Origin of the sequence: Endozoicomonas sp. ALE010 (assembly GCF_049310165.1) — a bacterium.
Lineage (GTDB): Bacteria > Pseudomonadota > Gammaproteobacteria > Pseudomonadales > Endozoicomonadaceae > Endozoicomonas.
Map to the genome: position 1 here is coordinate 57,672 of NZ_JBLYNV010000010.1, position 57,671 is coordinate 115,342.

49 protein-coding genes (2 of these 49 cut by a window edge) are annotated in these 57,671 nt (G+C 49.6%); 32 read left to right on the forward strand and 17 right to left on the reverse strand.

All coding sequences use genetic code 11. The features are described 5' to 3' along the window. From ACO6UY_RS06650 to ACO6UY_RS06660, 3 genes are all read right to left on the reverse strand, one after another. A protein-coding gene (locus ACO6UY_RS06650; protein WP_422489425.1) for a hypothetical protein crosses the window boundary here: on the reverse strand, window positions 1–592 show its 5' end (the start). The gene continues 902 nt to the left of window position 1, outside the view; the window shows 592 of its 1,494 coding nt (coding positions 1–592); it begins with the start codon at window positions 590–592; the stop codon falls past the left edge of the window. 122 nt (window positions 593–714) lie between these two features. Then, window positions 715–1,425 carry a hypothetical protein gene (locus tag ACO6UY_RS06655; protein WP_422465625.1) on the reverse strand — a complete coding sequence of 237 codons (711 nt, stop codon included), beginning with the start codon at window positions 1,423–1,425 and terminating at the stop codon, window positions 715–717. A 237-nt stretch (window positions 1,426–1,662) separates the two neighbouring features. Beyond that, complete coding sequence (locus tag ACO6UY_RS06660) at window positions 1,663–2,796, reverse strand: glycerate kinase (RefSeq protein WP_422446025.1); 1,134 nt, start codon at window positions 2,794–2,796, stop codon at window positions 1,663–1,665. A 277-nt stretch (window positions 2,797–3,073) separates the two neighbouring features. On the opposite strand from ACO6UY_RS06660, the gene ACO6UY_RS06665 reads away from it, so the two are divergent. Both ACO6UY_RS06665 and ACO6UY_RS06670 read left to right on the forward strand, forming a co-directional pair. Beyond that, window positions 3,074–3,823 carry an SDR family NAD(P)-dependent oxidoreductase gene (locus ACO6UY_RS06665; protein WP_422465627.1) on the forward strand — a complete coding sequence of 250 codons (750 nt, stop codon included), beginning with the start codon at window positions 3,074–3,076 and terminating at the stop codon, window positions 3,821–3,823. 24 nt (window positions 3,824–3,847) lie between these two features. Next, a complete protein-coding gene (locus ACO6UY_RS06670) occupies window positions 3,848–5,332 on the forward strand; it encodes a cryptochrome/photolyase family protein (RefSeq protein WP_422446021.1) in 1,485 nt (494 codons plus the stop codon). 40 nt (window positions 5,333–5,372) lie between these two features. Here the strand turns inward: ACO6UY_RS06670 and ACO6UY_RS06675 are convergent, their stop codons facing one another. Further along, window positions 5,373–6,278 (reverse strand): C2H2-type zinc finger protein, encoded by a 906-nt coding sequence (locus ACO6UY_RS06675; protein WP_422446019.1) that lies wholly within the window; start codon window positions 6,276–6,278, stop codon window positions 5,373–5,375. Between the two features lie 221 nt (window positions 6,279–6,499). Between ACO6UY_RS06675 and ACO6UY_RS06680 the strand changes: the two genes are divergently transcribed. Continuing rightward, window positions 6,500–6,691 (forward strand): hypothetical protein, encoded by a 192-nt coding sequence (locus ACO6UY_RS06680; RefSeq protein WP_422446017.1) that lies wholly within the window; start codon window positions 6,500–6,502, stop codon window positions 6,689–6,691. A 36-nt stretch (window positions 6,692–6,727) separates the two neighbouring features. On the opposite strand, the gene ACO6UY_RS06685 is transcribed toward ACO6UY_RS06680, so the two are convergent. Beyond that, the gene (locus tag ACO6UY_RS06685; protein WP_422446015.1) at window positions 6,728–7,570 is read right to left on the reverse strand and encodes a hypothetical protein; all 843 of its coding nucleotides are present in this window, start codon (window positions 7,568–7,570) and stop codon (window positions 6,728–6,730) included. Between the two features lie 156 nt (window positions 7,571–7,726). After that, window positions 7,727–7,936 (reverse strand): hypothetical protein, encoded by a 210-nt coding sequence (locus ACO6UY_RS06690; protein WP_422446014.1) that lies wholly within the window; start codon window positions 7,934–7,936, stop codon window positions 7,727–7,729. Between the two features lie 144 nt (window positions 7,937–8,080). Between ACO6UY_RS06690 and ACO6UY_RS06695 the strand changes: the two genes are divergently transcribed. Next, complete coding sequence (locus ACO6UY_RS06695) at window positions 8,081–9,559, forward strand: ankyrin repeat domain-containing protein (RefSeq protein ID WP_422446012.1); 1,479 nt, start codon at window positions 8,081–8,083, stop codon at window positions 9,557–9,559. A 124-nt stretch (window positions 9,560–9,683) separates the two neighbouring features. Here the strand turns inward: ACO6UY_RS06695 and ACO6UY_RS06700 are convergent, their stop codons facing one another. From ACO6UY_RS06700 to ACO6UY_RS06710, 3 genes are all read right to left on the reverse strand, one after another. Beyond that, entirely contained in the window at window positions 9,684–12,080 is a 2,397-nt protein-coding gene (locus tag ACO6UY_RS06700; protein WP_422489427.1) for a hypothetical protein, read from the reverse strand. A 158-nt stretch (window positions 12,081–12,238) separates the two neighbouring features. Beyond that, the gene (locus tag ACO6UY_RS06705; RefSeq protein ID WP_422489429.1) at window positions 12,239–13,573 is read right to left on the reverse strand and encodes an RNA ligase (ATP); all 1,335 of its coding nucleotides are present in this window, start codon (window positions 13,571–13,573) and stop codon (window positions 12,239–12,241) included. Window positions 13,574–13,670: 97 nt separating this feature from the next. Beyond that, on the reverse strand, window positions 13,671–14,795 hold the full coding sequence (locus tag ACO6UY_RS06710; protein ID WP_422489431.1) for a DUF3080 family protein: 1,125 nt from the start codon (window positions 14,793–14,795) through the stop codon (window positions 13,671–13,673). A 90-nt stretch (window positions 14,796–14,885) separates the two neighbouring features. Here ACO6UY_RS06710 and pdxB point away from each other — a divergent pair, with 90 nt between their 5' ends. After that, on the forward strand, window positions 14,886–16,046 hold the full coding sequence (gene pdxB, locus ACO6UY_RS06715; RefSeq protein ID WP_422489433.1) for a 4-phosphoerythronate dehydrogenase PdxB: 1,161 nt from the start codon (window positions 14,886–14,888) through the stop codon (window positions 16,044–16,046). A 184-nt stretch (window positions 16,047–16,230) separates the two neighbouring features. On the opposite strand, the gene ACO6UY_RS06720 is transcribed toward pdxB, so the two are convergent. Next, window positions 16,231–16,596, reverse strand: a complete 366-nt coding sequence (locus tag ACO6UY_RS06720) for a YacL family protein (protein WP_101746855.1) — start codon at window positions 16,594–16,596, stop codon at window positions 16,231–16,233. A 431-nt stretch (window positions 16,597–17,027) separates the two neighbouring features. On the opposite strand from ACO6UY_RS06720, the gene nirB reads away from it, so the two are divergent. The 6 genes from nirB (at window position 17,028) to ACO6UY_RS06750 (ending at window position 25,463) form a co-directional block, all read left to right on the forward strand. Next, on the forward strand, window positions 17,028–19,565 hold the full coding sequence (gene nirB, locus ACO6UY_RS06725; RefSeq protein ID WP_422489435.1) for a nitrite reductase large subunit NirB: 2,538 nt from the start codon (window positions 17,028–17,030) through the stop codon (window positions 19,563–19,565). Beyond that, window positions 19,565–19,921: a nitrite reductase small subunit NirD gene (gene nirD, locus ACO6UY_RS06730; protein WP_101746857.1), complete on the forward strand. Its 357-nt coding sequence runs from the start codon at window positions 19,565–19,567 to the stop codon at window positions 19,919–19,921. The genes nirB and nirD overlap by 1 nt, the downstream gene beginning before the upstream one ends. Beyond that, window positions 19,921–21,177 carry an NAD(P)/FAD-dependent oxidoreductase gene (locus ACO6UY_RS06735; RefSeq protein WP_422489437.1) on the forward strand — a complete coding sequence of 419 codons (1,257 nt, stop codon included), beginning with the start codon at window positions 19,921–19,923 and terminating at the stop codon, window positions 21,175–21,177. Before nirD ends, ACO6UY_RS06735 begins: the two co-directional genes overlap by 1 nt. 23 nt (window positions 21,178–21,200) lie before the next feature. Then, window positions 21,201–23,903: a molybdopterin-dependent oxidoreductase gene (locus ACO6UY_RS06740; protein WP_422460726.1), complete on the forward strand. Its 2,703-nt coding sequence runs from the start codon at window positions 21,201–21,203 to the stop codon at window positions 23,901–23,903. A gap of 145 nt (window positions 23,904–24,048) precedes the next feature. Beyond that, a complete protein-coding gene (locus ACO6UY_RS06745) occupies window positions 24,049–24,552 on the forward strand; it encodes a hypothetical protein (RefSeq protein ID WP_422445992.1) in 504 nt (167 codons plus the stop codon). A gap of 194 nt (window positions 24,553–24,746) precedes the next feature. Further along, window positions 24,747–25,463 carry a hypothetical protein gene (locus ACO6UY_RS06750; RefSeq protein ID WP_422465635.1) on the forward strand — a complete coding sequence of 239 codons (717 nt, stop codon included), beginning with the start codon at window positions 24,747–24,749 and terminating at the stop codon, window positions 25,461–25,463. Here the strand turns inward: ACO6UY_RS06750 and ACO6UY_RS06755 are convergent. Together ACO6UY_RS06755 and ddpX (ACO6UY_RS06760) are read right to left on the reverse strand one after the other, a co-directional pair. Further along, complete coding sequence (locus ACO6UY_RS06755; RefSeq protein ID WP_422465637.1) at window positions 25,460–26,356, reverse strand: cation transporter; 897 nt, start codon at window positions 26,354–26,356, stop codon at window positions 25,460–25,462. The genes ACO6UY_RS06750 and ACO6UY_RS06755 overlap by 4 nt on opposite strands. A gap of 228 nt (window positions 26,357–26,584) precedes the next feature. Next, window positions 26,585–27,160: a D-alanyl-D-alanine dipeptidase gene (gene ddpX, locus ACO6UY_RS06760; protein ID WP_422445986.1), complete on the reverse strand. Its 576-nt coding sequence runs from the start codon at window positions 27,158–27,160 to the stop codon at window positions 26,585–26,587. Between the two features lie 217 nt (window positions 27,161–27,377). Here ddpX (ACO6UY_RS06760) and ACO6UY_RS06765 point away from each other — a divergent pair, with 217 nt between their 5' ends. Both ACO6UY_RS06765 and ACO6UY_RS06770 read left to right on the forward strand, forming a co-directional pair. Further along, the gene (locus tag ACO6UY_RS06765) at window positions 27,378–28,322 is read left to right on the forward strand and encodes a hypothetical protein (protein WP_422445984.1); all 945 of its coding nucleotides are present in this window, start codon (window positions 27,378–27,380) and stop codon (window positions 28,320–28,322) included. Window positions 28,323–28,450: 128 nt separating this feature from the next. Next, entirely contained in the window at window positions 28,451–29,758 is a 1,308-nt protein-coding gene (locus tag ACO6UY_RS06770) for a protein kinase domain-containing protein (RefSeq protein WP_422489438.1), read from the forward strand. Between the two features lie 47 nt (window positions 29,759–29,805). Here the strand turns inward: ACO6UY_RS06770 and ddpX (ACO6UY_RS06775) are convergent, their stop codons facing one another. Beyond that, entirely contained in the window at window positions 29,806–30,372 is a 567-nt protein-coding gene (gene ddpX, locus ACO6UY_RS06775) for a D-alanyl-D-alanine dipeptidase (protein ID WP_422489440.1), read from the reverse strand. Between the two features lie 196 nt (window positions 30,373–30,568). After that, window positions 30,569–31,861, reverse strand: coding sequence for a citrate synthase (gltA, locus tag ACO6UY_RS06780; protein WP_422489442.1), 1,293 nt, complete (start codon window positions 31,859–31,861; stop codon window positions 30,569–30,571). Window positions 31,862–32,325: 464 nt separating this feature from the next. Between gltA and sdhC the strand changes: the two genes are divergently transcribed. The 9 genes from sdhC (at window position 32,326) to sucD (ending at window position 43,853) form a co-directional block, all read left to right on the forward strand. Then, window positions 32,326–32,700, forward strand: coding sequence for a succinate dehydrogenase, cytochrome b556 subunit (gene sdhC / locus ACO6UY_RS06785; protein ID WP_422445978.1), 375 nt, complete (start codon window positions 32,326–32,328; stop codon window positions 32,698–32,700). Beyond that, window positions 32,694–33,062 carry a succinate dehydrogenase, hydrophobic membrane anchor protein gene (gene sdhD, locus ACO6UY_RS06790; protein ID WP_269674836.1) on the forward strand — a complete coding sequence of 123 codons (369 nt, stop codon included), beginning with the start codon at window positions 32,694–32,696 and terminating at the stop codon, window positions 33,060–33,062. Before sdhC ends, sdhD begins: the two co-directional genes overlap by 7 nt. A 3-nt stretch (window positions 33,063–33,065) precedes the next feature. After that, window positions 33,066–34,838, forward strand: a complete 1,773-nt coding sequence (gene sdhA / locus ACO6UY_RS06795) for a succinate dehydrogenase flavoprotein subunit (RefSeq protein ID WP_101746868.1) — start codon at window positions 33,066–33,068, stop codon at window positions 34,836–34,838. Between the two features lie 13 nt (window positions 34,839–34,851). Further along, on the forward strand, window positions 34,852–35,556 hold the full coding sequence (locus ACO6UY_RS06800; RefSeq protein WP_101746869.1) for a succinate dehydrogenase iron-sulfur subunit: 705 nt from the start codon (window positions 34,852–34,854) through the stop codon (window positions 35,554–35,556). 376 nt (window positions 35,557–35,932) lie between these two features. Beyond that, entirely contained in the window at window positions 35,933–38,767 is a 2,835-nt protein-coding gene (locus ACO6UY_RS06805) for a 2-oxoglutarate dehydrogenase E1 component (protein WP_422445975.1), read from the forward strand. Between the two features lie 138 nt (window positions 38,768–38,905). Beyond that, the gene (gene odhB / locus ACO6UY_RS06810; RefSeq protein ID WP_422460730.1) at window positions 38,906–40,150 is read left to right on the forward strand and encodes a 2-oxoglutarate dehydrogenase complex dihydrolipoyllysine-residue succinyltransferase; all 1,245 of its coding nucleotides are present in this window, start codon (window positions 38,906–38,908) and stop codon (window positions 40,148–40,150) included. Window positions 40,151–40,253: 103 nt separating this feature from the next. Continuing rightward, window positions 40,254–41,693 (forward strand): dihydrolipoyl dehydrogenase, encoded by a 1,440-nt coding sequence (gene lpdA / locus ACO6UY_RS06815; protein ID WP_422445971.1) that lies wholly within the window; start codon window positions 40,254–40,256, stop codon window positions 41,691–41,693. A 121-nt stretch (window positions 41,694–41,814) separates the two neighbouring features. Continuing rightward, a complete protein-coding gene (sucC, locus tag ACO6UY_RS06820; protein WP_163370820.1) occupies window positions 41,815–42,981 on the forward strand; it encodes an ADP-forming succinate--CoA ligase subunit beta in 1,167 nt (388 codons plus the stop codon). Further along, window positions 42,981–43,853, forward strand: coding sequence for a succinate--CoA ligase subunit alpha (gene sucD, locus ACO6UY_RS06825; RefSeq protein ID WP_422445969.1), 873 nt, complete (start codon window positions 42,981–42,983; stop codon window positions 43,851–43,853). The genes sucC and sucD overlap by 1 nt, the downstream gene beginning before the upstream one ends. 79 nt (window positions 43,854–43,932) lie before the next feature. Here sucD and ACO6UY_RS06830 read toward each other — a convergent pair whose 3' ends face one another. Continuing rightward, entirely contained in the window at window positions 43,933–45,096 is a 1,164-nt protein-coding gene (locus ACO6UY_RS06830) for an iron-containing alcohol dehydrogenase (protein ID WP_422460732.1), read from the reverse strand. Between the two features lie 165 nt (window positions 45,097–45,261). Between ACO6UY_RS06830 and ACO6UY_RS06835 the strand changes: the two genes are divergently transcribed. Beyond that, the gene (locus tag ACO6UY_RS06835; RefSeq protein WP_422489444.1) at window positions 45,262–46,137 is read left to right on the forward strand and encodes an AraC family transcriptional regulator N-terminal domain-containing protein; all 876 of its coding nucleotides are present in this window, start codon (window positions 45,262–45,264) and stop codon (window positions 46,135–46,137) included. Window positions 46,138–46,440: 303 nt separating this feature from the next. Further along, the gene (locus tag ACO6UY_RS06840; protein WP_422445963.1) at window positions 46,441–47,319 is read left to right on the forward strand and encodes a prenyltransferase; all 879 of its coding nucleotides are present in this window, start codon (window positions 46,441–46,443) and stop codon (window positions 47,317–47,319) included. 102 nt (window positions 47,320–47,421) lie between these two features. Here ACO6UY_RS06840 and gspD read toward each other — a convergent pair whose 3' ends face one another. Together gspD and ACO6UY_RS06850 are read right to left on the reverse strand one after the other, a co-directional pair. After that, on the reverse strand, window positions 47,422–49,512 hold the full coding sequence (gene gspD, locus ACO6UY_RS06845; RefSeq protein WP_422489446.1) for a type II secretion system secretin GspD: 2,091 nt from the start codon (window positions 49,510–49,512) through the stop codon (window positions 47,422–47,424). A gap of 38 nt (window positions 49,513–49,550) precedes the next feature. After that, on the reverse strand, window positions 49,551–50,198 hold the full coding sequence (locus ACO6UY_RS06850; protein WP_422460736.1) for a type II secretion system protein N: 648 nt from the start codon (window positions 50,196–50,198) through the stop codon (window positions 49,551–49,553). A 144-nt stretch (window positions 50,199–50,342) separates the two neighbouring features. On the opposite strand from ACO6UY_RS06850, the gene gspE reads away from it, so the two are divergent. From gspE to gspL, 8 genes are all read left to right on the forward strand, one after another. Next, window positions 50,343–51,878, forward strand: coding sequence for a type II secretion system ATPase GspE (gspE, locus tag ACO6UY_RS06855; protein ID WP_422460738.1), 1,536 nt, complete (start codon window positions 50,343–50,345; stop codon window positions 51,876–51,878). Between the two features lie 31 nt (window positions 51,879–51,909). Then, window positions 51,910–53,130 (forward strand): type II secretion system inner membrane protein GspF, encoded by a 1,221-nt coding sequence (gene gspF, locus ACO6UY_RS06860; RefSeq protein ID WP_422445957.1) that lies wholly within the window; start codon window positions 51,910–51,912, stop codon window positions 53,128–53,130. Between the two features lie 81 nt (window positions 53,131–53,211). After that, window positions 53,212–53,682 carry a type II secretion system major pseudopilin GspG gene (gspG, locus tag ACO6UY_RS06865; RefSeq protein ID WP_422445955.1) on the forward strand — a complete coding sequence of 157 codons (471 nt, stop codon included), beginning with the start codon at window positions 53,212–53,214 and terminating at the stop codon, window positions 53,680–53,682. A gap of 190 nt (window positions 53,683–53,872) precedes the next feature. After that, window positions 53,873–54,376, forward strand: coding sequence for a type II secretion system minor pseudopilin GspH (gene gspH / locus ACO6UY_RS06870; RefSeq protein WP_422445953.1), 504 nt, complete (start codon window positions 53,873–53,875; stop codon window positions 54,374–54,376). 11 nt (window positions 54,377–54,387) lie between these two features. Then, the gene (gspI, locus tag ACO6UY_RS06875; RefSeq protein WP_422445951.1) at window positions 54,388–54,822 is read left to right on the forward strand and encodes a type II secretion system minor pseudopilin GspI; all 435 of its coding nucleotides are present in this window, start codon (window positions 54,388–54,390) and stop codon (window positions 54,820–54,822) included. Next, a complete protein-coding gene (gene gspJ / locus ACO6UY_RS06880; RefSeq protein ID WP_422445949.1) occupies window positions 54,822–55,604 on the forward strand; it encodes a type II secretion system minor pseudopilin GspJ in 783 nt (260 codons plus the stop codon). Before gspI ends, gspJ begins: the two co-directional genes overlap by 1 nt. Then, a complete protein-coding gene (gene gspK / locus ACO6UY_RS06885) occupies window positions 55,594–56,688 on the forward strand; it encodes a type II secretion system minor pseudopilin GspK (protein WP_422445947.1) in 1,095 nt (364 codons plus the stop codon). The genes gspJ and gspK overlap by 11 nt, the downstream gene beginning before the upstream one ends. Next, window positions 56,685–57,671, forward strand: partial view of a type II secretion system protein GspL gene (gene gspL / locus ACO6UY_RS06890; protein WP_422445946.1) — the 5' portion only. 420 nt of this gene lie beyond the right edge of the window; 987 of the gene's 1,407 nt are visible here — the first part of the coding sequence; its start codon is at window positions 56,685–56,687; its stop codon lies off the right edge, out of view. The genes gspK and gspL overlap by 4 nt, the downstream gene beginning before the upstream one ends.

The following is a 57,671-nucleotide window of genomic DNA, read 5'->3' on the forward strand; positions in this document are numbered from 1 at the left end:
TATGAAAGTCCGGAGACATTGCATTTGATAACTCAACCCAAAGCGCCAAAAGGTAATAGCCATTGCGATCAGCTGAAATATTTGGTCCGTCTTTCATTCCCAGGGAAATATCTCGTAGAAACTTGAAGTGATCTCCGTCACTGTTCCTTTTTAAAAAATCCAGGAGTTTTTCTTTCTTTGGCCTGAATTTCCAGGCGCTTTCCTCAATGAAATCGTGATACTTAAACGCTTTTCCAATCATTTCATAGGCAGCTTCCACCCTGGTATTATCAGACTGACATATTTTCCTCAGAATGGGAGGAGTGAAAAATTTTTTGACCAGCCTGGGGGTTCTCTGATCCACGGTATTTTTTGTTAAACCAGTAAAACAGAAACGCTTGCCATCAAGAATGTAAATGGTTTGGTCATCATCTTCACACGGAGGAATTTTTTTGGAGCCAAAGTGGACATCAACATCCCGAAAGCCAAAGCTCCTGGCCTTTTTCAGTACGTCCTCAGCACTGGAGGTAGTCTTGGTAACAAAGTCCTCAAAAGTTCTGGGTTTGGAATATGTGTGATCAGTAGCAAATGCTTTGTCAGCACTCAGATCCATAATTTTATTCTCTTTAAATAGTCCGGAAAATCTAGCTCTCGACTTTGTGGTTGACAAGGAATCAGAAATGGTTGGAAAGTGGTTTCGCAGTGTGCAGGTTAATTCAGGCAATAGCAGAAGGATTAACCTTCTACCAGGTGGGTAAATGCCGCTAAAGCCTCCGGATCTCCACGTTTGATTTTATTCGCAATGACATAATGGAAAAAGTAATGGAAGTGTTCGTGATCCTGGGCCGCAAACAGGCACTCATCGCCCGGTAGTACCGGTGTGTTATCGACCTTTTTATCATCGGCCACCATGGCCATGACCCGGCCATCATTGTACAAACGCCAGCTGGTGACATGAACCAGTACAATCGTTTTAAACTGGTCTTCGGTCAGAATGGCATGGGTGCCGATGGTGTCGGGGATTTCCTGAATAATGACAGCTTCATCCGACTCTATGGGTGGGTAGTAATTGGCCGCGTTTTCCAGTTCCGCAACCTTGTGATCCGGTACGTCGAAAAATGCATGGTCGTGTATCTTGTCAAAGTAACCTTCCCAGTGGCCATTTAATGGGTCATTGAGCTCACGGGCAGGTACCACCTTATTCAGCCAGGGGATGAGGGCATCAACCGTGCCGTCTTTCATCATTGCCCAGCAGAGAATTTTCATGCTGAACAGCTTGCCCGGATTGGCATCATTGCTGTAGAGCATTTCCATACCATCCAGTTCAGGAGCAATGCGCACAATCTGATGAAGGTTAACCTCGTCCAGAGGCTTGCGGGTGAACATATCGATGACATTGCCACTGTTATCATCGGGCTGATTTTTATCTTCAGGTTCTTTGGCCATGAACAATCCCGGGTAAAGCTGAGTCTGGTAAAAATGACGAAGTTCATAGCCCATATCGGCATGGTCGTATCATCCTGCACTATTGGTTGCAGTGGGGGAGCACAAACAGGAAGGTATGAATCCTGACGCTGATTAACAGACGCTTTGCACCACAAAGGCACAAAGAAGACTGGTAAGAGCAAAGATCAAACAAAAAAAATGCTTTTACTTTGTGTCTTTGTGGTTAAAACAAAAATATTACCGCAGGAGTATTAAGGCACTGGCCAGGTTTCTGGCTGCCCGGATCAGGTTCTCCTCACCTTTGGCCAGGGCCTCGGACAGTGGGACTGCACCGTGAACAATCGGGAACAACGCATCAATGCCACAGTCGTAGACCGCGTCAACATCGGAACCCACAGAGCCAGCCAGAGCAATCACCGGAAGATTGAACTGTTTGGCAATCCGGGCAACCCCCACGGGTGTTTTTCCCTGCGCGGTTTGTCCATCAATCCGGCCCTCTCCGGTAATCACCAGATCAGCGCCGATCAGTTTTTCTGCCAGGCCGACGGCATCCATGACGATGTCAATACCCGGTTTCAGTTCAGCATCCAGAAACGCCAGCAGGGCAGCACCCATGCCTCCGGCAGCGCCTGCTCCCGGCTGTTGCCCAACATCTTTGCCAAGGTCCCGTTGCAGAACGCTGGCATAGTGTGTCAATGCCTGGTCCAGTTGTTCGACCATCTCAGGAGTCGCCCCTTTCTGGGGACCAAACACTGCTGAGGCACCATTGGCTCCGGTAAGTGGATTGTCCACATCGCAGGCCGCAATAAACTCGATGGTCTGGAGTCGTCTATCCATCGCACCGGTATCAATGCGACACAGACGTGACAGCGCTGCACCACCCCGGGGCAGCTCCCGGCCATCAGCATCCAGCAGTTTTACCCCCAGTGCCTGCATCATACCTGAGCCACCGTCGTTAGTGGCACTGCCGCCAATACCGACGATGATGCGTTTAATGCCCTGGTCCAGGGCGCTGAGAATCAACTCTCCGGTCCCCCGGGTGGTACTGAGCATCGGGTTGCGTTGATCCCTGGGTACCAGCTCAATACCTGAAGCCCCGGCCATTTCAATGACAGCGGTTTCAGCATCACCCAGCAGGCCGAAGCAGGCCTGAACGGTCTCTCCCATTGGGCCGGTTACCGCAACATCCACCAGTGTGCCACCGGTAGCGTCCACCAGTGACTGCAGCGTACCTTCGCCACCGTCGGCAACCGGAACCTTGATGCACTCGGCATCCGGCAGGACCTGCTGCAAACCGGTTGCAATGGCCTGTGCTACTTTGGCTGCGGTAAGACACTCCTTAAAGGAATCGGGTGCAATAACAATTTTCATGGTCTGTTCCCCCAGTATTGAAGAGTGCCGTAAATCAGTGTGGCGGCCCCGGAAAAGCAGCAAAAACAGTGCCTGTCCACTTAGTTAGAAAATATGATTTCATTTGGTTAACTACTTATTCAGGGGGATAATCATAGTCCGTTGGACGATCTGTTGAGTTACAGGTTCCGTAGAGAAGTTTTTATAGAAATAATCGGTTAAACGCAACGCCATTCAGCCTGTCTGCCTGAGGCTGTCTTCTAAATAAGGTTTTCTAGCCAGATATATGGAGTGCTCCATGACAGAATTGAAACTGGACTCATTTGCCGAGGGCTTGCATGTTGCTGTCATCGGAGCCTCCGGTGCCATCGGCAAAGCCATGGTCCATTGGCTGGAGCAGGTACCAACAGTCACCAGAATTTATGCCTTTTCACGCAGTGAACCTGAGTTTGGCCAGGTGAATAAAACCGTTTTTCACCCCATGGATCTTCTGGATGAAAACAGCATTGCCAAGGGTGCGGATCAAATTTCGGAGCCGTTGGACCTGGTGTTAGTCACCACCGGTATCCTCCATGAGGGGGAAGGCCTGAAGCCGGAAAAATCCATCAAGGATTTCCAGCCCGATCACTTTGCCAGAATCTTCGCCGTCAATACCACCGGACCCGCCATGGTTGCCAAATATTTTCTTCCCAAGCTGGCCAGAAACCGTAAGAATGTGTTTGCCGTGTTATCCGGCAGAGTGGGCAGCATTTCTGATAATCAATTAGGCGGCTGGTATGCCTACCGGGCATCAAAGGCAGCGCTGAATATGATTATCAAGAGCCTGGCCATCGAAATTGCCAGAAAAAACAAAGCATCGATTATTGCTGCATTGCATCCGGGCACAGTGGATAGTCATTTGTCCATGCCGTTTCAGTCCGGCGTGCCTGAGGGTAAACTCTTTTCAGCGGACTACTCGGCAGAACGGCTTTTGCATGTGATTGATCAGTTGACACCAGGGGACAGTGGTCACATGTTTGCCTGGGATGGCGAAAAGCTGCCTTTTTGATGGTGCAAAACCTAAGGAGACAAGATGGTTATTATTCACTGGTTTCGTCAGGATCTCAGGTTGTCTGATAACCCCTCTCTGTTCGAGGCGGCTGGCAATGGCCAGGTGCTTCCGGTATTTATTCTGGATGATCACTCTGCCGGTCAATGGGCTCCCGGCAGGGCCAGCCGCTGGTGGCTGCACCACTCACTGGCAGCATTAAACGACGCTCTGAAAGGCCGACTGCTGGTGCTTCAGGGCGACGCGGCAAAAGTGCTTCCGGAGGTGGCGGCGGAATATAAGGTGGATGCCGTTTATTGGAATCGCTGCTATGAGCCCTGGCGGATCCAGCGGGATCAGCAAATAAAGAAAGCCCTGCGAAATGACGGGCTGGAAGTCAAAAGCTTCAATGGTTCCCTGCTCTGGGAACCATGGACCGTGCTGAAAAAGGATCGAACGCCCTACCGGGTATTTACGCCTTACTATCGCAAAGGGTGCCTGGTAGCTGAACCGCCCAGGGAGCCATTGCCGGTACCGAAAAAAATCCGGTGTGTTGATACCACCTCGAAAAGCGACATCAATGACCTTGAGCTATTGCCAGCCGGAGGTTTTGTCCCCGCCCATAATCCTGAGTCTGCCGGTGAGGCAAAACAGGTGCGCTGGGACCATAATCTGTATGCCTACTGGTGTGAGCAGGGCAGAGGGGTTGGTGAGACAGCGGCAAAAAACAAACTCCAGGATTTTCTGGGCGAGGGGCTGAATGGGTATAAAGTAGGGCGTGATTTCCCTGCCAGGCGCAGCATTTCACAACTGTCTGCCCATCTTCATTTTGGTGAGGTATCCCCCAATCAGGTCTGGTACGCGTCGGCGGCTGCTGCAACCGACAGTAATGTGGAGACGGACCTTGACTGTTTTCACTCAGAACTGGGCTGGCGTGAGTTTTCTTACTATTTGCTGTACCACTTCCCAACACTGCCGGAGCAAAATTTCCAGCCAAAGTTTGACGGCTTTCCCTGGCAGGATGATCCCGAAAAACTCAGGCGGTGGCAGAAGGGACTGACCGGTATCCCCATTGTCGATGCCGGGATGCGCGAACTTCGGCAAACCGGGTTTATGCACAACCGGGTGAGAATGATCGTCGGCTCATTTCTGGTCAAAAATCTGCTACAGCCTTGGCGGCATGGGGAAGCCTGGTTCTGGGACTGCCTGGTGGACGCTGATCTGTCCAGCAACTCGGCAAGCTGGCAATGGGTGGCGGGTTCAGGTGCGGATGCGGCACCCTATTTCCGGGTTTTTAATCCGGTTACCCAGGGGCAGAAGTTTGATCCTGATGGCGAGTATATACGTCGATATGTACCTGAGCTTTCCGGGGTACCGAATAAGTATCTGTTTGCGCCCTGGGAAGCCGACGACAATGTCCTTTATCAGTCAGGTGTTATCCTGGGGGAAAATTACCCATCGCCTGTGGTTGATTTGAAAAAGTCCCGGGCTAAAGCGTTAGAGGCGTGGCAGGCCATTCGCACTCAATAAGCTGGCCTTGATATAGAAGCATCTTCATTTTGAATAGCTTCTAACTCGTATGAACGCGTTTGTGTCTTTCCAGATTTGCCTTTCTGATAAATCCTTTATTGCAAATCTCACATTCATACGGCCTCTCCCCTGTATGAGTGCGTTTGTGTCTTGTCAAACATCCCTTTCTGATAAATCCTTTATTGCATATCTCACATTTATGCGGCTTCTCCCCTGTATGAGTGAGTTTGTGTCTTGTCAAACATCCCTTTCTGATAAATCCTTTTTTGCAAATCTCACATTCATGCGGCTTCTCCCCTGTATGAGTGAGTTTGTGCATTTCCAGATTACTCTTCTGGATAAAGCGTTTATCGCAATTCTTACATTCAAACGGTCTCTCTCCCGTATGAATGCGTCGATGTCTTTTCAGAACAGACTGATAATAAAATCTGCTATCACAACCCTCAAACTCACATTTCAATGGTCTGTGACCCAGATGAGTGAGTTGGTGTCTTTTCAGATGCTCATTGCGGGTAAATGTTTTATCGCAACCATTCAATAAACATTGATAAGTCTTGCGCTTTTCTGATGGTAGGGCTGCTGTATTGGGCTGCAGGTACTGCTGTTCATTAGTTTGTGAATTTTGACCGTAAAACCCAGTCGGGTGATAAAATCCGACACGTTGACTTGCCTGACCTGGCCCTGAAGACTGTTGACCCAGTCCGCCAGCAACCTGGTTTTCAGGGGTGGTTAATTTGCACATTCTCTCCCTGAGGTCTTGAGCCACAGACCTTTCCTCCCCCTGCTTTGGTTTTATGCCCAAGTCAAGAGGCTGGCCTTGAACTCTTACCTCTCTGTGAGAGGACGTTGTGCCCGATACTGGTTGCTCAGAACTGGCCCTGGTCAATAAATATGAGGCTATGGCCTCAATTTTTGCACCTGAAGCATTTAAACGTGCTGAATTCATGTGTTTATCATTTGTATGATAATCCTCCCGGGAGGCCGATCGATTTACTGTCGAGTAGGGTAGTCTATTCTCGGTCAGCAACCCGGCTTTGACATATTTGTAGGTTTATGGTTCCCGTTCACAATCGTTCATTTGATTATATTCAGATACCTGTTTATGTATTAAAAATGATTATCCTGTCATTTATTACACGTCTTAAGGCGTGTATTTAGCTGGATTAGATGATCAAAGGGGCATTTGATGAGATGTCTTCACTTGGGACATCCTACTGCCAGGGAAGTTTAATGAACGTTGATTGTTATAGAGAGCGAAGTTTTGCGAAAGCTGAAAAAACAATCCTTGAGGTGGGTGACTTTTCTATTGCTCCTGGTTTGAATTTTGCCGCCAGATTACTGGCGGCCATCTTTAAGTAGCTAACCATATGATTTCATATGGTTAGCTACTTATAGTTACAGATTATCAACGGTGTTAAATAAGGTTCTTAATTGTGCGTCAAGTTCGTTAAAGTGAACAATGTCCGCCTTTGGCGCTTTTTCAACGGGTTCTGGTACATATTTGAGATTGCAAATTTCCCTGAAGTAAGGGGCATCAAATTCAAAACGACTTTCCAGTTGATGACCGCAGAGTTGCCATTTGTCCTTGTCAGCAGATTTGGTGGCAATCAGCTGGTTAATTGTATGTCGTATAAGCTTAATGGGTTTAATTGAGTCATGAAGCTTATATTTTTCAGGACGAGTAGTATGGATCAATGATTCAAGCGGTTGCTTAAATTCTTTTATAATTTTGATAAACCCAGCATTGTTTGGTTGAGAATCTGGCGGAATATCAAAGAATTTATCACTAAAACCTAAATCCAGAGTTTTGTTAACTTCCTTTAAAATGGTAATATCCTTGTCAATGTTTTTCCTTTTGATTTTTGTAGGATTAACCTTAAGATTGCTGGAAATAATATTTTTGGCAATAAATATATAGTAGGCCTTTTGTTTTAACTCTTCTAAAAGATTCAAGTAAAGCTCCAGGCAGTTTGTAAATGAGGTGTGCAAATTCTCAAGCACATCATCTTCTAGCTTTTCAGTTGAAACCGTATCAGTTGAAACCGTGCGTGAATCCAGGGTTTTGTTGGGAGCTTGACTCTGTTCGGAGTTGTCTGATCTACAGGACAGGTAATTAAAGGCAGACGAAATCGCCTTTACGACCCTGCCGAAGCAATAGCCGATCAGTTTAAACGGAGCTTTAATCGCCTCAATCAATATATTACCGGCGGAAGCTGCAATTTCAGAAATACTTTTCATAGTTTGTTTTCCCTAAGTTATTTTCCATTGTCAAAGACTGAAATTTCAATAAATTTCATGCAATGCACCGATAGAGATGCAATAGTTATTCTTTTTGGACATCGTTCTGATAAGAAAGTTCCATGCAAGTTGATTCATCAGAGATTATCAATGGTGTCAAATTAAGTCGCTTAATCGCGCTTCGAGATAGATAAATTGACCGCTGTCCGCCTCTGGAGCTCTCTCACCGGGTTCTGGTACATATTTGAGAGCACAAAGTTCCCTGATGTAAGGCTCATCGAAGGCAAATTGCTCCTTCAGTCTTTCTCCACAGCGTTGCCATTTATCCTTGTCGGCACAGGTTGTTTTCCCTTGGCTATTTTTCATATGGTTAGATACTTAAGTGGGTATCTGATGCAATAACTATCTATATAGCTTCATATTTTGAATCAGGGAACTTTTGGATAACTTTTCGACTCATAATATAAGATAAATGAATAACTAAAATAATTAACAAGTAAGGATAAACTGATGCTTCCAACCATAAAAGTAAATGTAACCGTAGAAATTGCGTATCCTTCAGCCTCTGGTTTGAAAAATGGATTGAAACTGAATCAACCCGATCACACGGGTTATTTCCCGGGACGTGGAAAAACCAGCGTTGGCAGCTGGGGTAAAAAACTGCCAGTTATGGGAAAGTGTCCCTCTTGTGATTATTCAGGGGGGGTTAAACTTGCTGATCGAACCACGGCTGAAAAAAGAAATATGACCTCCCTGCTCACAAATGTGATGCAGCAGACAAGTCCAGGAAAAGAAACGATCAGTAATAAAGTGCTGCTGAAAAGGATATTGCTCGCAGGAGATCCCTGCTCAGAAATTCAACTCAACACAAGTCTCGGTTTCTGGCAGAACTTCAAGCAGAATGGATTGGTAAAAAAAGCAGTGAGTGATTTCTTCAAAAATTCAACCCATGATTGTTTTCCTGATGGCTCAGTTTGCGGTTCACTGCTACAAGCCGAACGGCTGCTGGATACGTTTGTCAAAACGAAATCTGCTCGAAGGTTGTATAGAAAAGCCGTTGCGAATAATCTGGTGTGCCTTGAAAGTCTTTTGAGAAAGGCGGGTGTTGATATCAATTATCAAAGCCTTAAAAGTGGTAACACACCAATAATGGCCGCAGCCCGGGCAAAACACTGGGAAATGGTTAGTTTATTGCTCGATAAAGAAACCTGCGTGGATACACACAACAAATCTGATTATCATTTATTGGAAATAATTTTTTGTGCCAGGGATAAGAAAAAGATTACCGATAAGCAGCAATATGAACTTACTTTACAAGTGCTTAAGCGTCAGCCTAATGCCAGGATTAAGGTTGCACAAGGCAAGGAGGAAATGCTACTTGCCCTTTATGCCTTTAAATATGCAATCTCGGAAAAGAATTGGCTATTATGCGATGCTTTACTGGAAAAAAACGAATGTCTGGTCACCGAATTACAACAAGAACCGATAAGATCCAAGATTATCATGGATGTAGTGACGGGCTATTATGATCGGCCAATAACAACGAAGTATCTGGCTAATTTGACAAATAGTAAAGGGCAGCCATTGTTAAATCTCAACTGTAAGACAGCTCGTGGCGAAACGCTCCTGATGCTGGCATTAAAAAAAGGCAAAACCCAAACTGTGTTATCCCTTCTTAAGACCCCGGGTGCTTTGCAAAATATTAATGATACCGTCTATTTTCAATCAAAAAATCCTAATTGGTGGTCAGCATATACTTATGCTCATTACTACAGTAACTACTATCAAAACGGCTTTCTCCTCGATGAGCTAGAGCGTCGTGGAGCATTGCCGAGACGTGCTGATTTTTTGAAAAAAAGACCATCAGATAATAACCATGGTCATTCCTACAGTTTCGGTGCCTTTGTCCTTGATGATGGTGATTGTGATGGCGGTGGCGGCGGCGGTGGCAGCTGTGATGGCGGTGGCGGTGGCGATGGAGGTTGTTAGTTTTTTTTCGATAAAACTGTGATGATACTCAGGTTATTTTGAACTGGTGATTTAGACCGTGAGTCATAAAAACTCAGGTGCCAGATCTTTTACGGAGAGAGACCTGACGCCTGATTTCATTTGGTTAACTACTCAGGCTGGTATCACTTGCGCCTACTAATTCAGACAACTCCAGGCCTGTATCAGGGTTTGCGGTGGAAAAACGCTGGCTTATGGTTTCTTTGATCCGGGTAAGCGGGTAGATGGCCAACGCTTTACCTTTTAACCCTTGCCAGTAGCCCTGGTACCACTGGTACAGGGCATAAAGGGTCACACCACCGGCAATCATCCCCCCTGCCACAATGCCGCTGGTCAGGGCTGTTGGAAATTCAACGTCAACTTCCTCGCTGTTATTATGAAGGGCTGAAGCCGTGCTGTTGACGATCCCGTTACCGGCCGCAGCAGATAGTGACGACCCATTTTGCCGGGAGGGTATTTCTGTTGACGACAAGTGTTTAATGGTGGCTGGTATCCGGTCACTGGTGGCCACACTTGAGCTGTCGGCTCTTTCGGTTGCGGGGCAACTGGCATTATCGCAGGCAAGATTTACCGTAGTGCTGATACCATCAGCAAAACTGGTTAACTCAGTATTGCAGGCAACTGTGCCGGAAAAGTTGCGATGAGGATCACCAGCTGCTAAGCCGGCGCGATACCCTTTGATGACACTGCCGCAGACCCGGGTATCGCTGATACTGCCAAAGTTATCCTGGCGACCGGCAGCAACACCGACCGCCGCACTTCCTGTATAACGGTTCGTGTCTTTTTCCCAGGCAAATAGTCCACAGTCAACGGCGGTTGTTTGGTGTACTGTGGTGTCAGCATCGTTAAACGCCGCAGCAATTGCAACGGAACTTTTGTCCGTTTCAGCATCGATTATCGTCTCTCTGGCAGTTGTGTTATGAATGCTACAGCCTTCGGCAACAGCCGCAGCAACGGCGGCATGGCCTCCCGCCGAATCTTCTCGAAAGCTGCTCTGGGACAACTCCAGATCAGAGTCGATGTCCAGGGTATGTTTGATGGTGCTATTGTGACAATCTGCGGTAACGATACCAACATGTGCCGGTAAGAAAGAGTTAACGGTTGCCTGCAGGTGGTTGTCGCGGGTGGTAGTATCCAGAATTGTGCAATGACGGGCATCAGCAACCACCATTGCGATGCGTCCATCAATTATTATGGAATGATAATGAATTTTGTTTTGATTGTGGGCCTGCGTATCTTCAATACGGGCAAAATCGGCCCTGCCGGCAACACCACCGATATTGGCCGCGAAAATGCCCGGAGAGCTTTCAATGCGGTTATGAATCAACGTTGAGTTTTTAACGACCACATTGTTATGTTCGTTACCAACTATTTTCCCTGCGATCAGGCCGATGTTGATATTGGTCTCGGCCCGGGACCTGTTCAAGGTACGTCTGCCGCTGCCAATTCCTGAGAGGAATACCTTGCAGTTTTCAACCTGGTTGCTGTCGATGGTGGCTCTATCCAGTGCTTGCCCGGCCAGCATGCCGACGTCAATCCCACTGCCCTGAATAGCAATGTTGACGTTGTTGATCTGGTTGTCCCTGAGTACGGCGCTGTCGTTCATCTTGCCTGCCAGCATCCCCAGCTGTCTGTGTTGTTGTACCCAGGGTTTTACAGCTGTAACCCTGATCTTTGAATTTTCTACGACGATGTTTTCCTGCCTTGAGCCCCCTGACATGGTACAGGCAACCAGTGCTGCACTGCCTGTGTCGTTAGTCCCGGGCAGTCCTGCACGGTCAATATGGCCATTAGTAATTGTGAGATTGCGGACTGTTCCATTGCCCTCCAGGCTGTTAAACAGGCAGCCCTTCAGGTTGCTGATGGTATTGCCGTTACCGTTGTACTCACCGGTGAAGTGCGGGATAGGCGAGTGGTTGCCAGCATCAATATCAGTGGTCTGTGCGTAGGTACCATTGGCTGGATAACAGGGATCCTTTCCGACTTTGGCCAGGACTGCGGCTCCATCAACAGGAATCGGTTTGCCCCTGCTGCCCGTGGGGGCGGTTGAGGCTGCCGTGGTGGGTGCTGAACTTGTGTCAGGACTGCTGGTCCGCGTTGTTGGTTGGTTACTGCCAGTTGCGTTGACTGTGGCCGAACCATGAGTGCTGGCAGGATTGCTGCCCTCTGGAGAAGCACCGCCACAACCCGGCAGGCTGGCCAGCGCCATACAGGCCATGACGAGTTGATTAATAGTATTGAGATAGCTATTGGCCGGTATGGTTTTCTGGACCAGGCGCAGGGCCAGCTCTCTGGGTTGAATATTCAGTTGTATCCATGGGGTATCCGGCTGATCAGACCCTTGATGGGGGTCAAAGCCCGGATGGATGGATTTAGCTATCGACTTACTGATATTCCAGTAGCGTGACCAGCCAGAAGCCTGCTCCGGGTCGATGTTGCTATCAGTGCCAGCCGAATCAGACGTTGGCGTCAGGGTTATGCAGGAAGTGAGTATAGGGGGCATTGCAGGGATTCCGGGTTGAAAAGATTCTGATTACACATGTAGATAAAAATGAGAATAATTGTTTTTTATTTTTGTAATTCTGGGATTGTTCAGCGTTCTTGCCGCTGATGTCCCGGGACTGCTGTAGAGCAGAAACGGGAAATCAGTGAAATGATGTATTAATGTACTGCTTTGACGGTGTTGTCTTTTAACAGATAATTGTTGGAAATCACTTTAAAAGAGACTCTTTCCTCCGGATCATTGCCGTCGAATACATAGACCAGACCTTCTCGTTTTTTCTGATTGTTTAACTTTGATTTTCCGTTAGCATCCACCAATACCTTATCAATAGTTGCAGCCAGCTCCTTGTTATTGGACACAACAGGGCAGATGGGTAAACCTATTTCCTGGCATATTTTTTCCATTTCTGCCTTTTTTATATATGACTGTTTGTCAATATCATAAATATTAAACACAAAAAGCTGGAGTTCCTCGAGTTCGTATGGATTAGCTTCTATTTTGTGACCGACGACTTCAGCCTGGATCGCTATATTTTTTCCCAGGCTCCTGAGCTTTGATTCAATGTCATTCTTACTGGCTACCTTACCCAGTGGGTGATCTCTATCTGTTTTCAGTTCGTAGTTCTTTGAGCAAATACCGAAATCGTTATTTCTCAAATAAAATGTTGAACTTGTTCCGTTCAGTTTCTCTGAGACATAGAATTTTTTATCTTTGAAGGAATCAAAAATAGAATGCAGGTTTTGTATTCTTTCTTCATCGCTCTTTGGAATAAAAAAGGGAAAGTAACCTTTGATAAAGTCACGGTCCGATAAGCTTCCCGGTCGCTCATATTTTTTAATATCGAGTTTTGCGGTTACATCATCCCCCACATTGACAGTTACATCTTTTCCCAATATTGAAAGAGGCAGAACCAGGCCTTGTGATAGCTGACCACGGAGTTTGATGGTTCTCAGGCGATAACCTTCACTGCCATCTGGTAAGACTATATGGGAGGATTTACTGAGAAACTCGAACTCATCCCTGACCGGCAAGACGCTGTCAATTTCGCAAAAAATAACCGATTGGCCTGGTTTAAATTCGGATTTTTCAACAACCACTTTCCAGCCATCGACCGTAGCAACTTCAATTTTATCAGCATTTTTAATAGGCTGTATTTCTGAAATGGTTCTAATGGTTGCTAACTTTCTTACATCATCAGGGATGCCCGTATTGGCCAATGGCTGGGGAGCATCAGACTGACTTGCCGCAATCGAACGATCAGTGATAGACGTTGAATCTTTTGCAATGTCTTGTGCAAAACCCGGGGGCTCCGTGTTGAGCGGCGGCAATTGTGGTAAAAATTCACCTTTCTGACCAGAATCAACTACGGTCTTGCCAGAAAAAGTCGAATTGTTTGCAGAAGCAGTGTTATCAATATTCGATTGCGCGGAATCACTGCCGGAAACAGTAAAGTTTGCAGCACCTCTGCTGAGGCTATCGGAGGGCAAGGACACTGGCTAATACTCCTGATAATTAATTGATCGGGATTTGCGACATAATCTGACCATTTGTTTTAATAAAAGTTTCCTTTCCATGTCGTTGGGATCAATTTCAGAAAGCCTTCTGGTTAATCTGTAACGCCGCTGCTTTGCCACATTGATCCAGAAATTCAGCCCAGATGGTCGTATGGTGCCTAATGCTCTGTTCCAGCTGATACCAGGGGCTGTGAATGTTTGACGCTTGCGTGATCAGGCTGAGATAGCGTTGAATGTCATCCCGGGGTGCAGCTGGCAAGAGGGAGAGCAGACGCTTGAAGTCATTCCGGATAATGATTCCTTCCTGATCAACCCTGGCAAGATAGGGCTGAATCTTTTCCCGATAAAACAGTCGAAAGACATTGTGTAGCCTTTCTGCTTCTGCTGGGTCAGCAGCGGGGCAAACAGGCCCTTTTGCCAGACGAAGCTGCAGTATATTGGCAGCATGGTTTAAGGTCTGACTTAACAGGGCAGCGGAGTAGATGAGTTCTCCCAGGTACCGGCTGGCGGTAACCTGTTGCAAGTGACGTTCCAGATCAGTGGAGGTATAGGGGGGCTCAAGTAATTGATCGGGCAGTAATCGGGTGAGGTAGTTAAGTGCTTCGCGGGTTCCCCGGAAACTCGCCTGATCGTTAATGGCGAGCAACCTGCCCTGACTGTGCAACTGTTTGCTGAATTCAGTATTGGCAAATACCAGGTTCCACTCAATGGCTGGAAACGTTGCCAGTTTTTCGCTGAGTATCTCTTGAAGTTTGGCAATGACTTCCCGGTTGTCATTGGTTTGTTGTAAAGAGCCGATGCATTGGGGAATCAATGATAACAGGGTTTTCTCGTAGAAATAGTGCTGCGAGGGGAGCATCTGCTTGCCCAGGCTGCTGTTTCTGTAGGCCACAGCCTGACTGAGGGCAGGGCATTTGAGCAAATCAAGTGCTTCCAGTGCTTTTATACGGAGATCTGGTGCCGGGTAAGCGCGTTGTCTTAACGGGGGCAGCGTGGGGATAGCGATCTCTGGTTCAGGGATATCGACACCGGTAACCCGGCTGAGTCGATGGGGGTATTCCTCAAGAAAATACTCAGGCGAGGAGTGGTCTGAGCATCCGGATAGCATCAGGGCAAAGACAAATAACAGGGGTGGAAACCGGTCTATCGTTATCTTGATCACTGGACCCTCAGGCAGGGATGCTGTTTTTGAGGCTTTCATGTTGGTATAACATAGCCAGTTTATTATTTTTAGCTTTTTTTAAGGGTCAGCGCTGGCTGTTAATGACAACAATTTTATGAAACATCGTGTATGAAAATAGTGGCTGATGAAAATATTCCCTTGCTGATGGAGTGCTTTGGGGCGATGGGGGAGGTGGTTGCTCTGCCTGGCCGGAACATTTCACCTGAGGATGTGCAGGATGCGGATGCTTTGCTGGTTCGGTCCGTGACTAAAGTGAGTCGGCAGCTGGTGGAAAACAGTTCACTGAAGTTCGTCGGTACTGCCACAGCAGGTTTTGATCATATCGACCGGGAGTATCTGGCCAGCCGGGGAATTGCTTTCAGTCATGCGCCGGGTTGCAATGCCACGGCAGTGGTTGAATACGTTCTGGCGGCTTTGGATATTCTGGCAGAACGAGACGGTTTTGAACTGCGTGATCGAACAGTCGGTATTATTGGCAAGGGGCAGGTGGGTGGTCGTCTGTATCAGATGATGGAGCGGCTTGGGGTAGAAGTGTGTGCCTGCGACCCCTGGCTGGCATTGGCAGAAGGCAACAGTGGTCGCTATGTCAGTGTTGATCAACTGATTGCATGTTCGGATGTCATTTGTCTGCATACCCCGCTGATAATGGATGGCCCATATCCAACCCACTATCTGATCGGTGAGCAGCAACTCAAGGCAATGAAGCAGGGAACGGTGTTAATTAATGCAGGGCGGGGGCCTGTGATTGATAATGCCGCTTTAAAGCAGTGTCTGGGCGAGCGTGACGATCTGACCGTTGTGCTGGATGTCTGGGAGTATGAACCCGATGCTGACCCGGAGTTGATGGCTCAGGTCGATATTGCGACCCCCCATATTGCCGGATACAGCCTGGACGGAAAGATTCGCGGTACGGAAATGATTTACAAGGCACTGTGCCGGCACTTTGGGCTTCCTGCCAGGGTGCGTCTGCCTGCGATTACGCCATTGCCGGTACTGAAACAGATGAAGTTCAGTGAGGGAATGACCTTTTCAACCACCTGTTCCAGGGCGATCCGTTCTGTTTACGACATTCGTCGTGATGATGCCACGATGCGCAAGGGGCTGATAAGGGCTGAAGAATCTCAACGCAAGCTGACGTTTGATTTGCTGCGTAAGGATTACCCGGAACGTCGGGAGTTCAGTACACTGCGAGTGGAGTTGAAAGACTGTGCACCGGAATTAGTGCATATCTTTCAGGCATTGCAGTTCAGGATTGGTGATGAACTCTGAATGGAGTTCATTCTACTCTCCTAGGAGGCTGACCGAGAATAGCGCCCGTAGCGAGGATGGCAGAAAATTGAGGATAAAAAGTCGGAAATTTTTAGTAAATAGTGGTTCTATTTGCTAAAAAATTCCGACTTTTTAGACCAATTTGCTGCCACCGCAGTAGGGCAGTCTATTCTCGGTCAGCCTCCTAGATATTCAGAAAGTCCTGCCAGCAAACCAGGAGAGTTTTAAAGTCATCCAGGCCACAGTGGCTGATGGATTCATGGTCGTAATAGTCCAGGTCTTCCATCTCTTCACAGTCCATTTCGGTATCCAGCAGGGCGGCCCGAACTTCGGCGTGATCCCGGGTCAGATGAAGGCGATAGTCTGTGCCATCATCAAAATATTCCCAGCGCTGTCCTTTCTCCAGACTTTCAACCACCAGTAACAGGTGCTCCAGTTGTTGCCTGTTACTGCCCAGCTCATCGGTCAGCCAGATGCCCATTGCTTCATGGTCCATGGAGAACTGAGCTTCGGGACGACCGGAAAAGTTGCGCTGGAAATGATAGTCCATAGTGGTGTGATATCAGAGAAACCAATAAAAGCGGGAAAGCTATTTTAGAAGGCTGCGCAGGTTTGCCAATAAGTAGTTCAATCAAAATTAATCAATAATCAGGTTTCATCGACCTGAATTCTCTGAAACTTTAAAAGCCTCCTATGCGCCAGGTCAACTGGCAAGCGGGTGTGAGTACTGAAGCGTTCTTTTGCAGTGATGCCTCAAAGCAGTGTGATGCACCAGAATTATTCCCTGAATGTCGTTCACTTACGTTTTTGGTCTTATTTTGGTGCATGGATTATCGATGGCCGGAAACCTGAGGGCATTTTGCCACCGGCAACAAGCTGCCGGTCCGGCAAATCCTGTTGTGACAGCGCTTTGCGTGTTTTGGCATATCCCCTGCATGTGGGGAGGAAGAATTTGGTTTATCAAAAGGGGAATTAGCCGAAATGAGCGGGAAACAAACCCTGGTAGTGGTCGGTAATGGCATGGTCGGTCACAGCTTTATGGAAAAGCTGGTGGCTGCTGGTGGATTAGAGCAATACCAGGTGGTTGTTTTTGGTGAAGAGCCCCGCCCTGCATACGACCGTGTTCATCTGTCCGAATTTTTCAGTGGTCGCAGTGCAGAAGATCTGTCCATGGTGCCTGACGGTTTTTATCAGAAACACGGCATTGACTTGATTCTGGATGAAGCAGTTATTGCCATTAACCGTGATACCCGGGAATTAACCACCAATAAAGAGAGACGTATTCATTACCACAAACTGGTGCTGGCTACCGGTTCTTATCCTTTTGTGCCGCCGGTACCGGGGCATGAGCGGGACAACTGTTTTGTCTATCGCACCATTGAAGATTTACAGGCCATTGCCAAAGCGGCCAACAGCAGCAAGGTTGGCACCGTGGTTGGTGGCGGGCTGTTGGGGCTGGAAGCCGCCAAAGCGTTAAAGGATCTTGGCCTTGAAACCCATGTGGTTGAGTTTGCGCCCCGCTTGATGGCGGTCCAGGTCGATGATGGCGGCGGTGCCATGCTGCGACAGAAAATTGAAGCGTTGGGTGTGCAAATCCATACCGGCAAGAATACACGGCTGATTACCGATGGTGAGGGGACTGTTCACCAAATGCAGTTTGCTGATGGTGAGGTTTTAAACACCGATATTGTACTGTTCTCGGCGGGTATTCGCCCTCGGGATGAACTGGCAAAACAGGTCGGGCTGGTGATGGGTGAACGAGGGGGGATCGTTATCAATAACGACTGTCTGACCTCGGATGAATCAATTTACGCCATCGGTGAGTGTGCGTTGTGGGATAACCGGATTTTTGGCCTGGTCGCTCCCGGTTACCAAATGGCCCAGGTGGCGGTTGATCATATAACCGGTAAAGGCAGCAGCCAGTTTGCCGGCGCAGATATGAGTACCAAGCTCAAATTGATGGGGGTGGATGTTGCCAGTATTGGTGATGCCCATGGCAATACGAAAGGCTCTCTCAGCTATCAGTTTATTGATGAGGAAAAACAGGTTTATAAAAAACTGGTGGTTTCCAAAACCAAAAAGCGGGTCTTGGGCGCGGTGCTGGTGGGTGATGCAGACGACTATGGCACGTTATTGCAAATGATGTTGAATGGCATTGTGCCACCGGCCAATCCGGCTGAGTTGATTTTACCTCAAAGCGATGGCAGTGCCAGTGCCGGATTGGGTGTTGCGGTACTGCCGGAGACTGCCCAGATCTGCTCCTGCTTTAATGTCAGTAAGGGGGATCTGGTCGATGCAGTGGCCGCAGGTTGCCAGGATATTGCTGCGCTCAAAGGGTCAACCAATGCCGGAACCGGCTGCGGTGGTTGTGCCCAGCTGGTAAAACAGGTGCTCGACCATGAACTGACGCAACTGGGAGTCGAAGTCAAAAAAGATATCTGTGAACACTTTCCCCATTCACGACAGGAGTTGTATCACCTGGTCAGGGTGGGTGAGTTGACAACGTTCTCTCAGGTGATCGAAAAGCATGGTCGCGGAATGGGCTGTGATATCTGCAAACCAACCATTGGTTCTATTCTGGCTTCCTGCTGGAACGATTACATTCTGAAGAGTGACCATGCCCCGCTGCAGGACACCAACGATTATTTCCTGGGGAATATCCAGAAAGACGGCACTTACTCCATTGTTCCACGGGTGCCCGGTGGTGAAATTACCCCTCAGAAGCTGATTGTTATTGGCGAGGTGGCCAGAGACTTTAACCTTTACACCAAAATCACCGGCGGGCAGAGAATTGACCTGTTTGGTGCCCGGGTGAATGAGTTGCCCGCTATCTGGCAGCGGTTGGTGGACGCCGGGTTTGAAACCGGACATGCCTATGGAAAATCCCTGAGAACGGTCAAATCCTGTGTCGGCAGTACCTGGTGTCGTTATGGTGTTCTGGACAGTACCAGTATGGCCATTGCCATTGAGCACCGTTATCGCGGGGTGCGTTCACCCCATAAAGTCAAAATGGCCGTTTCGGGATGCACCCGGGAATGCGCTGAAGCCCAGAGTAAGGATGTTGGCGTTATTGCCACCGAGAAAGGCTGGAATCTTTATGTCGGCGGTAATGGCGGTATGAAACCCAGGCATGCTGACTTGTTTGCCACCGAGCTCGATGATGAAACCCTGGTGAAATATATTGACCGTTTCATGATGTTTTATATTCGCACCGCTGACCGGCTCCAGAGAACCTCGGTCTGGCTGGATAATCTGGAAGGTGGTCTGGATTATCTCAAGTCGGTGATTATAGACGACAGCCTTGGCATTAATCAGGCGCTGGAAGATGAAATGACCCATCTGGTGGGCACCTATCAGTGTGAGTGGAAAACGACACTGGAGAGTCCTGAAAAACTCAAGCGTTTCAGCCATTTTATTAACAGTGACCAGCCGGACAGCAATGTTGTTTTTGTCGATGAAAGGCATCAGATACGACCAGCAACAAAGCAGGAAAAAATACGGCTGAAGGAGGTTATCTAATGAGCCAGTGGACGACGATCTGCCAGGATGAACAGCTTTCTGCAAACCTGGGCATCTGCGCCCTGGTGGGTGCTTATCAGGTGGCGGTATTCCGGGTAAAGGATCAGGTGTTTGCCCTGGATAACTTTGATCCATTCAGTGGTGTCAATGTGATCTCCCGGGGCATTGTGGGGGATCTACGAGGGCATCTTGTTGTGGCGTCGCCTATTTACAAACAGCACTTTGATTTAACCACCGGACAATGTCTGGAAGATGACACCGTCAGCCTCAATGTATTCCCGGTGCGAGTCCATGAAGGTGCCATACAGGTGCAGCCTGCACCGCTGGTAAGACCAGTTGCTGAGCAGGTTGCCTGATGAGCCATTATCAACAGCCGGATGGTCGGCAGAAGCTGGTGGTTATTGGCAATGGCATGGGCTCGGTCCGGTTTCTTGAACATCTCTTTAACGGTGGTCAGTGCCCTTTTCATGTGACCGTGCTCTCGGAAGAGGACTGCCCGGGGTATAACCGGATTCAGCTGTCCAAACTGTTGGCGGGCAGTGTCGATCTGGACGGGATTCAGCTGAAAAGTGCCGCCTGGTATCAGCAGCAGGGTATCGAGCTACTGATGGGCGAGAACTACAAAGCGATCCGGATTGATCGCTCATTAAAGCGGGTGGTCACCCACGGTGGTGATACGTTTGACTATGACCGTCTTGTTCTTGCCACTGGCTCTTTGCCCAATCAGATTCCGGTGCCCGGGGCGGACCTTCAGGGCGTTCTGGCCTTTCGCAGTCTGGCCGATGTCAACCTGATGCTGGAAGCAGGTCAGGGGCAGGCCGTGGTGATTGGCGGTGGTTTGCTGGGGCTGGAGTGTGGTAGTGGTCTGGCCAAACGGGGTATGTCAGTGACCATCGTCGATAATATGCCCATTCCCATGGCCCGACAGCTGGATCAACATGCCGGTGGGCTATTGCGCAAAGAACTTGAGGGCAGAGGCATTGCTTTTCGCAGCAGTGCTACGCTGCAATCCTACCAGGGCGTTGATGGTCGGGTTTGTGGTGTGCAGATTGATGGGGAATATCTGCCTGCATCGCTGGTGGTGGTGACTGCCGGTGTCCGGCCTAACATACAACTGATGCAGGAGGCAGGCCTGACATGCGACCGTGGGGTTCTGGTCAATGAGCGGCTACAGACGTCTGATCCGGATATCTTTACTGTGGGTGAATGTGCGCAGATGCAACTGACTGGCGGGCAGGAAGCGCAGTCATTGTTGTTTGGTCTGGTTGCTCCGGTGTATCGGCATGCGGAAATTGTTGCTGCATCGCTGCTGGGGGACCATGATCAAACGTTTACGCCAGTCCCCATTCCCACCAATTTGAAAGTTGATGGTATCAACCTGTTTTCCAGTGGTGAGTTCATTCCGTCTGACTCGGATCAAGTGATGACACTGGATGCTTCAGACGCTGGAATCTATCGCAAACTGGTACTTCAGAATAATCGCATCAAAGGTGTGCTCCTGTATGGTGATGTAACTGATGGCCTTTGGTACCAGGAGTTGATGGAGTCAGGCACTGATATCTCATCCATCCGGCAACAACTTATTTTCGGGCAGCGTTTTCTGGCTGCATGACGGTTCTGATTCAGGCAAACATCATGGCAGTAAATCAATTGGCAAAGGCTATCAATACAACATGTGCCTACTGTGGTGTGGGTTGCGGTATTTCCGCCAGGGTGGTTGATCCTGAGCTGCACCTGGTGGAGATTACCGGGCGGGAAGATCATCCAGCCAATTATGGTCGGCTCTGTTCCAAGGGCAGCGCTCTGGGGGAAACGGTATCACTGGACGGGCGTCTTCTTTACCCAAAAGTTCATGGTCGTCAGGTAGTCTGGTCTGAAGCCCTGGATCAAGTGGCCTCACGGCTACAGGAAACCATTGAACAGTATGGGCCGGACTCTGTGGCCATTTATGGGTCGGGTCAGCTGCTGACAGAAGACTACTATGTCGCCAATAAACTGATGAAAGGGTTTATCGGCAGTGCCAATATGGATACCAACTCACGGCTCTGCATGGCTTCCACCGTGGCTGGCCAGAAGCGTGCATTTGGTTCGGATACCGTACCGAATACTTATCAGGATCTGGAGCTGGCTAATCTGCTGGTGCTGGTGGGCTCCAATACGGCCTGGTGTCACCCGGTGTTATTTCAGCGTATCCGGGCGATGAAAGAGCAGCGGCCGGACATGAAAGTGGTGGTGATTGACCCGAGACGCACAGAAACCTGTGATCTTGCTGATCTGCATCTGGCGATAAAACCGGGGGCGGATGTATTGCTGTTTAATGGTCTGCTTGCCTGGCTTGCCGATCAGGGTGCTTTGGATCAGGACTATATTGATCAACACTGTCAGGGCTTCGATCAGGCGCTGGAAGTGGCCAGGGCCAGTGTTGGTGATATACAACAGCTGGCGGATGCCTGTGGTGTAGAGCAAAACGAACTTATCCAGTTTTATCACTGGTTTTGTACCACCGATAAAACCGTGACGGCCTGGTCGCAAGGGGTGAACCAGTCAGCAGCCGGGACGGATAAAGTGAATGCCATGATCAACTGTCATCTGGCTACCGGTCGTATCGGTCGTCCCGGCAGTGGTCCATTGTCACTCACCGGGCAGCCCAATGCCATGGGTGGCAGGGAAGTGGGTGGGCTGGCCAATCAGCTGGCTGCGCACATGGAGTTTACGCCTGATGATATCGCCAGGGTCGGGCGTTTCTGGCAGGCAGCCAATATGGCGCAGTCTCCGGGCAAGACGGCGGTTGACCTGTTCAAGTCAATGGATCGGGGTGAAATACGTTTTGTCTGGATCATGGGGACTAACCCGGTTGTCAGTTTGCCGGAGAGTAACCGGGTGATAAAGGCTCTGACAAAGTGTCCGACAGTGGTCGTTTCAGACTGCATTGAGCACACGGATACGGCTGCATTTGCCGATATTTTATTGCCAGCAGCGCCCTGGAGTGAAAAGGATGGCACGGTGACCAACTCTGAGCGGCGAATTTCCAGACAGCGTGCGTTATTTCCCACGGCCGGAGAAGCCAGGCCGGACTGGTGGATGATCAGTGAAGTGGCAGGCCGTCTGGGGTTTGCCGAGGCGTTTAACTATTCCGGCAGTGCTGATATTTTCCGTGAGCATGCGGCACTGTCAGGCTATGAAAATAACCGGGAAGGAAAAGTCCGGGATTTTACCATTGCTCCCCTGGCCGATATCACTGACTCAGAATATGACGCTTTGGAACCGTTTCAATGGCCATTATCAGCGGTTCAGGGTGATGGTTCCGGGGCGCTGTCTGACACACAGCCGGTAATATCAACAACAGCAAGCAAGGCACGATTTTTTAAGGATGGCGGCTTCTTCACCGGGAATGGCCGGGCCAATTTTATTGCCACTGATGTTCTGCGCCCTCTGAATGCTCCCGGAAAGTCTTATCCACTGTTGCTGAATACCGGGCGGGTGCGTGATCACTGGCACACAATGACCCGAACCGGGCTTTCAGCCCGGTTGAATCAACATACCGATGAGCCGTTTCTGGCCATACATCCGAAAGATGCTGAAAGTTACCAGTTGCGTGATCAGGCGTTGTGTCAGATTTCATCGGAATTTGGCAAAGCGGCGGTGCGAGTGCAGGTTTCTGAAGCTCAACGGCCTGGTGAAGTGTTTATGCCCATGCACTGGACACGCCAGCACAGTGAGACGGGCTTTTCCGGGGTGCTGGTGAATCCGGTGCTTGATCCTGTGTCCAAACAGCCGGACCTGAAGTATACGCCGGTGGCTGTTGAACCTTACCACACTGAGCGGTATGGCGTACTTATTACTCGGGAGAGAGTAGCTTTTGGCGACATGGATTATATGACTGAGGTCCGTATTGAAAATGGCTATCGCTATGAAATGGCGGGTAGCAACCTGGATCAGTTATCACTGTTCTCAAGGCTCAAGAGCTATCAAAAGGTTGAGTTTACCGACAATACCGCTGGTGAGCGTCGGGTGGCCTGGTTTAGTGATGCACAGCTTCAGGCTATTTGGGTATCAAGTCAGGCGATATCTTCCTGTGATCGGCAGTGGTTACAGTCCTGGTTTTGTCAGACGGCCTCAATTGAGGAAGCCTGGTGGGTTCTGTCCGGCCAGCCTCCCCGGGGAGAAGACGCCGGCAGGCAGGTTTGTGCCTGCTTTGGGGTTGGTGAGAAGACCATCTGCCGGGCCATTGCTGAACATGGGTTGACCGACCCTGTGCAAGTGGGCAGTCATTTGCAGGCGGGAACCAACTGTGGGTCCTGTATTCCTGAAATCAGAGGATTAATCAAGAGAGGTTGACATTAGCCTTTGAATTCCGGACATAGGTACAACAACAAAACAAGTAACAGGGCAAGGAACTAAAAGAACTTTGGTTAGTCTCATAGCAATAGGGATAATCCGCAATAGGATTGCGCTATTGAGAGGACTCAAGAGGTTTATAATTATGAGTAACCCTTTAAATAACTCAGCATCACTATACATTGGGAGTGCATCGCCACGTCCACCGGGACCGGGCCGACCTGATGGCGCGGCAAGAGGAGCAGACCCCGGATTCCCCGATAGAGCCCAAGATGGTATTCCCCGAAATTTTCGCGGCAGAGGTATTACCATCGCCGAGCAACACCCATCATCGGTACATCAAGGGGAATTGAAAATCATTAATGAGGGACGTAGTTACATTGGTACTCATTTACCAACCGGCCCTATGGCGTTTATTCCACCAGATCGCGTAATCCGTGAAATTAACAACCCTGCTTGGCTGACCAATTCTCCCAGTGCCGTTTATACACCAGAATCTGGAGGAATAATTGGACCTTCCCGTAACCCTGACGCCCCCGGCTTCAGTTCTGAGATTCAGGTGCCGGATCACTGGGTGAATCCGGGGAATACGCAACCGTTTGCGCCTCCTTCCGATGGCCCCAAATTACCAAAACCCAGAACTCTCTAGAAAAGTTACAAGCCCGACCATGCTCAATTCTAAGAGCTGTCGGTGTTTCCCGGCAATAATTAACACCTATTGCATTTTCTAAGTATCTGTTGGTTTATGACTTGTCAGACAGTGATAGAATAAATGGTACGGGCTAGAAACAAATAAAAATACGGATATTCTTGTGCCTGAATGGGCATGGAAAAACTATAAAAATGAAAATTTACTCGGAAACAATCCAGGATATAAAAGTACTTGTCGAACAGAATGAAATCAGAGACAAGCAGGATATTGCACAATATTTGGACCGCTGTTCAGAGCTTGATCCTGTGGCAGAGGGTGTTTATGCCACGGTTTATAACCTGCCCGATGAACCGGATAAGGTGGTCAAGGTGTGCCCTGACAAAAAAGATGGCTATTACCTTTTTGCCCGATGGTGCATGACACCGGAAAACCAGAGCAACCCACACCTGCCTGTTATTCATCGTGAAGATGTCATTACCTTACCCTGCGGGATGGTGGTTCGGGTTTACGTGGTGGAGCGACTGTCAGACTTTATGGATGATGGGTCGCGGGCAACTGAACCCCGGCACTTTCATGACTATGACTTTGGCCTTTTATGGGGTTCCTGTAAGGCGGTCATGCAGTCTTTTGGTGTGGATAACAGTGAGTTTCCTGAGGAAATCAAAACACTGGAAGTGTTTGTTGAGAAGATAAAAGTATCCAGTTCTGATTTGGTGCAACGAGCAGGCAACAATATCTCCGATGTGGTTGATGACGGTATCATTGAATCCCATGAAGACTTTCTGCAAACACTCTTTGATATATTGACCCAACTGTCAACGGTGGGCTCAATGGACCTTCATGGCGGTAACTTTATGCTTCGTGGTGATACGGTTGTGATTACTGACCCAATTGCCCACAGGTATTAAGTGCTGTTCTGAAAACTGAAGCTGAACTGAAGACGATAATATTGACATATTGAGCTGATAGCGTGTTCTGCTTTAGCCCTGATACTCTCAAACTCCTCTTTATTTGGCAAAGTATCGTTATGGATGGTTATCTCTACATTGACCCATAACCATCTGCCGAGCCAGATCATGCTGATATTGATTTGCTGGCCGTCCCATTGTTCTGCTATGACTTTTTTTGTCGATTCTAACAGCTCTGGTGTTACCACATCTTTTAACAGCAATTGTTTAAAGTTTTTGTGCAGTGTCTTGAGGGGGAGCCCGACCAGAAACAGCAGTAGCCCTATGGTGAGTATGGAGTCAATAAAAGGGGTAATCGGGTGACTATTTCCTAACCGGTAAGCTATGGCAAACGCTGCCGTGGCCGCTGCGCTGACGGCAGAGTCAACCAGCCACTCCTGGCATTCAAAATAGATCAGCGGGGAGGGTTTAGAGCGATGAAGCAGAAAAAAAAGTGTGGCTGTAGCTCCCCCGATGATCGTTGAAAAAATCTCGTAAGCCAGGGCAAGGTCAAACTCCGGTATATACCCACCGGTGATGAGTTTGCAGATAGAAAAAGACAGTAAGGCAAGGCAAAGTCCCAGTAAAATAATGCCTTCAAAAAAAAGCATTAATGGCTCAAGGGTCGGGTAACCATAAGGGCTTTCAGGGGATGGCGGCAGCTTGACGATCTGGGATATCCTGACGTTTGCCATCATCGTCAAGGTGCAAAGCAGGGAATAACAACCGTCCAGCAGTACAGCGTTTGAGCGGCTGTAGAAGGCTACGAGAATACCTGTCACTCCAAAAAAAAGCTCCAGCACAACAGAATAGCGCAGGATGTTGAGCTCATTTAGCTGTAGCCAGTGATACATATTGTGCTCATCATAGGTCTTTCAGGAGCGTTAGAACCTGCTCTTTACCATCTTTGTCGATGACTAAGCTATGAGACATTGCACTGTCTCGAATGAAGGCATTCATTCCCGGATTTTTAATTGGGTAATTACCAGGGTTCGCTTAAAGGTCATCATGGCAAATCAGGTATGATTTATAGCAAATCACAGAGCCACGTGTGCTTTATTCTGTGCTGAAAAAGCAGGGAGTCATATTATCCCTTCAGGTGTCTCAGCTTCAGGGATTAAGGGATAACTCTCCACGTTGGGTAGCTGGTAGTGCCACCACACGGTTGCCAGGGGCTTAAAACCGGCAATATTCATCACGCCTGCCAGCATAAGTCGGTTGCGCTGTGCTTCTTCTGAAACCAGAGCGTTGCCATGATGGGCCAGCGGACGAAAGTCATCAAATTGGCTGCCCATGTCAAGCTCTCTGCCAAAACGGTCGGTGATGGTGAGATCTACCGCAACGCCTCTGCAATGTGGGCAGGGATCGGATTCCGGGTTGCCAACATAGTCAGGGTTCGGCATGTGGTGAAACAGGATGTGCTGTGCCGACAATGGACGAAAGGCATCCCAGATTTTGAGCCGGAGATTCAGTGGTCTGAGCAGCTCGGTCGCTTTCAGCAGGCAAGTCAGTGCGTCAATATGCAGAAAGCATTGGCTGCTTTGGTAAATGGGCTTGCCGGTAAAGTTGTTGCTACTGGCATAGGTAATATCAAGTGTAACGGGGTGGTGCTTTTCGCTAAGTAGAACCAGATTGCCATTACTATTTATTGTCGTCACTGGAGTCTCCATACCAGGGCAAATAGCAAGCATAGTCACTATTTCACAGGTTTCCTGTATTTTTAGCGGGATATGGGGATCTGTTCATGCTGAGTCTGTTGAAGGGCGAGAACTTCTGCCCCACATCATTTTGCCACTACCTGAAAACCAAACATCTGAACTATCAGTAAACAAATCGGTCTTGTATGCAAAACCCTTTATTCAGGTCAGCATGTTTATGGAAAGTCTTCATCAGTCAATTCCCAGGTGTACGCCACTGACTCGTTGCGAGCAGAACTTTGATTTGCAATTGGGGCCACAGTGCAAGGTTTATGCCCTGGCCGTTGTGCATCATGTTTTATGTGCCTGCGGCCAGCTACTGCCCTACAAAAATGGTGATGCGAGTGCATTAAGCGCGCGTAAAATTGCCAAGTCCTGCGGTTCAGCCGTTGGTGAGATTACCTCGCCCGAGCTGTTCCAGAAAGTGGCCTGCGGGATGGGAATGGCCACCAGTTTACATGAATATAAAGACCCGGTTGAGATGGTGTCGCTGCTCGACCATGCCTTTCGAGCGGGACGTCATGTCATCGTTTTTGTCCAGATGGACCAGGATACCATCAGTCACCCGGCCTCATCCGACTGCCACAGTCAGTGGCTTGAGCACGCCATTGTGGTTGTCGGTTGGGGTTCAGACACTCTGACAACGCTTAAAGCCGAGGTTGATGTCAGTAAAGTGGAGTACAAAACCCTCAGCGTGACCTGTTTTAACCGATCCGGTGGTATAGAAGACATCAGCCTGTCCGAGATCTACAACAGCTCCTGTCAGGTGGCGGAACAGAGAAAGTGTGAGCGTTTCTACAAACATTTGACTCTCAAGCACCATTTACCAGATCGTACTATCAAGGACTCCTGGCTTGGCATCTGCAATTCATTTCGCAAAGGTAGGGGTTCTTGCTACTGGCACGATTTTGATTCCAGTTACCATCTTTACCTCAAGCTTCATCGCGAAAAGTATCCGGATTTGTACATATCCTACGACTCGGATGCCTTATTCGACAGGGCTGCATCGGGGCTTATTCCTGAAATTGTTACCCGCGAATCATTTTCGGACAACGGCAGTTTCCGAAAGAAACTGGTCGTTGTCTCCTTGAAGACGACAGATGATACCCATCGTGCGTTCTGACTCCCGTGATGGGCATCTGATAACTTTGATGCTTGGTCGGGCTTGTGGCGCGTGTTATTAAACTTGTATCGATTATCAGCTGCGCTGGTCGAAAAAACTGAAGATATACAAGACCAGCAGGTGGCTTTATGGACGGAGTATCCGGGAATGGGAGCGATCGGCCTGTGGATGGTCAGGATCAGAAACTACCAGGACAGTCAGTTGTGAGCGTGGTGGATAATGCTGAAAAGGCGTTACCTGAGTCTGAGCTCCATCATCATGAAACGGGTTTACGGGCACGAAGCGTATCCGGAACGGATCTCTCTGTGGGCTGGTCTAGCGCAGATGAAGACGCCTCCAGCGGGGACGAGGACAGTGCTGACAGTGTCAACGGTGATGAAGGTTTTGCTGATGTTGAGATTCCCGGCCTCAACAGTAGTCTGGATTCTTTTTCCCGGGCAGATGAAGACGACGATAACGATATCATCTTCAGAGATGACAACTCATCCGGGATTGGAAGTGCGCCAACGACTCCCGGCGAGAAACCAGAAGACCCCTGGTCGGTGCCTGCCAGCGCTGAAGAAAAGTTACCCAGGCCGGTCTCCCTGGGGGAAAATCCAGATAAGTCCAACGCTACTGCCAGTGAAATCAGCTGTAATAGTAATGCTGAACCTTCAGCCTGCGAGACGCTTGTGGTCAGATACTCACCCCGTGCCCTGGCAAAGAAGCCATGGATAATCCGAAGCCGCAGTATTGATGCCAGTGATGAAGAGGCTAAGGCGGTTTATGAGGCCGATCATCATGAGGCTCTGTTGCTCAGGTCGCTGAGCAGTGATTTTATTATCGGTTTTATTGGCTTTAACGGAATCATTGATACGAAGGACTACACCACGGAGCTGGTGCTCCAGGATGGCGGACTCAATATGGCCCGGGCGATCACTCAGGTGCTGCCGGATGAACGCGTCCCGACCATCGTTTCCTGGCTGTATGATCTGGCTCGTGGTCTGACGGTGCTGAAGCAGAACCGCATTTTGCACCGGGATATCAAACCGGACAATCTGCTGGTTGATATGATTGCGAACCGTCTGCGGATCGCCGATTTTGGTAATGCCCACCGGGTGGTTGAGGACCGCTTTCCCTGCGATGCCTCCGGTTCTGCCCGATATTCTGCGCCAGAAGTGAGAGAGTGCAAGCGACAGAATTACAGTGCTGATATTTACTCCGCTGGCATCTCATTTGTTGAGATTATGATGGATGCAGACTTGTTAACCATGCATACCTGGCAGGAATTTTGCCGAGAGAAGTTACCGGTAACACTTGCTGAACCTCATTGTCAGCATCGGTCAGCTCCCGAGCTGACGGCATTGGTCAACGGGATGATTGAAAAAAAAGCCAATCGGCGACCCTGGGCGGAAATGATTGTGCACACACTGCAGGGGCATGGTTTGCAACCATAAGTCGTTAACCAAATGAAATCGTATTTTCTGGCTAAGTGAGGAAGCGGTTACGTCAGTGTCGATGGTTTCTGCTCCGGTTTAATAATGGGGTAGCTTGCAGCCTCCGGCAGTTGATAGTGCCACCATTCAGTATCTAAAGGGTCAAAGCCAGCAAGATTCATGACGCCTGCCAGAAGCAGACGGTTGCGCTGGGCCTCAGCAGAAATCTGTTTATTGCCATGGTGTGCCAGGGGGCGAAAGTCATCAAATGGGGTTCCCATCTCAAGCTCATGACCAAAATGGTCAATAATAGTGAGGTCAATTGCTATCCCACGGCAGTGGCTGCACAGGCCGCTCTCCGGGTCGGAAACGTAATCAGGATCAGGAAAAAGCAGGAATAATTCTGCCTGAGCCGTTATTGGCCTGAAAGCATCCCATACTTTCAATTTCAAATTCAGTGGACGTAACAGCTCTGAAGCTCGTTTGATTCCCTGCGCGGCCAGTGGGTGAAGATAGCAGTCGTGGCTTTTATAAATCGGATGTCCGGTAAAATTCTTGCTGGTCGCATACGCCATTTCGATATCAATGCCAAACTGTTCTGCGGTAATGAGTTTCAGTTCTGTGGGCGCTTTCATGAAGACGATCTCACGTTTAATAACAGGAGAATTGGCTGTGACCAGATAGAAAAAATATGTTGAACTCAGTGTTTCAAGTGCTGGCTTTAAACCGCAGGAGTTATTATTTATCTGAGTTTAGACGATGGGCAGAAAGGGAGTACTAAGCCCGGTATCGCTTTTGCGAGAGATACCGGGATAGAAAAGCAGCTGAGGATTAAATGCGATCAGTTACAGCTATGTAGTCACGTTTTGTCTCACCGGTGTATAGCTGACGAGGACGCCCAATACGGTAATCACCGCTGATCATCTCATGCCAGTGGGCAATCCAGCCCGGAGTTCGACCGGTAGCAAAGATTACAGTGAACATTTCGGTTGGAATACCCAGTGCCTTGAGAATAATCCCGGAGTAGAAGTCCACATTGGGGTAGAGCTTCTTCTTGATAAAGTACTCATCCTCCAGGGCGATTTTCTCCAGACGCTTGGCAATCCGGAACAGAGGGTCATCTTCAAGGCCCAGTTCCGTCAGCACTTCATCGCAGGTTTGCTTCATGACTTTGGCGCGAGGGTCAAAGTTCTTGTAAACACGGTGGCCAAAGCCCATCAGGCGGAATGGGTCGTCTTTGTCTTTTGCTTTGGCAATGTACTCATCGATATTGGCTTCATCCCCAATCTCGTTCAGCATCACCAGCACCGCTTCATTGGCACCGCCATGAGCAGGGCCCCAGAGGGCAGCGATACCGGCGGCGATACAGGCAAATGGGTTGGCTCCGGAAGAGCCTGCAAGACGAACGGTGGAGGTGGAGGCATTCTGCTCATGGTCCGCATGGAGCAGGAAAATGCGATCCATTGCCTTGGCCAGAACAGGCTTGACTTCATACTCTTCACAGGGTGTGGCAAACATCATGTGGAGGAAGTTGCCACCGTAGCTCAGGTCATTGCGTGGGTAAACAAACGGCTGGCCAATGGAGTATTTGTAGGCCATGGCAGCAAGCGTAGGCATTTTGGAAATCAGGCGATAGGCACAGATTTCGCGATGCACTTCATTGGTGATGTCCAGTGAGTCGTGATAGAACGCCGACAGGGCTCCGACAACACCACACATAACCGCCATTGGGTGAGCATCACGACGGAATCCGGAAAACAGATCGCTCATCTGTTCATGGAGCATGGTGTGACGCATGATGGTGTTTTCGAACTTTTCTTTTTCCTGGCGATTGGGGAGGTCTCCATAAAGCAGCAGGTAACAGGTTTCCAGATAATCAGACTGCTCGGCCAGCTGTTCTATTGGATAGCCACGATGCAGGAGGATACCTTTGTCGCCATCGATGTAAGTAATTTTCGACTCACAGGATGCAGTGGAAACGAAGCCCGGATCGTAGGTGAACAGACCGTTGGAAGTCAGCCCCCTGACATCAACAACATCAGGCCCGAGAGAGCCTGAATAAATGGGTAACTCCAGTGTCTGGTCCGTGCCGTCAATGGAGAGTAGAGCTTTCTTGTCAGCCATTTATGGCCTCCTGTCATGCCGTTTGGTCTCGTTATAGTTACTTTAGATGGATACTTTTTACAAAATGAAGCCGGAAAAAATCACAAATAAAGCCGGGAGACTGTTTAAAAAATATTCAAATTAGTTGTAAGTAGCTCCCTTTTACGGTTTGACCACTATAGAGACATAAATTTTTTTGTCAAACGAACTGATTATGAATGTAATCCGTAACAAATCTATGAAAAACGGCTTGGTCTTTTAGGGGTAATTGCCTAACAAGGTGAGCAATTGTAATTACCTGTTAGAGTGTATATACTCCGATCCCGAAGCCGTTAGGGTTGGTTCTTCGGTCCACCGGCTTTAAATTGAGGGGAAATCGTATATTTCGCATTTAGCGTTTCTCCACTTGCTTGTCGTAGGGTCCAGAGAACCTGGATGTTCTTGCTGATTCTGCTGTGTACGCTACCGAGCGTTGGGGCAAAAGAGTGAATAGCAAAAGACCTGTCAATCTCGATATAACAACAATCAAATTACCCCTGCCTGCATACACTTCGATATTGCACCGCATATCGGGTGTTATCCTGTTTATTGGTTTGGGTTTTATTCTTTATGGACTGGAATTGTCGCTTGCTTCCGAGGAGTCATTTAACGCCCTCAAGGCCTTGCTGTCAGCTCCCCTGGCAAAATTCATAATCTGGGGCATTCTGTCTGCCCTGATTTATCATTTGATTGCTGGAGTGAAACATCTGTTGATGGATATGGATGTGGGTGATGGCAAGGAGTCTGGAAGTCTCGGATCTATTGTGACTCTGGTTCTTTCAACAGTGCTGATTATCCTTGCGGGGGTTTGGGTATGGTAACCAATATTACCAATTTGTCCCGCAGTGGGCTTTATGACTGGATGCTGCAAAGGCTGACGGCAGTGGTTCTTGGTGTCTATTCAGTGTTTCTACTGGGCTACCTGGTTATCAATCCGGATCTGCAGTATGACCAGTGGGGTGAGCTCTTTGATGAAACCTGGATGCGGATTTTTACCCTGCTGGCGTTGATCTCTATCCTGGCTCATGCCTGGATCGGTATGTGGACGATCACCACTGACTATTTTAATGATCGCGCTTTTGGCAGTAAGTCTGTCCTTATCCGTTTTCCTTTGCAGGTTGTGTGCTTTATTGCTCTGTTCAGTTATGTGATCTGGGGCGTGCAAATTCTTTGGGGGCTTTAACCGATGTCAGCACTTCGTACCCTGACCTATGATGCCATCGTTATAGGTGGTGGGGGAGCAGGCATGCGTGCCGCGCTCCAGCTTACCCAGGCCGGAATTAAAACGGCCTGCGTCAGTAAAGTATTTCCTACCCGTTCTCACACGGTATCTGCCCAGGGCGGTATCACCTGTGCTATTGCCAGTGCCGATCCTAAAGATGACTGGCGCTGGCATATGTTCGATACCGTGAAAGGCTCCGACTATATTGGTGACCAGGACGCCATTGAGTATATGTGTTCGGTGGGTCCGCAGGCGGTTTTCGAACTGGAGCATATGGGCTTGCCATTCTCCCGGACTGAAGAGGGACGAATTTACCAGCGTCCGTTCGGAGGTCAGTCCAAAGATTTTGGTAAGGGTGGTCAGGCCGCCAGAACCTGTGCAGCGGCAGACCGTACTGGTCACGCACTGTTGCACACCTTGTATCAGGCTAACCTGAAGGGCGGCACAACCTTCCTTAATGAGTGGTATGCCGTTGATCTGGTGAAGAATCAGAAAGGTCAGGTTGCCGGTGTTATCGCCATTGATATTGAAAGTGGCGAAACCGTTTATATCAAAGCAAAAGCCACAGTCATGGCCACCGGTGGTGCAGGTCGTATTTACGCTTCCACTACCAATGCCCTGATCAATACCGGTGACGGTATCGGTATGGCTTTGCGTGCCGGATATCCGATGCAGGATATGGAGATGTGGCAGTTCCATCCTACAGGCATTCATGGTGCAGGCGTACTGGTGACAGAGGGTTGCCGTGGCGAAGGTGGTTACCTGATTAACAGTGAGGGCGAACGCTTTATGGAGCGTTATGCGCCAAACGCCAAAGACCTTGCTGGCCGGGATGTCGTTGCCCGTTCTATGGTGATCGAGATTCTTGAAGGGCGTGGTTGTGGTCCCAATAAGGATCACGTTCTGCTGAAGCTGGATCATCTCGGTGAAGAGACTCTGAACCTGCGTCTGCCCGGTATCTGTGAACTGTCTAAAACCTTTGCACATGCCGATCCTGTGAAAGTGCCGGTACCTGTGGTGCCCACCTGCCATTATATGATGGGTGGGATTCCCACCAACGTTGGCGGTCAGGCTCTGCGTCAGGATGGGGCCGGTAATGATGAAGTGATTGAAGGCCTTTATGCCTGTGGTGAGGCGGCCTGTGTTTCTGTTCATGGTGCCAACCGTCTGGGTGGTAACTCTCTGCTGGATCTGGTGGTCTTTGGTCGCGCTGCTGGCCTGCAGATTGAGAAAAACCTGAAAGATGGCTTTGACTCTGTGGACGCCTCAGACAGTGATGTGGAAGCAGCCTTGTCACGACTCGATCGTCTGAACAAATCAAGCAGTGGTGAAAGCGTTGCCAAAGTGCGTGCTGACTTGCAGAACACCATGCAGCTCTATTTTGGTGTGTTCCGTGAAGGTGAGAGCATGCAGAAAGGTCTCAAGCTGCTGGATGAGCTGGGTGAGCGGCTGGCCAATCTGCATCTGGAGGACAAGAGTCAGGCATTCAACACCGCCAGGGTTGAAGCACTTGAGTTGGAAAACCTGTATCAGGTGGCTTATGCAACAGCTGTTTCCGCCGAGGTCAGAACAGAGTCCCGTGGTGCTCATGCCCGTAATGATTACCAGGAGCGGGATGATGAAAACTGGCTGGCGCACTCGCTTTACTCACCGATTGATCAATCAGTAAGTAAGCGTGCTGTTAACTTTGCTCCGGCAACCATGGAGGCATTTCCTCCCAAGGCAAGAAGCTACTGAGGGAGAGAGGCTTATGAAGGTAAGTATCTATCGCTATAACCCGGAAGCCGACAAAAAGCCCTACATGATGGACTTTGATGTCGATATCCCGGAAGGCCGGGACCTGATGGTTCTGGACGTTCTGAATCTGATTAAAGAGCAGGATCCAACGCTGGTTTACCGACGTTCCTGTCGAGAGGGTGTTTGTGGCTCCGATGGCTTGAGTATTGGCGGTACCAATGGTCTGGCCTGCATTACCCCTTTGTCAGAAGCTGTCAGGGGAAATAAACTGGTTATTCGTCCGCTGCCCGGGTTGCCAGTAATCAGGGACCTGGTGGTTGATATGAGTCTGTTCTACAAACAGTACGAAAAGATCAAGCCATACCTGATTAACGATACGCCAGCGCCAGCCATTGAACGGCTCCAGTCCCCTGAAGACAGGGAGAAACTGGATGGGCTTTATGAGTGTATTCTTTGCGCCTGCTGCTCAACAGCCTGTCCTTCCTTCTGGTGGAACCCTGATAAATTTGTTGGTCCTTCCGGCCTGTTGCAAGCTTATCGTTTCCTTGCCGATAGCAGGGATACAGCGACAGAGGAGCGTCTGGCAGATCTTGATGACCCATTCAGTGTTTTCCGTTGCCGGGGTATCATGAACTGCGTCAATGTCTGCCCCAAAGGCTTGAACCCGACACGGGCTATTGGTCATATCAGGCAGATGTTGTTTAAGAGTGCAACATAGTTGCGGGTCATTCCAGCCTGTCTTTGCTGGTTGGTGGTAAAAAGGTAACCCTGTAAATTCTTTTTCCGGGGTACTCAAGAACCATAAAGCTGAAAAGTCAGCTATGCTCTGTCAGGAGAGTGCAGGCGACCTCTGACAATACAAAGCCTGTAATTGAATATATTTTTAAACTAAATAAATTGTGCTGCTGCCATCCGGAATTATGGGGCCGCAATAGCTTGAACCAGCAGGGGCGGTCGGAAAACATCCGACCCTATCTGAGGGGGATCGTTCACTGACTGGCTATCGACATCATCAGTGACCTCTGTTTTTCAGCCAGTCAGGCTTGTCAAAGCAGATTTCCCGGGATAAGCCCCAGACTCACGGGGTAATGATCATGCAAGAAGGTGTAATGCAGCGGATGTGGAGTTCTTCCCACATTGCAGGGGGAAATGCTGCATACGTCGAGGATATGTACGAACGCTATCTGCGCGATCCCAACAGCGTAGAAGTACAGTGGCGTGACTATTTTGAAAAGTTGCCCCCGGTAAGTGGTGGTGGAGCGGATGTTCCACATTCTACCATCCAGGAAAATTTCATCCTTATGGCGCGTCAGCGTCAGACTACCCGCCCGATTCAGACATCATCGGTTTCCAGTGATCACGAACGCAAGCAGGTTCAGGTTTTGCGTTTGATCAGCGCTTTTCGGATTCGCGGTCATCAGCAGGCTGTTATTGATCCTCTCGGTGTGATGAAACGGGAAGAGTTTCCTGATCTATCCCTGGCATACCACGGTCTCAGCGAAGCGGATCTGGATACCGAGTTTCATACTTCAACGTTGTTTATTGGCAAGGAACACGCTTCTCTCCGGGAAATATACGATGCCTTAAAAGCCACCTATTGCCAGTCAATTGGTGTTGAATATATGCACATTCCCCAGACAGAAGAACGCCGCTGGTTTCAGAGTCGTATGGAAAGTGTTCGCAGCCGCCCGGAAGTAGGAGTAGAAGCCAAGCTGCACTTGCTGGAACGATTGACTGCAGCGGAAGGTCTGGAAAAATACCTGGGGACCAAGTTTCCCGGAACCAAACGGTTTGGCCTGGAAGGTGGTGAGTCTCTGATCCCCATGCTGGATGAGATTATTCAGCGCTCCGGCTCCTATGGTTCGAAGGAGCTGGTGATCGGCATGGCTCACCGTGGCCGCTTGAACGTACTGGTCAATATTCTGGGTAAGAAGCCCGGAGATCTGTTTGACGAATTTGAAGGCAAGAAGCTGGTTGAACGCGGCTCTGGTGATGTGAAATACCATCAGGGCTTCTCTTCCAATGTGATGACGCCGGGTGGTGAGGTGCATCTTGCCCTGATGTTTAACCCATCGCATCTGGAAATTGTTACCCCGGTGGTTGAGGGTTCAGTCAGAGCCCGTCAGGACCGTCGAAAAGATTCAGTGGGCAACAAAGTAGTGCCAATTGCCATTCACGGTGATGCCGCTTTTGCGGGGCAGGGGGTTGTGATGGAAACCCTGCAAATGTCCCAGACCCGTGCCTATAAAACCGGTGGCACCATCCATATCATCATTAACAACCAGGTTGGCTTTACCACCAGTTTCCGTGAAGATGCCCGTTCCACAGAATACTGTACCGATGTTGCCAAGATTGTCGGGGCACCGATCCTTCATGTTAACGGTGATGACCCTGAGGCGGTTCAGTTTGCTACCAAACTGGCCCTTGATTACCGCATGGAGTTCCATAAAGACATTGTTGTAGACCTGGTCTGTTACCGTCGTCGCGGGCACAATGAGGCGGATGAGCCGTCCGCCACTCAGCCGATGATGTACAGCAAGATTAAATCCCACACGACCACCAGGGATCTTTATGCCAAGGTTCTGCTGGGTGAAGGTGTGATCAGTGAGGCGGCTGATAAAGAGCTGGTAGAGAGTTTCCGTAATGCCCTCGACAACGGTGAGCATGTGGTCAAGGCCCTGGTAAAAGAGCCTAATAAAGAGCTCTTTGTGGATTGGGCACCCTATCTTGGTCACGAATGGACTGCCCGCCATGATACCCGTGTCGCCGTGGGAACACTGCAATCATTAGGCCAGAAGCTGTGTGAAATTCCCGAAGGTTTTGTGTTGCAGCGTCAGGTCAGCAAGATCGTTGAGGATCGTCGTAAAATGGCGGCAGGAGCCCTGCCGATTAACTGGGGGTGTGCTGAACTGCTGGCCTATGCGTCACTGCTGATGGAAGGCAGTGAAGTTCGAATTACCGGGCAGGACGTTGGTCGGGGAACATTTTCTCACCGCCATGCGGTATTCCATAACCAGAAAGATGGCTCGACGTTGGTGAACCTGACCAAACTTTCCCCGGAGCAGCCACGATTCCAGATCTGGGACTCATTCCTGTCCGAGGAAGCGGTTCTGGCTTTTGAGTACGGCTACGCAGCAACAACGCCCAATGCACTGGTTATCTGGGAAGCTCAGTTTGGTGATTTTGCCAACGGTGCCCAGGTGGTTATTGACCAGTTTATTTCCAGTGGCGAGCACAAGTGGGGGCGCCTGTCAGGCCTCACCATGCTGCTCCCTCATGGTTATGAAGGTCAGGGGCCGGAGCACTCATCGGCCAGACTTGAGCGATTCCTGCAGCTGTGTGCGGAACACAACATTCAGGTCTGCGTTCCGACAACGCCAGCACAGGTGTTCCATATGTTGAGACGGCAGATGCTGCGTCCGCTGCGTAAACCGTTGGTGGCATTTACCCCCAAGAGTCTGCTCCGTCACAAACAGGCCACCTCCTCTCTGGAAGAGCTGGCAGAGGGCAGTTTCCAGACGATTATCCCCGAGGTTGACGGTCATGAGCCATCAGTGATCACCCGGATGATTATGTGCTCAGGCAAGGTCTACTATGATCTGCTGGAAAAGAAGAGAACGGAAGGGCTGACTGATACGGTGATTATCCGCATTGAACAGCTTTACCCATTCCCTCAGGATGATCTGGATGAACTCATTGTCAGTTATCCAAACCTGAAAGATGTGGTCTGGTGTCAGGAAGAGCCAATGAACCAGGGGGCGTGGTACTGTAGTCAGCATCACATGCGTCGCTCAGTTGCCGTTCATCCGAATAAAACAATGAGTCTCAAGTACGCAGGGCGCGAAGCATCAGCCGCTCCGGCATGTGGCTATATGTCAATACATGCCCAGGAACAGCAGCAATTGGTAAATGATGCTTTCAGCATTTGAATAATGATAATTTACTGCTCATGCTGAGCAGTAATATTGGTTAAACGGCCAGCAGGTACTATTTATCGATCTGGCCAGAGCGTTTAACACAGTTTCTGTGAATAACGCTTAAAGGGGCGAAGACGCAAAGGATCAATAATGGCCACAGAAATTAAAGCACCTACCTTTCCTGAATCCGTTGCTGATGGCACCGTTGCAACCTGGCACAAGCAGCCCGGTGAACAATGCCATCGGGATGAACTGCTGGTTGATATTGAAACCGATAAAGTGGTTCTTGAAGTTGTTGCACCGGCAGATGGTGTTTTGAGTGAAATTATCAAGCCTGAAGGTGAAGTTGTTCTCAGCAGTGAAGTGGTTGGAATTTTCCAGGAGGGGGCTTCTGCTGGCACCGCCCCGGCTGCCGCTGAAGCTTCAGCTACTCCTGCAGCTTCACCGGAAGCCATTAAGGAAGAGCCCATTCTCAATCCTGCAGCACGCCGGATGGCTGATGAGAAAGGCCTTGATCCAGCAGCTATTCCCGGTACCGGTAAAGGTGGCCGTGTAACCAAGGAAGATGTGGTTCGTCATGTTGAAGCTGGTGCTCAGGTGTCACCAGCCCCGACAGTTGATGCCACTCCGGCAGTGTCCACGGCTGCTGCACCAGCACCTCAGGTCGAGGCAACCGCACCGGTGTTTGCCGGTGAGCGTGTAGAGAAACGGGTACCCATGACCCGCCTGCGAGCCAAGGTTGCCGAGCGTCTGGTTCAGGCCCAGCAGAATGCGGCCATGTTGACTACTTTCAACGAGATCAACATGAAACCGGTTATGGAGCTTCGTGCCCAGTACAAAGATACCTTTGAGAAGCGTCATGGCGTACGACTTGGTTTTATGTCTTTCTTTGTCAAGGCCTGTGTTGAAGCGCTCCGCCGTCATCCAGTGGTCAACGCCTCTATTGATGGCAATGATATTGTCTACCATGGCTACCAGGATATTGGTGTTGCCGTTTCCAGTGATCGCGGGCTGGTAGTACCAGTGCTTCGTAACACCGAAGATATGAGCCTTGCTGATATTGAGGCAAAAATCCGTGAGTTCGGTAAAAAGGCAATGGATGGCAAGCTCGGCATCGATGAAATGACCGGTGGAACGTTCACCATTTCCAATGGCGGTGTATTCGGTTCACTGTTGTCAACGCCCATCCTGAATCCACCACAGTCGGCCATCCTGGGAATGCATAAAATTCAGGAACGTCCCATGGCGGTTAACGGCAAGGTTGAAATTTTACCCATGATGTACCTTGCCCTGTCCTATGACCACCGTCTGCTGGATGGCAAGGACGCAGTTACCTTTCTTGTGACCATCAAGGAACTGCTGGAAGATCCGGCCAGAATGCTTCTGGACGTTTGATTCCGGATTGTACCGGGCAGCCTTATTTTTTCTATTAAGCGGTGCTGCCCATTATTGACTTGACCCGTATACCTTGTTTTATAAACCGTTTTGGAAATAACTTATGGCAAATCAGTTCGACGTGGTAGTTATTGGCGCAGGCCCTGCCGGTTACGTCTGTGCTATTCGTGCAGCCCAGCTGGGGCTGAAAACTGCCTGTATCGAGAAGTGGTCCGATGACAAGGGTAAGGCCAAACTGGGCGGTACCTGCCTGAATGTTGGCTGTATCCCTTCCAAGGCCCTTCTGGATAGCTCCCACAAATTTATTGAAGCCAAGGAAGATTTTGTCAGGCACGGCATTAAGCACAGCGGTGTAGATATCGATGTCCCTGCAATGCTTGCCCGCAAGGACAATATTGTGAACCAGCTGACTACCGGTGTTACCGGTCTGTTCAAGGCAAATGGTGTGACCTTGCTGGAAGGTGCCGGTAAAGTGCTGTCTGGCAAGCAGGTTGAATTAACCAGGGCTGACGGTTCTGTCGAAGTGGTTGATGCTGCCAACGTGGTGATTGCCACTGGCTCCCGTCCCATTGAAATTCCCCCCACACCGCTGACTGAAGGCCTTATTGTTGACTCTACCGGTGCTCTTGAGTTTCAGGAAGTCCCGAAGCGTCTCGGGGTTATTGGTGCCGGTGTTATTGGTCTGGAACTGGGGTCTGTCTGGGGAAGGCTGGGCGCTGAAGTGGTTGTCCTTGAAGCCCAGGATAAATTCCTGGCCCTGGCTGACCAGCAAATCGCCAAAGAAACCCAGAAGATTTTCAAAAAGCAGGGACTGGACATTCGCCTGGGTGCACGGGTGACCGGTTCTGAAGTCAAGGGTAGCGAAGTTGAAGTAACCTATCAGGATGCCAATGGTGATGAACAGAAGCTGACCTTTGATAAACTGATTGTTGCTGTCGGTCGTCGCCCCTATACAGAAAACCTGCTGGCTACTGACTCCGGTGTCAATCTGGATGAACGCGGTTTTATTTTTGTTGATGATAACTGTGCCACTGACGTTCCCGGCGTTTATGCGGTTGGGGACGTGGTCCGGGGTCCGATGCTCGCTCATAAGGGCAGTGAAGAAGGCATTATGGTGGCGGAAATCATTGCTGGTCAGAAAGCACAGATGAACTATGACCTGATTCCTTCGGTGATTTATACTCACCCTGAAGTGGCATGGGTTGGTAAAACCGAAGAAGAAGTCAAGGCCAGTGGTGACGAGTACAAAGTGGGTACCTTCCCGTTTGCCGCCAGTGGTCGTGCGCTGGCTGCCAATGATACCCATGGCATGGTCAAGGTGATTGCCGACAAGGTAACGGACCGTATTCTTGGCGTTCATGTTGTGGGCCCAAGCGCAGCTGAGCTGGTGCAACAGGGGGTTATTGCCATGGAGTTCGCTGCCAGCAGTGAAGATCTTGCGCTGACCATTTTCTCACACCCAACCCTGAGTGAAGCACTGCACGAAGCAGTTCTGGCGGTTGATGGCCACGCTATCCATATTGCCAATCGCAAACGTCGTTAAACGTATCTTAAGGGGAGCGGTCAGGGTCGACTTGCTCCTTTCTTCATAGACAATATCCAGGGATATGGTTTGACGAGAAACTTAAAAACAACGCTCAAATAAGAAAGAGGGCCGCGTCAGAATGAATCTTCATGAATATCAGGGCAAACAACTCTTTGCCAAATATGGACTGCCCGTCTCTCAGGGCGTCGCTGCGGATACGCCAGAGCAGGCTGCTGCTGCTGCCGATGAAATCGGTGGTAATCAGTGGGTGGTTAAGGCCCAGGTGCACGCCGGTGGTCGTGGTAAGGCGGGTGGTGTGAAGCTGGTCTCCAGCAAAGACGAAATCCGCGCGTTCGCCGAGCAGTGGTTAGGTAAAAACCTGGTCACTTATCAGACCGATGAAAATGGCCAGCCGGTCAGCAAGATACTGGTTGAAAGCTGCACTGATATTGATCAAGAGCTTTATCTTGGCGCTGTTGTTGATCGCGCAACCCGTCGCATCGTGTTTATGGCCTCCACTGAAGGTGGGGTTGAAATTGAGAAGGTGGCGGAAGAAACACCGGAAAAAATCCTTAAGGCGACCATTGATCCCCTGACCGGTGCCCAACCTTATCAGGCCCGTGAGCTGGCTTTCAAACTGGGTCTGGAAGGAAAGCAGATCAAGCAGTTTACCCAGATTTTCCTTGGTCTGGCGAAACTCTTCCAGGAATGCGACCTTGCCCTGCTGGAGATCAACCCGCTGGTAATCACCAAAGAAGGTGACCTGCACTGCCTGGATGCGAAAATCAACATTGATAGCAACGCCCTGTACCGTCAGCCACAGTTAAAAGCCATGCATGATCCTTCCCAGGAAGATGCCCGTGAAGCCCATGCCGCTGAGTGGGAGCTTAACTACGTCGCACTGGATGGCAACATTGGCTGCATGGTGAATGGTGCAGGCCTTGCTATGGGGACCATGGATATCGTTAAGCTGCATGGCGGTGCGCCTGCCAACTTCCTGGATGTTGGTGGTGGTGCAACCAAAGAGCGTGTCACCGAAGCCTTCAAGATCATTCTCTCTGATGACAGTGTGAAAGCCGTTCTGGTCAATATCTTTGGTGGTATTGTCCGCTGTGATCTGATTGCTGAAGGTATTATCGGTGCGGTTAAAGAAGTCGGCGTTGAAGTTCCTGTCGTGGTTCGCCTGGAGGGCAACAATGCCGACCTGGGTGCGCAGACCCTTGCCAACAGTGGACTTGATATCATCGCGGCCAACAGTTTGACCGAGGCTGCCCAACAGGTAGTTAAGGCAGCGGGGAACCAGTAATGAGCATTTTAATTAATAAAGACACCAAAGTTATCTGCCAGGGGTTCACCGGTGCCCAGGGGACTTTTCACTCCGAACAGGCCATTGCTTACGGCACTCGCATGGTGGGTGGCGTAACACCGGGCAAAGGTGGTCAGACTCATCTGGACCTGCCCGTCTTCAATACGGTGGCTGAAGCGGTTGATCAGACCGGTGCAGAAGCGTCGGTTATCTATGTTCCTGCGCCTTTCTGTAAGGACTCCATTCTTGAAGCTGCTTATGCTGGCATCAAGTTGATTGTCTGCATCACTGAAGGTATTCCTACGCTGGATATGCTGGAATGCAAGGTCAAGTGTGATGAATTGGGTGTTCGTCTTATCGGTCCCAACTGCCCGGGTGTTATCACGCCAGGTGAGTGCAAGATCGGTATTATGCCGGGCCATATCCATCTGCCGGGCAAGGTGGGTATTGTTTCCCGTTCCGGCACGCTGACCTATGAAGCGGTCAAACAGACCACCGATTATGGCTTTGGTCAGTCTACCTGTGTTGGTATTGGTGGTGACCCTATTCCCGGTTCCAACTTTATCGATATTCTGGAACTGTTCCAGAATGATGACAAGACTGAAGCTATCGTGATGATTGGTGAAATCGGTGGTTCTGCTGAAGAAGAAGCGGCTGCTTATATCAAGGAGCATGTCACCAAACCTGTCGTCTCTTACATTGCCGGTGTCACAGCGCCTCCGGGCAAGCGGATGGGCCATGCCGGTGCGATTATTGCCGGTGGTAAGGGGACTGCCGATGAGAAGTTTGCGGCACTTGAATCTGCAGGTGTCAAGACGGTTCGCAGTCTGGCGGATATCGGTGAAGCTCTGAAAGAAGTGACCGGTTGGTAAAACAACCGGTTCAGGTAACAAAAAAAAAGGCCGGATTTATATCCGGCCTTTTTTGTGATGGAAAATACTGGATCAGAGGTCAGGCTGCGTAAGCATCTTCAAGGATTTCACGGGAGGTATTGAGATCCTGGTCACCGGTCTCTGACAGAGCCGTCATGCCATGGGCTTCCAGAGCCTTGATCACGTTCTCAATCTGGTTGTGCTCAACACCATACTGTGACAGTCGTGTTTTTACACCCAGGGATTCAAAGAAATCGCGGGTTTTCTCAATAGCGAGATCAACCTTTTCATCGTCACTACCTTCTCTGATATCCCAAACGCGTTCTGCATACTGCACCAGTTTTGTTCGCTTCTTATCTTTGCGCAGCTTCCACAGGGATGGCAGAACCACTGCCAGACTCTGGGCGTGGTCCAGGCCAAACAGGTCAGTCAGCTCGTGGCCAATCATGTGGGTGCCCCAGTCCTGGGGAACGCCAACACCAATATAGCCATTCAGGGCCGAAGTGGCACTCCACATCAGGTTGGCACGGGCATCGTAGTTGTCTGGCTCAGCCAGCGTTACCGGGCCCACTTCAATCAGCGTTTTCAGAATACCTTCCGCCATACGATCCTGAATCCGGGCGTCAACAGGGTAGGTAACATACTGTTCAAGTACATGAACGAAGGCATCCACTACGCCATTGGCGATTTGCACCGGCGGCAGGGTGAAGGTCAGTGATGGGTCCAGAATGGAAAACTGAGGGTAGAGCAGTGGACTCATAACCGGCAGTTTGCCAATGTCGTGAGAAATAACGGCACCCATGTTCATCTCAGAACCTGTGGCCGGTAAGGTGGCAACCGTACCCAGTGGAATGGCAGTGGTGATCGGCGCACCGGCAAAACCTGCCTTGAGCAGATCCACTTCGTCACCTTCATAAGGTGCTGCCGCAGCAACAAACTTGGTGCCATCCATGACAGAGCCGCCACCAACCGCCAGCAGGAAGTCAATGTTTTCAGCACGGACGATCTCAACTGCTTTCATCAGGGTGTTAAAGGTTGGGTTTGGCTCGATACCGCTGAACTCAAAAACTTCACGGTTACCTAATCCGGCCAGCACCTTTTCCAGGGTACCGAATTTCTTCACACTGCCACCGCCGTAAAGGACCAGTACTTTGGCATTAGCCGGTACCAGTTGATCCAGTTCCTGCAGACGGTCCTGGCCAAACACAATGTGGGTTGGATTCTGATAATTAAAATTCATCATTGCGATTCTTCCTCATTAAATTTCCTAGCCAGCGTAGATTATCCTTTCTGTGCAGGAATAGAATAACCATAACTTGCAAAGTCATGCCTAAAACGATCAGTAGTGGTTTTTTTATGTATTGGGTGAAGCTATGCTGTGCCTAAATTACCGATCAGAAGATAAGACATGACGCCATTAGCCCAGACCCTCTCTCCTTTGGCCAAAGAAGAGGGCTATAACAAAACCCATATTCCCGGCGTTGGCGTTTTTAAAGCCAGCGAATCCAGAGAACGTGAGCCACTGTGCTATAGCCAAGGTATTATCATTGTAGCCCAGAGTGCAAAACGGATTTACCTGGAGCAGCAGGCTTATGAATATAATCCGGATAACTATCTGGTACTGACTTTGCCTATTCCTGCGGAATGCGAAACCATTGTTGCTGAAGATAAGCCATTATTATCCATGCTGGTCGATATCGATATCAGCCTGTTGCATCCGCTGGTGCGATTGTTCGACCACCATCAACAGGCGACAGACACCATGGAAGATCTGTTAGAGGCACGAAGCAGTTTATATGTCAGCCCGGTGACGGATGTTTTCTCAGCAACGGTGTTAAGGCTGGCTCAGTGCCTTCACTCGCCGCTGGAGAGTGAAGCCTTAGGCAAAGGGCTGGTGCAAGAGTTGCTTTTTCATGTTCTTAACGGGGAGCAGGCTGCGCCATTATTTGCCCTGGCCAGACACAATACGCATATCGCCCGTCTGGAGCGGGCAATGAAGTATATGCACGAGCATTATGATCAGTCCCTTGATGTTGGGCACCTGGCCTCTATGGCTAATATGAGTCCATCAACCTTCCATCGTAATTTCCGGTATATGACATCATCGTCGCCTATTCAGTACCTGAAGAAACTGCGCCTGAGTCGGGCCAGAGAGTTGTTACAGGATCACGGGGTCAGAGTAAAGCAGGCAGCTGCAGAGGTTGGCTATGATAGCCCAACGCAATTCAGCAGGGAATTTAAACGTTACTTCGGGTTAACGCCTCAGGCATGTGCGGCAGCCTGATTTTGTCAGGCGGTGGCAGGGTTGATTAAGTAGTTAACCAAATGAAATCATATATTTCTGACTAAGTTGTCAGTCACTCTGCGGCGTTGCAACTCCGGTCACATAGCTACGGCTATGCTCCCTACGTTGCGCCTTGCATAGCAACTGCCCACTTAGCCAGAAATATACGATTCCATTTGGCCAACTACTTATTAGCCATTGTCTGAAGTTACTTTCAATTTCATTGCTGCCTTTTTCTGGTGTTCTTATAGCCATCGTCGTGAAATTTCCTTATCCTCGCGCTTTTTTCTCAGGAGCCTGCCAGTGGATGCCCTTGATCTGAATCCGGACAAATATCGACTTGCCAGAGCTCTACGTCCTTTCTCATATTCTGTTGCCCTGGTAACCTGCGGCCTTGGCGTGGTAATGGCTTATCAGCAGGGTGTTGGCGACTGGCGCAGAGCACTGCTGGTTATGTTGGCTGGCGTATTGCTTCAGGCTGCCAGCAATCTTGCCAATGACCATGCTGATCTGGTGTTGTGGAAAAAACGTTCTGGAGAGTTGGCAAGGCAGGTGGTTAAGCAGATTCATCGAAACTTTATCCTGGCGGGGTTTTGTGCCCTGATTGCCTGCATGATGGGACTATTGTTGGTAATCGATGTTGGCTGGCCGTTATTGTTGCTTGGTGTCTTTGGTGTCGTCGGCGGTTATTTTTATACCGGTGAACCCATTGTCTATAAACATCGCGGCTGGGGGGTGCCGGCAGTATTTCTGTTTACTGGTGTACTGATGGTCAGTGGTGCCTTTTATGCCGTTGGAGGGTACTGGAATAATGAAGTGGTCTGGATGTCGATTCCGGTGAGTTTGCTGGCTTCTGCGTTGTTGCTGTCCAATGAGATCCGGGATTACCTGGATGATATCAGTCACAATATTCGCACGTTAACCGTTCGTATGGGACTGGTTCCAGCGAAATGCCTTTATGCCGTGCTGTTACTGGCAGGGTTTCCTCTCAGTTTTCTGTTGTATTATTCGGGCGAGTTGGATAACCCGCTTTATCTGCTGATAGCGCTGCCTTTTGCCATTGCGCCGCTCAGATTGCTTGCCAACCATTCTGGTGATGCTGAGATGGTTCGTTTGCCTCCTCTGACAGGACGTTTTTTTATCGTCTTTGGCCTGGGATTTATGCTTTCAATTGTATTTTAAGTGAGAGGGCGTAAAGGGGCTCTGAAATACAATAAACCCTATGCCGTTTATCGGGTATCTTAAAACCCCGCTTGAGTCTCGGCACAATACAGGCCATTACCGTCAGTCCTTGTTTCTCAGATCATAGGTTTTTGCATCAAATAACTCTTCGGGTTGGTTCGGAAGGTTAATAGCCTGTCTGCCGTTGCTATTACCGATAAGCTTCAGTTTGGTGAATCGATCCCGGGTCGCTTTTACCAGTGTTTCCGAGTTACGCATAATGGTGGGGCGGATAAACAACATCAGGTTCTTTTTTTCATCGCCGCTCTGGTTATAACGGAAGAGGTTGCCCAAAATTGGGATGCTCCCAAGCAGTGGTACTTTTTTCCTGCTTTTGGATTTGATGTCTTCAATCAGTCCACCAATAACGACGGTTTGTCCATCATCCACCAGTACCGAGGTCTTCAGGGAGCGGGTGTTGAACAGCAGGTCATTGCTATCGGAGCCAAGCAACTGTTTGGTGGTGCCCACATCCAGTGAAGAAACCTCTTGCTCCAGCATCAGTCTCAGGCTGTTGCCTTCGTTGATATGGGGGGTGATCTTGAGTTTTAGCCCCACATCCTTGCGTTCAGTGGTGGTAAAAGGGTTATTACTATTGCCACTGGATGACGTCTGGTATGAGCCGGTTTTGATGGGAATGTTTTTGCCGATAATCAGCTCTGCCTCTTCATTATCCAGAGTCAGCATACTGGGGGTAGAGAGGATATTGTTATTGGACTTTGCGCTTAACGCACTGACCAGAACGCCGAAGTTATCAGCGCGCAGCGCCAGGGATCCGAGGGCAATACCAGGCTTATCATCCAGAATATGCCCGGTTATGCTGCTTTTAATAATGTTACTTGAATCGGATGTACCACGAATCGTGTTAGTCCCATCAATGCCCCATTGAACACCCAGCGCATCATTAATCCCACCAGACACTTCAACAATAACGGCCTCCAATAACACCTGGGCCCTGGGCACATCAAGCTGGCGGACAATTTTCTCCATCTCCTGAAGGGTTTCCGGGTCGGCAATCATCACCAGGGCATTCTGGGTTTCATCCGCTTTGACAAACGCCGTCGTGGCTGCGGACTTGCTTTTGGCACCAGACTTGGTGGTGGCCTGGGATGAGGACTGGTTTGATGAGCCGGGGGAGACTGAGCTTGATGCAACCGATGACGATGGCGTTGCAGCGGTTCTCTTTCCCTGGCTGTCCTGAATAATGCCTGAGGCTTCCGACAGAATTTCCGCAATGTTTTTGGCATCGGCAAAACTCAGGAACATGACTTTGGTGGTCGATTTTCGAATACCTTCCTTATCAAGGGTGTCAGCCAGTTTTCTGACCCGTGCCCGTTTGCTGGCGTTGCCCTTAACCACCAGACGATTGCTTCGCTCATCGGCGATCACCTGGAGCCCGCTGGGGAGCTGTCCCTTGCCGGTGACCAGGGTATCCGAGATTATTTTTGAGACATCTCCCACCCAGGCGTGTTTCAGCTGGATGACTTCATAGTCGTTATTGCCGGCATCATCCAGCTCCCGTATCAGTTTGGTGATGCGCTCTACATTATCGGCAAGGTCACTAATGATGACCGCATTACTGGAAGCAGATGCAGCAGCATGGCCATACTGGGCAATCAGGGGGCGAATAATCGGGATGACTTCGACAGCGGATACACTGTGCAGATCGACAACCCTGGTGGTCATCACGCCATCAATGGGCTTCGGAGTGTCTCCGGGGCTGCTGGTTTTTGCCGTGGCTGTGGGGACAACATTAATAATATGGCCATCGGCCTTGGGAATGACGGTATAACCATTAGCGGAGAGGACTTCCAGGAAAACATCGTAGACCTCATCCCGGCTCAATGGCTTGCTGGAAATGACGGTAACGGTATTGCCTCCTTTAATCCGGGGATCGATAACAAATGTCTCTCCGGTTATTTTGGCCACCTGAGTGATAAATTCACGGATATCGGCATTCTGCTGATTCAGTGTCCAGAGCTTATCATTGGGCACCGGTACAGCGTTATTGGCAGCAGGCTGTAAACCGGTATTTACCTTGCTGGCAAACAGTGGGGTGACAGCCATCATCAGCACCAGAGGAATGGCTCTGATTAACTTTCTGTTATGAGAGTGTGGTAAACGTGGTAACAAGAGTAGCGCTCTGGTGTTCATGATGTGACCATTAACTCAGCAGTTTGTCATTGTTGTCATTACAGTTCCTGACTGGCGTCCTGCAGTTTCTCCCTGAGGTCCTGCATTCGCTGTTCAAGAGACATATCATCCGGATAATCATGGTTGCCCGGACGCTGCTCCATTGACTCGGGGGTGTCTTCCGCCACAGGCCTGAATTCCTGAAAGGCTCTGGAATCCCTGGCTGTTTCCGGAAAGTATAGTTTTTCAAGCTGGTTACCCCGTTGAATGACAATGTGATCGGAATAAACCTGATTCAGAATGGCACCTCCGGGAAGAGCGTCACCAATTTCATATAACTTGTCCTGGTTGGCTATTTGAATAATTGCACTTGCGTACTTTTTGTTTTCAATACCTGAGAGTGCCCCTCTGAGAATCAGATTCATTTTTGTTATGGGGATCTCTTTATTGTTTTGAGTTATTTCCTGATTGTCACTAAAACCAAAAATCAACTCAAAGTCTTCATGTTTGATGGTTGAGGCGTTTTTTAAAACGATAGTTTTATTATTATCACTATTTTGCAAGGGTTCGCTGCTGACGATTTGATAAAAGTGAAATGCTTGAAAACTGAGGCTAAGGATCATAACGATGAAAATAATCAGAATGATAAGGTTCCGATTATTTTTATGCCCCCATTGCAGAAATGTGGTGAAAACCACTGGTTTCATGGTCATATCTTCTGAAGTTAACGAATAGGCTATTCTTTACTCTAAATAAAAGCATAAGAGTTTTGTTTTTTAAAGAAATAAGTTTTTTCAAAAAGGAAAGGCCTAACCGCCTCCCGGGTGCTTCCTTTTTGATTTAAGGAGTTCATGATATTGGCTACACCTCTGACCACTGACTATGACACCGAAGATGATGCTGAAAGCGAAGCCAGCGTTTTACCAAGACTGCCTTTTAGTTTTGCCAAAAGGCATGGCGTTGTGCTCATTGAGAATGATAGTGGGATAGCCACACTCTATTTTCATAACACACCACCGGCTGAGCTGATTGCTGAAATCAGTCGCTTTTCCGGTGTTTTTCCTGCCTATGAGCAGGTCGATGCCGAAAAACTGTCAGAGGTGCTGGCTCACTGCTATCACAATGACAGTTCAGAAGCATTGCAGGATGCCGCCGGCATCAGTGATCACCCGGACCTGACCAGTCTGGCGGATGCCGTTCCGATCACGGAAGACCTGCTTGAGCAAAGTGACGATGCCCCGGTTATCCGTTTAATTAATGCGCTGCTCACTGAGGCGATCAAGGAAGGTGCTTCCGATGTGCATATTGAAACCTTTGAGTCGGCACTCGTGGTTCGGCTGCGGGTGGATGGTGTATTAAGGGAAGTACTGTCACTTAAAAGGACCATTGCCTCTTTGCTGGTTTCCCGCATCAAGGTGATGGCCCGGCTGGATATTGCCGAGAAACGGGTACCCCAGGATGGCCGGATTTCGCTGAGGGTGGCCGGTAAGGAAGTGGATGTCCGGGTGTCCACGCTGCCTTCCAGTAATGGTGAGCGGGTCGTACTCCGGCTTCTGGACAAAGCAGCAGGCCGTCTTGAACTCAGGCACCTCGGTATGACCGAGCGGAACCGTTCACTGATCGAAGGACTGCTGCAAAAACCTTATGGCATTATTCTGGTGACAGGGCCAACAGGATCCGGCAAGACAACGTCTCTATATGCCAGCCTTACCCTTCTGAATGACCAGACCCGAAATATTCTCACCGTTGAAGACCCCATTGAGTATCACCTGGAAGGGATTGGCCAGACCCAGGTAAACACAAAAGTCGATATGACTTTTGCCCGGGGATTGAGAGCTATTCTGCGACAGGACCCCGATGTGGTGATGGTCGGAGAGATCCGTGACCGGGAAACCGCTGAAATAGCGGTACAGGCCAGTTTGACCGGGCATCTGGTACTTTCCACGCTTCATACCAATACGGCGGTCGGTGCCCTGACCCGTCTTCAGGATATGGGCATTGAACCTTTTCTGATGTCGTCCAGTCTACTTGGGGTGATTGCCCAACGTCTGGTCAGGGTGCTCTGCAGTGACTGTAAATTGCCATACAGCCCTGATGATGCCGAATGCCAGCAGTTAGGCATTGATGCTTCTGATGGGGTAACGCTGTATCACGCCCAAGGGTGTAAGTGCTGTAATTTCAGTGGCTATCGCGGGCGTACCGGCATTTATGAAGTTTTTGTTATTAATGAGCAGGTCCGGCGAATGATCCATGGGCTCAAAGGGGAGCAGGAGATTACGGACTGTGTTCGTGAGTCCAGTCCCGGCATCCGTGAAGATGGCAGCAGAAAAGTGCTGGAAGGGGTTACAACACTTGAAGAGGTACTTCGGGTTACCCAGAAAGACTGATTATGGCTGCTGAAGAAAAAGGCTCAGGATTATGGCCGCGTTTGAATATATAGCCCTGGACCATCAGGGTAAACAGCATAAAGGTACCCTGGAAGCGGACAGTGGGCGTCAGGTTCGCCAGATGCTGCGGGATAAACAGTGGACACCGCTGTCAGTTAATACGCTTGCCGATCGCAAACAGCAGGGAGAGGAAGGCCGAAGCTTCTTTCTGCGCCGGGGCATTTCAGCCGTTGAGTTGGCTACAGTAACCCGGCAGCTGGCTACGCTGATCCAGGCGGCAATGCCTATTGAGGAGGCGCTCAATGGTGTGGCAGCCCAGCAGGAAAAAAGACGAATAAAAAATATGTTGCTGGCTGTTCGTTCACGGGTGCTTGAAGGCTATACCCTGGCCAAAAGCCTGGAAGCCTTCCCGGAAGTCTTCCCCCAGATGTATCGGGCAACGGTTGCGGCAGGGGAGCATGCCGGTTATCTCGACCGTGTTCTCAATCGTCTGGCCGACTACACTGAGGCCAGAATGCGTTCTGGCCAGAAAATACAGCAGGCACTGGTCTATCCGGTCATACTGATGTTGGCGTCCATTGGGATTGTCAGTTTCCTGCTGGGATTTGTCGTGCCGGATGTTATTAAGGTCTTTCTGGATTCCGGTCAGGAGCTGCCATTAATCACAGAGCTATTGATTAATGCCAGTGAGGGGTTTCAGACATGGTGGCCGGTGATTTTTGGTGTGATTGTTGCGGCTATTGTGGTTGTCCGGCATTCACTGAAAAAGGCCTCCGTACGACTTTCCTGGCACCGGGTTCAGTTAACGTTGCCGTTGGTTGGGCGATTTGTCCGAACGGCCAATGCCGCCCGCTTTGCCAGTACATTGAGCATGTTAACCCGCAGTGGGGTTTCGCTGGTAGAGGCCCTGATGATTGCTGCCCAGGTGGTTAATAACGATGCCATCAAACATGCCGTTCAGGATGTTGCCCGGCGAGTCAGTGAAGGAACCAGTCTTCACAGGGCACTGGCAGAAACCGGCTACTTTCCACCCCTGATGCTCCACATGATCGCCAGTGGCGAGGCAACCGGAGAGCTGGATCAAATGCTGGAGAGAACTGCACAGAATCAGCAGATGGAGCTGGAAGGGCGCATAACCGTCATCCTTGGACTGTTTGAGCCTTTGATGCTGGTCCTGATGGGGGGAGTGGTCATGATGATTGTTCTGGCTATCCTGTTGCCGATACTCAATATGAATCAGCTGTTGAATTGAGGCCAGGAGTGAAACAGAGCTAAATCGTCCTGGATGAAAAATGCTGAACGGCCTATTCACAGAAAATCGAGGTCAACCAACATGATAAAAAACCGGCTTAGAAGAAGAGGGCCTGATGCGGCTAATTCAGTGCACGCTGAACGGGGCTTTACACTGATTGAAATTATGGTGGTGGTGGTCATTTTGGGAATTCTGGCAGCTATGGTGGTTCCCAAAATTCTTTCCCGGCCTGATCAGGCAAAGGTCACCGTTGCCCGTGCGGATATTGAAGCGATTTCTCAGGCGCTGGAGCTTTTCAGGCTTGATAATGGTTTTTATCCCACCCTGGACCAGGGGCTTGAGGCACTGACTCAGAAACCATCTTCTCCTCCAGAGCCTAGAAACTGGAATCCCGAAGGGTACCTGAAAAAAGTGCCATTGGATCCGTGGGGGAATCCCTACATGTATTTACAGCCCGGTAATCACGGCAAGTATGACCTTTATTCTTTCGGAGCGAATGGCCGTGAGGGCGGCGAAGGTCTCGATGCTGATATTGTGAACTGGGATAACTAGGAGCCTGTCGGACTTAAGACTGCCCTACTGCGGTTGCGATAAATTGGTCTAAAAATTCCTGCTTCTTCGTCAAATAGCCCCGCTATTCTCCTCAGAAGCAGAAATTTTTACCCTCAATTTCTCGCAATCCTCGCTACGGACGCTTAAGTCCGACAGGCTCCAAGGTTTTTTTGGCAAACAGGACAAGGAAATGGCATCACCTCAACAGCAAGGATTTACCCTGATCGAAATGCTGGTGGTGGTGGTCATCATTGGGGTTCTTCTGGGTATTACCCTGCTAAGCCCGATAACCGGCAGCATTCACAAGGTGGTGCAGAAAGAAGCGACACGATTGCAGGCATTATTTACCCAGGTTCGTGACAAAGCGCTGCTGGAAAATAATCACTACGGCTTCTCAATTGATAACGACGGGTATTACCGCTGGTGGGTATTACCGGCAGATACTCAGGAATGGGCTGAGTTGGCGCAATCCCCTTTTCAGCCCAGGTTGCTGCCAGACACATTAAGCCTGAGCCTTGAGTCCAGTGAGAATTTCATGCCTTTTGATGTGGATGAACAGTATCCATCCGTTGTTTTCTATTCAGACTACCAGGTAACCCCCTTCAGGCTCGGCATTGTTCCGGTTGGCAACAGCAAACAGTCACTCTATCTGCGCACAGACGGATTGTCCGATATTGAATGGGTCAGGGAGTAACGAGCGTTGCTATGAGTTATTGGGGTTTCAGGCTAAACCGGCTTTTTCTACCCAGCAGAAACCTGAATCGTGGTCAGGGTTTTACCTTGCTGGAAGTTATGGTGGCTCTGGCCGTATTTGCCCTGGCCGCTTCTATGCTGATTCTTTCTGATGGCAACAGCATTCGCCAGACCCGATACCAGAAGGAAAAAATACTGGCTTCGCAGATTGCCGACCACTATCTCAATACACTTTATGCCGAGGGGCGCTGGAGTGGTTCGGCAGTGAGGCCTCAAATTGAAAGCTATGCCGGTTTTCAGTGGTATGTCCGGGAAACATCCGCATCCACCGGGTCACCCGATTTCAGACAGGTGCAGGTCGAAGTATTTATCGGTGAGTCTGAACCAGAAAAAGGTGCTGTTCCCCTGGCAAGGTTATCTACCTGGCTGAGGAGGCCCCGGCAATAATGCTCAACAAACGTTTTTGCCTGGCTATGGGTAGACACTTGAACATTGTTCAGGTACCGGGTGGCTTTACCCTTCTCGAGTTAATGGTTGCTATCGTACTGTTCAGCATGATCAGTACGGCAGCCTATAAGCTGTTTATGTCAGTCACCCGTGCACAGGAAGCAACGCAGTTGGTGCTGGATGACATGGATAAATTACAACGGGCTGAAATCATTCTGGAAAAAGACGTGTTCCAAATAACCCGAAGACCGGTCAGGGATGAACAAGGCTTGCAGCAGCCTGCACTGAAAGCCCCGGGTCCGGGCAGGACGTTAATGGAGTTTACCCGTTCAGGATGGCAAAACTCCCTGAAGGCAGCACGAAGTACACTGCAACGTGTGGCTTATGCTGTGGAGGGTCATCAGTTAATCCGTTATTACTGGCCTGCTTTGGACAGGGCTCCGGAATCTACTCGTATTCGTCAGGTTGTGCTGTCTGGTGTGAACAGCATGAAAGTACGATTCCGCAATGATCACAAGGAATGGATAAGCAGCTGGCCTCCAAAACAGAACCTGCAGTCAGTTGCCAATGTGGGACGCGCAGATCAAGTACCGACGGCCGTGGAGCTGACCATTGTTCATGAGACGATGGGGTCCATGGTCACCGTGGTTCCGCTGATCACGTACAAACCTGATCAGGGCAATAAAGAGGGAGACCCATCCCAGGAGAACAGGAATAACGCGCCGGGTAACATACGGCCACAGCCCACAGGCCGATCCGGAGATAGTGTCGATGGTTATTGAGCCTGCTGAAAACCGCCAGCCAGTCAGGGCTTCGCCTGGTAAATTCCCATCATGCCACCAATCAGGGATTGCTCTTATTTATGTGCTGCTGATTTTTTTGCTGATCACAACGGTCGCTTCTGAGATTGTTATGAATCTCTGGCTGCACACTGAGAAGAACGCCCGATATCTGGAAAGAACCCAGGCAAAACACTATGCACTGGGCGCTGAACAGTACGTCGCATGGCTGCTGGAACAAGATTTTCAACAGGATAAAAAAAATAACCGAATGGTGGATCATGAAAATGAGCTGTGGAATGTTGAAACCATCAACTATGACGTAGAACAGGGCGTTATCGAATTACAGGTTCAGGATGAACAGAGCCGGTTTAATTTGAACTGGCTTGCTGATGAGAGTAAGCCCTCAGGTGAACCGCGGGCGGAAAGAGGTGGTTCACCGGCTGTGCAAATGTTTGAGAATCTGCTGACAGCGCAATCCATGGATCCGCAACTGGCCGACAACATAGCTCGCTGGATGAACAAAGAGCAGAAAAGTGTCTCAAGGGGAACGGAAGATCAGGTCTATCTATCCCTTGTTCCCCCAAGACGAACCGGACAAACTGAAATGACATCGGTCTCGGAATTGATATTAATTGATGGTTTTAATAACGAGGAAGTTGAAAAACTGTTGCCATATATTACGGTTATACCCAGATCATCAAAAATGAATATGAACACAGCTCTGCCAGAGGTTATCCGTTCGTTAAACAAGAATATCTCCGAAGGGGATGCCTTAATGATCATTAGCCGCCGGGGTGATGCCGGGTTATCCAATATTGAAGAATTGAATCAGCTTGTCGCTCTATCTGGAAAGGCCGGGATTTTTAATGAGAGAAATCAAAATGAGCGGGTAGTATTCGACAGTCAGTATTTCAGTGCCCGGATTAAGGCAACCTTTAGAGAGACCACCTTTTACTTAAAAACGATTTTTTACCGAAGCAGTGAGGGGCATGTGCAGGTTATCGGCAGAGAAATCGGGCCGGGTCAATATTGGGCTCCTGCTAATAAGGCCGATTTAACAGGGAACTCAGGGGCTAATAAATGAAAAAAATACTATTGGTTCGAATGCCTGCTCCAGTCAGCTCTGTTGATGCCAGTACCGTTGTCCAGTGGGGGAAGTTTACATCGGCAGGCTCTTTGACCGGAGAACTCCATCTGACAGCGATTGATCAGCTCAGAGCAGCATGGTGTGCTGACGAGCCTGAAGATCGAGAGGACGTTGACCGCCTGCCGGATGAGGTCATTCTGCTCCTGGGGGGATCGCTTTGTTTGTATAAACACCTGATGATTAATGCGGGCCAGAAAAAGCACCTGGCAACCGCACTCCCTTATCTGGTGGAGGAGCATCTGGCCCAGGATATTGAAACCATGCATATTGTTCATGGTTTTCCTGACAGGGACTTGCAGGTTTCTGTCGCCGGTATTCCCCACTCAACCCTACAGGCCATGCTGGCCCTCTTTGAGGAACATCAGTTACCCCTGACCAGCATCCTGGCTGAAATGCAGTTTCTGAAGGCTGAGCCGGGATATACCTGCCTGATAATGGACAATGATGCGGTGATGATGGCCTCACCCGGTCGTGAAGGCGTCACCCTGAATTACGAAGCGCTCCCCATCGTATTCCCGGATCATCCCGATCAGGGAGATCATCAACTCCCTGATACTCTGGCCAGCTCTCTGGATAATACGGTTGCTGAAACAGTGAATGAGCTGCCCTCAAAAGTCAGATTGATGTTCTCTGACAATACGCTGGCGGTTACCGCAACCAGAATGGATGAAACATCCGGTTTGCTTGCTGAGCGTGGCTGGCTCGTCGATAAGTTACCGCTTAAGGGCTCGGTCTTTGAGTATTTTGCCGGGCTCTATTTTACTGCAAGGCGCAACAATCAGCTGCTTGATTTCCGACAGGGGGCCTATCAGTGCCCGAGAAGAACCGGGCGATTTATCCGGCGCTGGTGGCCACTGTTGGCTGCGGCTGGCTGCTGGCTGATTCTTGAGCTTGGACTGTCAGTTACAGAAGGTGTGATT

Bases quoted from the DNA above. Each gene is read 5' to 3' on its own strand.
- ACO6UY_RS06655 (WP_422465625.1), bottom strand. From the start codon at position 1,425: ATGGCCAAAGAACCTGAAGATAAAAATCAGCCCGATGATAACAGTGGC.
- ACO6UY_RS06660 (WP_422446025.1), bottom strand. From the start codon at position 2,796: ATGAAAATTGTTATTGCACCCGATTCCTTTAAGGAGTGTCTTACCGCA.
- ACO6UY_RS06665 (WP_422465627.1), top strand. From the start codon at position 3,074: ATGACAGAATTGAAACTGGACTCATTTGCCGAGGGCTTGCATGTTGCT.
- ACO6UY_RS06670 (WP_422446021.1), top strand. From the start codon at position 3,848: ATGGTTATTATTCACTGGTTTCGTCAGGATCTCAGGTTGTCTGATAAC.
- ACO6UY_RS06675 (WP_422446019.1), bottom strand. From the start codon at position 6,278: ATGAATTCAGCACGTTTAAATGCTTCAGGTGCAAAAATTGAGGCCATA.
- ACO6UY_RS06680 (WP_422446017.1), top strand. From the start codon at position 6,500: ATGATCAAAGGGGCATTTGATGAGATGTCTTCACTTGGGACATCCTAC.
- ACO6UY_RS06685 (WP_422446015.1), bottom strand. From the start codon at position 7,570: ATGAAAAGTATTTCTGAAATTGCAGCTTCCGCCGGTAATATATTGATT.
- ACO6UY_RS06690 (WP_422446014.1), bottom strand. From the start codon at position 7,936: ATGAAAAATAGCCAAGGGAAAACAACCTGTGCCGACAAGGATAAATGG.
- ACO6UY_RS06695 (WP_422446012.1), top strand. From the start codon at position 8,081: ATGCTTCCAACCATAAAAGTAAATGTAACCGTAGAAATTGCGTATCCT.
- ACO6UY_RS06700 (WP_422489427.1), bottom strand. From the start codon at position 12,080: ATGCCCCCTATACTCACTTCCTGCATAACCCTGACGCCAACGTCTGAT.
- ACO6UY_RS06710 (WP_422489431.1), bottom strand. From the start codon at position 14,795: ATGAAAGCCTCAAAAACAGCATCCCTGCCTGAGGGTCCAGTGATCAAG.
- pdxB (WP_422489433.1), top strand. From the start codon at position 14,886: ATGAAAATAGTGGCTGATGAAAATATTCCCTTGCTGATGGAGTGCTTT.
- ACO6UY_RS06720 (WP_101746855.1), bottom strand. From the start codon at position 16,596: ATGGACTATCATTTCCAGCGCAACTTTTCCGGTCGTCCCGAAGCTCAG.
- nirB (WP_422489435.1), top strand. From the start codon at position 17,028: ATGAGCGGGAAACAAACCCTGGTAGTGGTCGGTAATGGCATGGTCGGT.
- nirD (WP_101746857.1), top strand. From the start codon at position 19,565: ATGAGCCAGTGGACGACGATCTGCCAGGATGAACAGCTTTCTGCAAAC.
- ACO6UY_RS06735 (WP_422489437.1), top strand. From the start codon at position 19,921: ATGAGCCATTATCAACAGCCGGATGGTCGGCAGAAGCTGGTGGTTATT.
- ACO6UY_RS06740 (WP_422460726.1), top strand. From the start codon at position 21,201: ATGGCAGTAAATCAATTGGCAAAGGCTATCAATACAACATGTGCCTAC.
- ACO6UY_RS06745 (WP_422445992.1), top strand. From the start codon at position 24,049: ATGAGTAACCCTTTAAATAACTCAGCATCACTATACATTGGGAGTGCA.
- ACO6UY_RS06750 (WP_422465635.1), top strand. From the start codon at position 24,747: ATGAAAATTTACTCGGAAACAATCCAGGATATAAAAGTACTTGTCGAA.
- ACO6UY_RS06755 (WP_422465637.1), bottom strand. From the start codon at position 26,356: ATGTATCACTGGCTACAGCTAAATGAGCTCAACATCCTGCGCTATTCT.
- ACO6UY_RS06765 (WP_422445984.1), top strand. From the start codon at position 27,378: ATGGAAAGTCTTCATCAGTCAATTCCCAGGTGTACGCCACTGACTCGT.
- ACO6UY_RS06770 (WP_422489438.1), top strand. From the start codon at position 28,451: ATGGACGGAGTATCCGGGAATGGGAGCGATCGGCCTGTGGATGGTCAG.
- ddpX (WP_422489440.1), bottom strand. From the start codon at position 30,372: ATGAAAGCGCCCACAGAACTGAAACTCATTACCGCAGAACAGTTTGGC.
- gltA (WP_422489442.1), bottom strand. From the start codon at position 31,861: ATGGCTGACAAGAAAGCTCTACTCTCCATTGACGGCACGGACCAGACA.
- sdhD (WP_269674836.1), top strand. From the start codon at position 32,694: ATGGTAACCAATATTACCAATTTGTCCCGCAGTGGGCTTTATGACTGG.
- sdhA (WP_101746868.1), top strand. From the start codon at position 33,066: ATGTCAGCACTTCGTACCCTGACCTATGATGCCATCGTTATAGGTGGT.
- ACO6UY_RS06800 (WP_101746869.1), top strand. From the start codon at position 34,852: ATGAAGGTAAGTATCTATCGCTATAACCCGGAAGCCGACAAAAAGCCC.
- ACO6UY_RS06805 (WP_422445975.1), top strand. From the start codon at position 35,933: ATGCAAGAAGGTGTAATGCAGCGGATGTGGAGTTCTTCCCACATTGCA.
- odhB (WP_422460730.1), top strand. From the start codon at position 38,906: ATGGCCACAGAAATTAAAGCACCTACCTTTCCTGAATCCGTTGCTGAT.
- lpdA (WP_422445971.1), top strand. From the start codon at position 40,254: ATGGCAAATCAGTTCGACGTGGTAGTTATTGGCGCAGGCCCTGCCGGT.
- sucC (WP_163370820.1), top strand. From the start codon at position 41,815: ATGAATCTTCATGAATATCAGGGCAAACAACTCTTTGCCAAATATGGA.
- sucD (WP_422445969.1), top strand. From the start codon at position 42,981: ATGAGCATTTTAATTAATAAAGACACCAAAGTTATCTGCCAGGGGTTC.
- ACO6UY_RS06830 (WP_422460732.1), bottom strand. From the start codon at position 45,096: ATGATGAATTTTAATTATCAGAATCCAACCCACATTGTGTTTGGCCAG.
- ACO6UY_RS06835 (WP_422489444.1), top strand. From the start codon at position 45,262: ATGACGCCATTAGCCCAGACCCTCTCTCCTTTGGCCAAAGAAGAGGGC.
- gspD (WP_422489446.1), bottom strand. From the start codon at position 49,512: ATGAACACCAGAGCGCTACTCTTGTTACCACGTTTACCACACTCTCAT.
- ACO6UY_RS06850 (WP_422460736.1), bottom strand. From the start codon at position 50,198: ATGAAACCAGTGGTTTTCACCACATTTCTGCAATGGGGGCATAAAAAT.
- gspE (WP_422460738.1), top strand. From the start codon at position 50,343: ATGATATTGGCTACACCTCTGACCACTGACTATGACACCGAAGATGAT.
- gspF (WP_422445957.1), top strand. From the start codon at position 51,910: ATGGCCGCGTTTGAATATATAGCCCTGGACCATCAGGGTAAACAGCAT.
- gspG (WP_422445955.1), top strand. From the start codon at position 53,212: ATGATAAAAAACCGGCTTAGAAGAAGAGGGCCTGATGCGGCTAATTCA.
- gspH (WP_422445953.1), top strand. From the start codon at position 53,873: ATGGCATCACCTCAACAGCAAGGATTTACCCTGATCGAAATGCTGGTG.
- gspI (WP_422445951.1), top strand. From the start codon at position 54,388: ATGAGTTATTGGGGTTTCAGGCTAAACCGGCTTTTTCTACCCAGCAGA.
- gspJ (WP_422445949.1), top strand. From the start codon at position 54,822: ATGCTCAACAAACGTTTTTGCCTGGCTATGGGTAGACACTTGAACATT.
- gspK (WP_422445947.1), top strand. From the start codon at position 55,594: ATGGTTATTGAGCCTGCTGAAAACCGCCAGCCAGTCAGGGCTTCGCCT.